The 42,024-nt window shown below is 68.2% G+C and carries 32 protein-coding genes, 2 tRNA genes and 1 pseudogene (1 of these 35 cut by a window edge); 22 read left to right on the forward strand and 13 right to left on the reverse strand.

Annotation, left to right across the window (positions count from 1 at the left end; all coding sequences use genetic code 11):
* From ACLJK8_RS04615 to ACLJK8_RS04630, 4 genes are all read right to left on the reverse strand, one after another.
* Positions 1 to 409 carry the 5' end (the start) of a sugar ABC transporter ATP-binding protein gene (locus ACLJK8_RS04615; RefSeq protein ID WP_413148964.1) on the reverse strand. 1,079 nt of this gene lie to the left of the window's left edge, so the window shows 409 of its 1,488 coding nt (coding positions 1–409); its start codon is at positions 407 to 409; the stop codon falls past the left edge of the window.
* Positions 410 to 557: 148 nt separating this feature from the next.
* Entirely contained in the window at positions 558 to 1,559 is a 1,002-nt protein-coding gene (gene rhaS / locus ACLJK8_RS04620) for a rhamnose ABC transporter substrate-binding protein (protein ID WP_413148929.1), read from the reverse strand.
* A 531-nt stretch (positions 1,560 to 2,090) separates the two neighbouring features.
* Positions 2,091 to 2,165, reverse strand: a tRNA-Gly gene (locus ACLJK8_RS04625).
* 134 nt (positions 2,166 to 2,299) lie between these two features.
* Positions 2,300 to 2,995: a fumarylacetoacetate hydrolase family protein gene (locus ACLJK8_RS04630; protein ID WP_413148930.1), complete on the reverse strand. Its 696-nt coding sequence runs from the start codon at positions 2,993 to 2,995 to the stop codon at positions 2,300 to 2,302.
* A 206-nt stretch (positions 2,996 to 3,201) separates the two neighbouring features.
* Here ACLJK8_RS04630 and ACLJK8_RS04635 point away from each other — a divergent pair, with 206 nt between their 5' ends.
* Entirely contained in the window at positions 3,202 to 4,635 is a 1,434-nt protein-coding gene (locus ACLJK8_RS04635; RefSeq protein ID WP_413148931.1) for a mannose-1-phosphate guanylyltransferase/mannose-6-phosphate isomerase, read from the forward strand.
* Between the two features lie 34 nt (positions 4,636 to 4,669).
* Here the strand turns inward: ACLJK8_RS04635 and ACLJK8_RS04640 are convergent, their stop codons facing one another.
* The 5 genes from ACLJK8_RS04640 to ACLJK8_RS04660 form a co-directional block, all read right to left on the reverse strand.
* Positions 4,670 to 5,413, reverse strand: a complete 744-nt coding sequence (locus ACLJK8_RS04640; protein ID WP_413148932.1) for a DedA family protein — start codon at positions 5,411 to 5,413, stop codon at positions 4,670 to 4,672.
* Between the two features lie 74 nt (positions 5,414 to 5,487).
* Positions 5,488 to 6,354, reverse strand: a complete 867-nt coding sequence (gene mazG, locus ACLJK8_RS04645) for a nucleoside triphosphate pyrophosphohydrolase (RefSeq protein ID WP_413148933.1) — start codon at positions 6,352 to 6,354, stop codon at positions 5,488 to 5,490.
* Positions 6,355 to 6,414: 60 nt separating this feature from the next.
* Positions 6,415 to 7,074, reverse strand: a complete 660-nt coding sequence (locus ACLJK8_RS04650; protein WP_413148934.1) for a glutathione S-transferase family protein — start codon at positions 7,072 to 7,074, stop codon at positions 6,415 to 6,417.
* Between the two features lie 88 nt (positions 7,075 to 7,162).
* Positions 7,163 to 7,852, reverse strand: coding sequence for an aquaporin Z (aqpZ, locus tag ACLJK8_RS04655; RefSeq protein WP_413148935.1), 690 nt, complete (start codon positions 7,850 to 7,852; stop codon positions 7,163 to 7,165).
* Positions 7,853 to 8,217: 365 nt separating this feature from the next.
* Positions 8,218 to 9,876, reverse strand: a complete 1,659-nt coding sequence (locus ACLJK8_RS04660) for a putative bifunctional diguanylate cyclase/phosphodiesterase (protein WP_413148936.1) — start codon at positions 9,874 to 9,876, stop codon at positions 8,218 to 8,220.
* A 478-nt stretch (positions 9,877 to 10,354) separates the two neighbouring features.
* Between ACLJK8_RS04660 and ACLJK8_RS04665 the strand changes: the two genes are divergently transcribed.
* The 4 genes from ACLJK8_RS04665 to ACLJK8_RS04680 all read left to right on the forward strand — a co-directional run bounded on the left by ACLJK8_RS04665 (position 10,355) and on the right by ACLJK8_RS04680 (position 13,365).
* Complete coding sequence (locus tag ACLJK8_RS04665; RefSeq protein ID WP_413148937.1) at positions 10,355 to 11,602, forward strand: aromatic ring-hydroxylating oxygenase subunit alpha; 1,248 nt, start codon at positions 10,355 to 10,357, stop codon at positions 11,600 to 11,602.
* Positions 11,603 to 11,629: 27 nt separating this feature from the next.
* Complete coding sequence (locus ACLJK8_RS04670) at positions 11,630 to 12,667, forward strand: 2Fe-2S iron-sulfur cluster-binding protein (protein ID WP_413148938.1); 1,038 nt, start codon at positions 11,630 to 11,632, stop codon at positions 12,665 to 12,667.
* A gap of 87 nt (positions 12,668 to 12,754) precedes the next feature.
* Positions 12,755 to 12,979, forward strand: coding sequence for an AbrB/MazE/SpoVT family DNA-binding domain-containing protein (locus ACLJK8_RS04675; protein ID WP_413148939.1), 225 nt, complete (start codon positions 12,755 to 12,757; stop codon positions 12,977 to 12,979).
* On the forward strand, positions 12,976 to 13,365 hold the full coding sequence (locus ACLJK8_RS04680) for a type II toxin-antitoxin system death-on-curing family toxin (protein WP_413148940.1): 390 nt from the start codon (positions 12,976 to 12,978) through the stop codon (positions 13,363 to 13,365). The genes ACLJK8_RS04675 and ACLJK8_RS04680 overlap by 4 nt, the downstream gene beginning before the upstream one ends.
* 49 nt (positions 13,366 to 13,414) lie before the next feature.
* Here ACLJK8_RS04680 and metH read toward each other — a convergent pair whose 3' ends face one another.
* Positions 13,415 to 17,185 (reverse strand): methionine synthase, encoded by a 3,771-nt coding sequence (metH, locus tag ACLJK8_RS04685; protein ID WP_413148941.1) that lies wholly within the window; start codon positions 17,183 to 17,185, stop codon positions 13,415 to 13,417.
* Between the two features lie 368 nt (positions 17,186 to 17,553).
* Here metH and ACLJK8_RS04690 point away from each other — a divergent pair, with 368 nt between their 5' ends.
* Both ACLJK8_RS04690 and ACLJK8_RS04695 read left to right on the forward strand, forming a co-directional pair.
* Positions 17,554 to 19,509 (forward strand): acyltransferase family protein, encoded by a 1,956-nt coding sequence (locus tag ACLJK8_RS04690; protein ID WP_413148942.1) that lies wholly within the window; start codon positions 17,554 to 17,556, stop codon positions 19,507 to 19,509.
* Positions 19,510 to 19,622: 113 nt separating this feature from the next.
* Positions 19,623 to 20,627: a DUF6635 family protein gene (locus ACLJK8_RS04695; RefSeq protein ID WP_413148943.1), complete on the forward strand. Its 1,005-nt coding sequence runs from the start codon at positions 19,623 to 19,625 to the stop codon at positions 20,625 to 20,627.
* A 112-nt stretch (positions 20,628 to 20,739) separates the two neighbouring features.
* On the opposite strand, the gene ACLJK8_RS04700 is transcribed toward ACLJK8_RS04695, so the two are convergent.
* The 3 genes from ACLJK8_RS04700 to ACLJK8_RS04710 all read right to left on the reverse strand — a co-directional run bounded on the left by ACLJK8_RS04700 (position 20,740) and on the right by ACLJK8_RS04710 (position 23,710).
* Positions 20,740 to 21,303 carry a serine acetyltransferase gene (locus ACLJK8_RS04700; protein ID WP_413148944.1) on the reverse strand — a complete coding sequence of 188 codons (564 nt, stop codon included), beginning with the start codon at positions 21,301 to 21,303 and terminating at the stop codon, positions 20,740 to 20,742.
* Positions 21,304 to 21,624: 321 nt separating this feature from the next.
* Positions 21,625 to 22,323 (reverse strand): UTRA domain-containing protein, encoded by a 699-nt coding sequence (locus ACLJK8_RS04705; RefSeq protein ID WP_413148945.1) that lies wholly within the window; start codon positions 22,321 to 22,323, stop codon positions 21,625 to 21,627.
* A 25-nt stretch (positions 22,324 to 22,348) separates the two neighbouring features.
* Complete coding sequence (locus ACLJK8_RS04710) at positions 22,349 to 23,710, reverse strand: formimidoylglutamate deiminase (protein WP_413148946.1); 1,362 nt, start codon at positions 23,708 to 23,710, stop codon at positions 22,349 to 22,351.
* 87 nt (positions 23,711 to 23,797) lie between these two features.
* On the opposite strand from ACLJK8_RS04710, the gene hutI reads away from it, so the two are divergent.
* The 15 genes and pseudogenes from hutI to ACLJK8_RS04785 all read left to right on the forward strand — a co-directional run.
* The gene (gene hutI / locus ACLJK8_RS04715; protein ID WP_413148947.1) at positions 23,798 to 25,000 is read left to right on the forward strand and encodes an imidazolonepropionase; all 1,203 of its coding nucleotides are present in this window, start codon (positions 23,798 to 23,800) and stop codon (positions 24,998 to 25,000) included.
* Entirely contained in the window at positions 24,997 to 26,517 is a 1,521-nt protein-coding gene (gene hutH / locus ACLJK8_RS04720) for a histidine ammonia-lyase (RefSeq protein WP_413148948.1), read from the forward strand. Before hutI ends, hutH begins: the two co-directional genes overlap by 4 nt.
* Before the next feature lie 20 nt (positions 26,518 to 26,537).
* The gene (hutU, locus tag ACLJK8_RS04725; protein ID WP_413148949.1) at positions 26,538 to 28,211 is read left to right on the forward strand and encodes a urocanate hydratase; all 1,674 of its coding nucleotides are present in this window, start codon (positions 26,538 to 26,540) and stop codon (positions 28,209 to 28,211) included.
* 8 nt (positions 28,212 to 28,219) lie between these two features.
* On the forward strand, positions 28,220 to 28,627 hold the full coding sequence (locus tag ACLJK8_RS04730) for an NUDIX hydrolase (RefSeq protein WP_413148950.1): 408 nt from the start codon (positions 28,220 to 28,222) through the stop codon (positions 28,625 to 28,627).
* Positions 28,628 to 28,983: 356 nt separating this feature from the next.
* On the forward strand, positions 28,984 to 30,252 hold the full coding sequence (locus ACLJK8_RS04735; protein WP_413148951.1) for a calcium-binding protein: 1,269 nt from the start codon (positions 28,984 to 28,986) through the stop codon (positions 30,250 to 30,252).
* Positions 30,253 to 30,431: 179 nt separating this feature from the next.
* The gene (locus ACLJK8_RS04740) at positions 30,432 to 31,904 is read left to right on the forward strand and encodes a calcium-binding protein (RefSeq protein ID WP_413148952.1); all 1,473 of its coding nucleotides are present in this window, start codon (positions 30,432 to 30,434) and stop codon (positions 31,902 to 31,904) included.
* 184 nt (positions 31,905 to 32,088) lie between these two features.
* On the forward strand, positions 32,089 to 32,811 hold the full coding sequence (locus tag ACLJK8_RS04745) for a calcium-binding protein (protein ID WP_413148953.1): 723 nt from the start codon (positions 32,089 to 32,091) through the stop codon (positions 32,809 to 32,811).
* A 402-nt stretch (positions 32,812 to 33,213) separates the two neighbouring features.
* Complete coding sequence (locus ACLJK8_RS04750) at positions 33,214 to 34,674, forward strand: calcium-binding protein (protein ID WP_413148954.1); 1,461 nt, start codon at positions 33,214 to 33,216, stop codon at positions 34,672 to 34,674.
* A 339-nt stretch (positions 34,675 to 35,013) separates the two neighbouring features.
* Positions 35,014 to 36,471 carry a calcium-binding protein gene (locus ACLJK8_RS04755; protein WP_413148955.1) on the forward strand — a complete coding sequence of 486 codons (1,458 nt, stop codon included), beginning with the start codon at positions 35,014 to 35,016 and terminating at the stop codon, positions 36,469 to 36,471.
* On the forward strand, positions 36,428 to 36,559 hold the full coding sequence (locus tag ACLJK8_RS04760; RefSeq protein ID WP_413148956.1) for a hypothetical protein: 132 nt from the start codon (positions 36,428 to 36,430) through the stop codon (positions 36,557 to 36,559). Before ACLJK8_RS04755 ends, ACLJK8_RS04760 begins: the two co-directional genes overlap by 44 nt.
* 202 nt (positions 36,560 to 36,761) lie before the next feature.
* Positions 36,762 to 38,234, forward strand: a complete 1,473-nt coding sequence (locus ACLJK8_RS04765) for a calcium-binding protein (RefSeq protein ID WP_413148957.1) — start codon at positions 36,762 to 36,764, stop codon at positions 38,232 to 38,234.
* 206 nt (positions 38,235 to 38,440) lie between these two features.
* Positions 38,441 to 39,910, forward strand: coding sequence for a calcium-binding protein (locus ACLJK8_RS04770; RefSeq protein ID WP_413148958.1), 1,470 nt, complete (start codon positions 38,441 to 38,443; stop codon positions 39,908 to 39,910).
* A 102-nt stretch (positions 39,911 to 40,012) separates the two neighbouring features.
* Positions 40,013 to 40,086: transfer RNA gene (locus tag ACLJK8_RS04775), tRNA-Cys, on the forward strand.
* Positions 40,087 to 40,204: 118 nt separating this feature from the next.
* On the forward strand, positions 40,205 to 40,747 hold the full coding sequence (locus ACLJK8_RS04780) for a hypothetical protein (RefSeq protein ID WP_413148959.1): 543 nt from the start codon (positions 40,205 to 40,207) through the stop codon (positions 40,745 to 40,747).
* 179 nt (positions 40,748 to 40,926) lie between these two features.
* Positions 40,927 to 41,874 (forward strand): annotated as a pseudogene (locus ACLJK8_RS04785) (transposase); the annotation flags it as partial.
* Positions 41,875 to 42,024 lie beyond the last annotated feature (150 nt).

Genomic DNA, 42,024 nt, shown 5'->3' on the forward strand with positions numbered 1-42,024 from the left:
GCGCCTCCGGGTCGATCGCGGCCCCGACGCGGGCCAGCATCTCGCGGGCATCGGCGTTCATCCGGCGCCAGTCGATCAGGCCGAACCTCGTGCGGGGCGCATGGCCGAGGAAGATGTTCTCGGCCACCGACAGGTCGTCGAAAAGCACCGTCTCCTGATGGATCGCCGTCACGCCCGCCTCGGCCGCGGCATGCGCGGCCGGGAAGGCGGTCTCGGCGCCGTCGAGCAGGATGCGGCCCGCGTCCGGCTGGTAGATCCCGGTGAGGATCTTCACGATCGTCGATTTCCCGGCGCCGTTTTCGCCGATCAGCGCCGTGACCTCGCCCGGATAGAGCGAGAGCGCCACGCCATCGAGCGCCTTCACGCCGGGGAAGCTCTTGGAAATGCCTTCGAGCGCGAGCACGGGCATGGGCCCGGACCCGCGCTCGGATTCGCGCTCGGATTCGGGCGCCACGCCGGCGCGGGCGTCCGTCGGTCGGCCGTCGCCCGCGGGACGACTGGACATGGGTTCGGTTCCTTCCCGAGAGGAAGCGCCCGGCGCATGGCCGGGAGCGGGATCAGAAGATCGACTTGAATTCCTCGATGTTGGAGTCGTCATAGACGAAGGGCTCCGCCATCGCGCCCTCGTTGTTCTCGTCGAGCGTGACGCTCCCCATGCGGCCCATGCCGATCTCCGCGCCCGGCTCCGCCGTCGCATTCCCCTTGGCGAGGTTGTAGGCGATCATCGTCGCGGAATAGCCGAGATCAATCGGATTCCAGATCGCGAAGGACTTCGAGGCGCCGCTTGCAACGTGGCCGGCCATCTCGGAGGGCAGGCCGAGGCCCGTGACATTGATCTCGCCCGTCTTGCCCGCGTCGGAGACCGCCTGGGCCGCGGCGACGATTCCGACCGAGGTAGGCGCGATGATCGCCTTCAGGTCCGGATGGGACTGCATGAGCCCCTGCGTCTCGCGATAGGACTTGTCGGAGAGGTCGTCGCCGTAGACCGTCGCGACGAGGTTGATGCCCGGGTGGTCCGGCAGGACCTCCTTCATCGCCGCGATCCAGGCGTTCTGGTTCGTCGCGGTCGCCGAGGCGGAGAGCACCGCGACATCCCCGCCCTCGGGCAGATGGTCGGCCGCGAGTTTCAGGATCATGTTGCCGATGAGCGGCGTCGAGGACGGGTTCAGCTGCATCTGGCGCCCCTCGGGCGCCACGCCCGAATCCCACGAGATCACCGTGATGCCGCGCTGCATCGCCTTCTTGAGCGCCGGGACCAGGGCGTCCTGATCATTGGCCGAGATCGCGATCGCATCGACCCGCTGCGCGATCAGCGCGTTGATGACCTCGATCTGGCCCTCGGCCGTGGTGTCGGTCGGGCCGGTGTAGATGACCTCGACATCGCCGAGTTCCTTCGCGGCTTCCTGCGCGCCCTTGTTGGCCGCCTCGAAGAAGCCGATGCCGAGCCCCTTGACCACGAGCGCGATCCGCGTCGTGTCCTGCGCGCTGGCCGCCAGCGGCGCCGCGGCGAGCGCCACGGCCACGGCCGCCCCGGTCAGGAAGGATTTCCAGAGTTTCATGCATGACCTCCCGGTTGATCTTCTTGTCGGTCTTACCGCGCCGGCGGAATATTGCCCGCGCATTCACGTCTCATCCCGGCCTTCCGCGCCGCGCCTCGCCGCGAAAGCCCGCCCGGACCACCACGGCGATCCGGCCGGCGGGAGCGTTCGCAAGCGGAGGGGGGGGTGACGGCGCGCGTTCGGCCTGGTGGCGGTGCGCGTCGGCGCCTCCCGCGGCGTCGCGGATGAATGGTCGTTGATCTCCGCGAACATCACACGCCAGCGCCCTTTTCCGTGCATGCGCGCCCTTCCGGCGGCTTCAATCTGGCGCGCGGCGGGGGACCTGTCCATCGGAAATGATCGAAGGTGCGCGGCTGGAGCCGGCGCGCGGTCTGCGTGTTGACGGGGAGGGGCGATGGGAGGCCCGGGCACCCTCTGCCACGCGTTCGGCGGAACCCGGGATGAGGTCGCGCGGCGCGCAAGGCTTCCCCGAAAACGGATCAGGGCGCCAAGCGGCGCCCTGAGATCGTTCCGGCATCGGCCGGAGGTCTTTGGAGCGGGCGAAGGGATTCGAACCCTCGACCCCAACCTTGGCAAGGTTGTGCTCTACCCCTGAGCTACACCCGCGTCCTGTGGAGGGGGGTATACACAGCCGCGGGCGGCGAGCACAAGGGGCCTTCGGCGATTTTTTCGGATCGCGGCGGGATTTTTCGACGACGGTGTCAAGGTGTTGAAATGTCGAACGAAAATCCCCGCGCTGACTACCGCACTTCGACATCGAGCGCGGGCAGGCCGGCGATGACACCGCTCAGCCTGTCGCCGCGCTGGACCGGGCCGACCCCCGCCGGCGTGCCGGTGAGGATCAGATCCCCCGGCGCGAGTTCGAAAAGCTCCGAGAGCTTCGAGATCGTCTCGGGGATCGTCCAGATGAGGTCGCCGAGGTCGCCCTTCTGCCGGATCTCGCCGTTGAGGCGCAAGCTGATCGCGCCCTTCGAGAGCGGCCCGGCCAGCGCCTCCCGCGGCACGATCGGGCCGCAGGGCGCGGAATGCTCGAACGCCTTCGCGAGTTCCCAGGGCCGGCCGGCCTTCTTCGCCTGCCCCTGCAGGTCGCGCCGGGTCATGTCGAGCCCGACCGCGTAGCCGAGGATCTTCGACTCCGCCTCCGCCTCCGGGATGTCGCGTCCGCCCGCGCCGAGCGCCACGACGAGCTCGATCTCGTAATGCACGTCCGCGCTCAGCGGCGGATAGGGAAACACTCCGTCGAGCACGAGATTGTCGGGGTTCTTCTGGAAGAAGAACGGCGGCTCGCGGTCCGGGTCATGCCCCATCTCCCGCGCGTGCTCGGCATAGTTCCGGCCGACGCAATAGATGCGGCGAACCGGGAAGAGCCGGTCCGATCCCTGGATCGGCAGGGCGGGACGCGGCGCGGGCGGGAAGGCGTAATCGGGGTCGGACATCGGAGGCTCCGGCTTGGGAAGGAAGGCCGCGCCATTGGCCACCGCCCGGCCGTGCGCGTCAAGCGTGGCCGTCATCCCGGCGGGCGGAGGCCCGCGTCGGCCCGAGGCCGGCGTTAGCGCGCGGTTAACCTCGGCGCGGGAGGCTCGCGGGCGTGCCCGATCCGGAAAGGCGGCCACGACCATTCGACTGGGAAGGCTCACGCGACATGCGCATCGTTCCGATCATTCTCTGCGGCGGTTCCGGCACGCGGCTGTGGCCGCTGTCCCGCCGCGATTTCGCCAAGCCCCACGCGCCCGTCCTCGGCGGCGCCTCACCCTTCGAGCGCACCCTCGCGCGCGTCGCCGCGGCCAGCGGTGGGCGCTGGGACCGCCCCGTCGTCATTACCGGCGCCGGAGCGCGCTTCATGGCGGCGGAACAGGCGCGCGCGGCGGGTGTACCGGTGGATCTGGTTCTGGAGCCCGAGGGGCGCGACACGCTCGCCGCCGTGACGCTCGGCGCGCTGCTCGCCGCGCGTCGCGGGCCGGACGCGGTGGCGCTGATCCTGCCCGCCGACCACCTGATCCCGGATGCCGAGGCCTTCGGCGCCGCCGTCGAGCGCGCGGCCCGGATCGCGACGCTCGGCAGGCTCGTGACCTTCGGTATCCGTCCGACGAGCCCCGCCACCGGCTACGGCTACATCCGTCCGAGCGAGGAGCGGTTCGGCGAGGCGGCCGGCATCGCGGAATTCGTCGAAAAGCCCGACGCCGAACGCGCGGCGCGGCTGATCGCCGAGGGGTGTCTCTGGAACGGAGGCGTCTTCGTGCTCCACGCGGAGCCCGCGCTGCGCGAGATCCGGGCCCTCTCGCCCGACGCCTACGCCGCCGTGGCGCGCGGCCTGACGGCGGCCGAGTCCGACACCGGAAACGGGGGCGGGGCGCTGCTCATCGGCCAGGATTTCATCTCGGCGCCGAGGATCAGCTTCGATTACGCGGTGATGGAGAAGACCACCGCCGCCGCCGTGCTGCCGGTCGATTTCGCCTGGTCCGACATCGGCGACTGGCGCGAGGTCTGGAGCCTCACGCCCCGCGACGCGACTGGCACCGGGCACGAAGGTCCCGTGGTGGCGCGGGATACGCGCGACAGCTACATCCGCGCCGGCGGCGAACGGCTGGTCTGCGCGCTGGGGCTCGAAGGCGTGCTGATCGTCGATACGCCCGACGCGCTGCTGGTCGCCGATCTCGACCGGGCGGAGGAGGTCCGGCACCTCGTCTCCGACCTCGAAGCCGCGGGCCGGCCGGAGAGCACGACGCCGGCGCGGGTCCACCGGCCCTGGGGCTGGTATCAGACCATGGATCTCGGCGAGCGGTTCCGGGTCAAGCGCATCCAGGTCGCCCCGGGCAGGCAGCTCTCGCTCCAGCGTCATCACCACAGGGCCGAGCACTGGGTCGTCGTCCGCGGCACGGCGGAGGTGACGCGCGACCGCGATACGGTGATGGTACGCGAGAACGAGTCGATCTTCCTGCCGATGGGCTGCATGCACCGGCTGCGCAACCCGGGCAAGATCCCGGTCGAGATCATCGAGGTCCAGACCGGCACCTATCTCGAGGAAGATGACATCGTGCGGGTCGAGGACGATTTCGGGCGGGTCCGCGCGGTCTGACACGCCATTGGGAGCGACGGCCACCCGCCGGATGTCACTCCGCGTCGGGCCGCCGTTCGGCCGGACGCGGTTCGATCGGACCCGGCTCGAGCGGCCCCGGTTCGAGCGGTCCCTGTTCGATCGGCCCCTGTTCGATCGGCCCCGCCCGCCGCGCGGACCACTCGCGCCAGCGGCGCCAGCCGATCCAGCCGATGATGCCGAGCACCGCGAGCACGATCAGGATCTTCCCGAGCGGGTCGATCACCGCCGAGACGACATGCCAGTTCGCCTGGAGGATCATGCCGATCGCGAGCAGGAAGCTGATCCAGACGAAGGAACCGATGGCCGAGAGGGTGAGGAAGCGGGTGAGCGGCATCTCGGCGAGCCCGGCCGGAACCGAGATCAGCGTGCGCACGCCGGGCGCCATGCGCCCGAGCAGCACCGCCTGGCCGCCGTGCCGGTCAAACCATTCGATCGCCGCCTGTACATCCTCGACCTTGATCGCCGCGTACTTGCCCCAGCGCGCGGTCAGATGCATGAACCGCTCGCGCCCGACGGCGCGGGCGATGAAATACCAGGGCAGGTTGCCGATGAGCGTGCCGGCGAGCGCGACGAAGAGCACGAGAAAGAGGCTCATCTGGCCCGAGCCGACCGAGATGCCGGCGACCGGCATGATGATCTCGGAGGGGATCGGCGGGAACAGGTTTTCCGCCATCATCAGGAAGAAGATGCCGACATAGCCGAAAGCGCCGACGACATCGTTGATCCACTGCTCCATCGGCTTCACCTCCTTCGACACGACGCGCCTCCCCTAGCACCGCGATCTGGCGGTGAACAGGAGCCTTCGCAACCGCGGCAAAGGCGCGGGAGGCCTCAGACGCCGCGGGCCTTGGCCGCGTTCCAGAGCGCATCCATCTCGGCGAGGTCGCTTTGGGCCGGATTCCGGCCCGTCTCGGCCAGCGCGGCCTCGATCGCATGGAACCGGCGGGTGAATTTCGCATTGGCCGCGCGCAGCGACGCCTCGGGATCGATGCCGAGATGGCGCGCGAGATTGGCCATCACAAAGAGGAGATCGCCGTATTCCTCGACCAGCCGGGCGTGATCCTCGCCCGCGTCGCGCGCCTGACGCAGCTCGCGTGATTCCTCGACGATCTTGTCGATCACGCCGCCGGTGTCGGGCCAGTCGAAGCCGACCCGCGCCGCCCGGTTCTGCAGCTTGACCGCCCGCGTCAGCGCCGGAAGCCCCGCCGCGACGCCGTCGAGCGCGCTCGCCGTCTCGGGCTTCCCCGCCCGCTCGGCCGCCTTGATCCGCTCCCAGTCCCGCGTCTGCTGATTGGCGGATTTCTCCCGGCTCTCGTCACCGAAGACATGCGGATGCCGCCGGATCATCTTGTCCGAGATCGCGCGCACGACATCGGCGAAATCGAACGCGCCCCGCTCCTCGGCGAGCCGGGCGTGATAGACCGCCTGGAACAGCAGGTCGCCCAACTCGTCGCGGAGCGAACCCATGTCGTCCTCGGCGATCGCCTCAGCGACCTCATAGGCTTCCTCGATCGTATAGGGCGCGATGGTCGCGAAATCCTGTTCGAGATCCCAGGGACAGCCCCGCCCGGGGTGCCGAAGCTCGGCCATGATCGCGACGAGCCGCGGCACGCCGCCCTCAGGGTCATGGAACAGTGCGTCGTGGGCTGCGTCGGCCGGCAGGTCCGTAGCGGCGGGAATGGTGCGATCCTCTGGCATGGCGCGAAACCTACCGGATCGTGTCGGGAGCGGGAAGGGGCGTCGGCCCCTGATCGCGTGTCAGGTTCCCGCCTTCTGGAGGCGGTCATGGACCTCCTGATCGATCTCGCGAGCTCTGAGGAGCGCCGGCCGGGCGCGGAGCCGCTTCAGATAGGCTCCGAGGCCGGGAATGTCGGCGAAGTGATCGGAGGCCCACATCGTGAAATAGTCGAGCGCGCCGCCGGTGATGATGTCGGCGCCGCTGAACTGGTCGCCTAGGAGCCAGGGGCCCCGCGCGAGACCGACGCCGAGCGCGTGTTTCACCGAGGCGAAATCGCCCCAGCCGGCCTGCGCCGGATCGACCTCGGTCTTCTTCATCAGATCCATGAAGGCCGGTTCCATGACCGCCGTGCCGAAACTCAGCCAGCGGTAATAGTCTGCCCGCGCCGATGTCGCGAGCCTCGGGGCCAGACCCGCCTCCGGAAAGACATCGCAGAGATGGGCGGTGATGGCGGCCGATTCCCAGATCGGATAGCCGTCGATGGTGACGATCGGGACCTTGCCCATCGGATTGAGCGCGAGGATCTCGGCGTCCTTCTGGTCGTTCGGGCTGAGATCGATGACGTGAAGCTCATAGGCGATGCCCAGTTCTTCAAGCAGCCAGAGGGCGCGACTCGCCCGGCTGCGCGGGGCGAAGTAGAGTGTGACGGCGGGTGATCGGTCGGTTGATCTGGCGGGCATGGCACTCCCTCATCCGTTGCCGGAAGGAAACGCGATGCGGCCCGGAAGGTTCGGGCGCGCGGCGAATGTTCTCCGCGCGCCCCGCCTGTCAGTAGTCGTCCTCGAGCAGCGCCTTCCAGATGATGGCGCCGATCGCGGCGCCGACTAGTGGCGCGACCCAGAAGAGCCAGAGCTGCGATACCGCGCCGGTCTCGGCGAAGAAGGCGACAGCCGTGGAACGGGCCGGGTTCACCGAGGTGTTGGTGACGGGGATCGAGACGAGGTGGATCAGCGTCAGCGTCAGGCCGATCGCGAGGCCGCCGAAGCCCGCCGCCGCCTTCGGCGCGGTCGCGCCGAGGATCATGATCACGAAGATCGCCGTCAGCACCGCTTCGGCAAGGAACCCGGCGACGAGCCCGTATCCGCCCGGCGAATTGGCGCCATAGCCGTTCGAGGCGAAGCCACCCGGCGTCCATTCGGGCTGGCCCGAGGCGATCACGTAAAGGATGGTCGCGGCGATCAGACCGCCGACGACCTGCGCGATCCAGTAGGGGATCAGCTCGCCCCATTCGAACCGGCCGCCGATCGCGAGGCCGAGCGACACGGCGGGGTTGAAATGGCCGCCGGAGATCGGGCCGAGCGCATAGGCGCCGGTGACCACGGTCAGGCCGAAGGCGAGGGCGACGCCGAGAAAGCCGATGCCGAGTTCGGGAAAGCCCGCCGCGAGCACGGCGCTGCCGCAGCCGCCGAAGACGAGCCAGAACGTACCGACCAGCTCCGCGGCCAATTTCTTCATCATGGGGAATCTGTCCTTCGTTGTTGCGCGATCAATTCGCGAGTCGCGCCAAGGTGCTATCGCCGTTCGCGCGGTTCGAATCCACCACCGTGACGGGTCAGGGTTATCCGCCCGAAAATGCGCGGCGCGCGCAGTTCTAACCGTTCGCCCGCGGTCGTTCCAGTCTGCCCGTTCCAGTCTCCGGAAGGTTGGGCGGCGGGTTTTCGCCGATCGGGCGGCGCAGGAAAGCTGGCCGAGCGGCGCCGGCTCTTCGCGCAAGGTCCCCGAGGGACGCTTCGGCACGCCGCGGGTTCTCCGATCCGTCAGGACCCCTTGGAGCAGCGGCGCGCAGCCCCGTGTCGGCCGCGACGATTCCCCGCGAGGTCGGCTCAGGTTCCGGCGGCCATGCCGGCCGGGATCGGTTCCGGCCCGGGCAGGCCGGTCGCGTAGCCCTGCGCATGGGTGAAGCCCATGGCGCGCACCTCGTCGATCTGCTCGGGCCGCTCGACGCCCTCGGCGGTCACGTGGACGCCGTTCGCCCGGGCCTGGTCGATGATCGCACGGATGAGCCCCGCCGTGGTGGGATTGGCGAGATCGCCGACGAAGCTCTTGTCGAGCTTGATGCGGTGATGCGGCAGGCGCGCCAGATAGGCGAGGGCGGAATAGCCGGTGCCGAAGTCGTCGAGCGCGATCCGGATGCCGCGTGCGATCAGGGCGCGAAGCTGGCCCGTCGTCTCGGGATTGTCGCGCATCAGCACCGTCTCGGTGATTTCGAGTTCCAGCCGCTCGGCGGGGAAGCCGGTCTCGCTCAGCGCCTCCTCGACCTGGGCGATGAAGCCGCGCTGGTGGAACTGCGAGGCCGAGATGTTGACCGCCAGCGTGATCGGCGCCGACCAGTCGAGCGCGGCGCGGCAGGCGGTGCGCAGCGCCCAGAGGCCGAGCGGCAGGATCAGGCCGGTCGATTCGGCAAGTGGAATGAAGGTTGTCGGCCGGATCTCGCCCCGCGTCGGGTGGTCCCAGCGCATCAGCGCCTCGGCCCCGGCGACGCTGCCGTCGCCGAGATCGACGAAGGGCTGATAGTCGAGACGCATCTGGCCGTTGGCGGGGGCGCTCGCGAGATCGATCTCGAGCTGGCTCGCTTCCAGTATCGCGGGGTCGAGCGCGGCTTCATGCACCGCGACCCCGCCCCGGCGTTCGGTCTTTGCCCGGCGCATCGCGCTGTCGGCGCGCAGCAGCAGGGTCGGCGCGGCGGCGGAGGAGGAGCCGGTCGCGACGACCCCGATGCTCGCCCTGAGCTCCAACTGGCGGCCGGCGAGGTCGATCGGCTGGCGGATCACCTTCAGGAGGCGCGCGGCGAGCCGGTCGACGGGAAGCGCGTCGGACCGGACGATGACGAGGAACCGGTCGCCCTCCAGCCGCGAGAGCCGGTCGCCGGGCGCGAGCGCCCGTTCGAGCCGCGCCGCGGTGACGGCGAGGAGCGCGTCTCCGGCGGCGAGGCCCAGCGCCTCGTTGATCGAGCGGAATCGGTCGAGACCGATCATGAGCAGGAGCGGGGCCGGGGTCCTGGCGATCTCGGCGGCGCGGAGCGCGGCGGCGATGATCCGGTGCGCGGCGACGCGCGGCAGGATCGCACCCTGGACCGGGCGCTCGGCCGGTGGCGCGGGCTGCCTGGCCGAGGGAACTTCGGGGGTGTCGAGGATCGGTGCGAGGATCAACGCCGCGTCGTCCAGCGCGGCGGCGAGCGCGCGGGTGAGGCGGCGCGCGCGCCGGTCGTGGGCGATGAGAGCCCAGGGCGGAGTGAGCGGCCAGACGGCGGCGAAGCCCGGCGGCAGGCCAAGCCCGCGCGGGTCGACAGCGCCGGCGGTGACGGGGCCCTCGCCGCCGGGCAGGCTCCCGGCCGGCCAGAGCCGCGCCATGGCAGGGGTCGCCGCGACCAGCGTCGGGGAGCCTCCGTCGCAGCGCAGGAGGCCGAGCGCGGCGAGCTTCAGTCGCGAATCGAGCATCCTGAAAACGGCGGCGAGAAATCTCGGGTCGGGTTCGGTCGGCATGGGCCAAAGCCTTCTTCCGAGGGACCGCGCCTGGCGCCGTCCGGATCAAAATACAACCTTAGGTAGCACAGTCGTGACCGGGCTGGCCACCCCCGGAACGTCCGTCGCGATCGCGCCTCCGGTCGTTCCTTCGGGCCGCGCGCCCCGGTCGCCCCCGCCCGCGGTGCCACCGGGCGACCCCGTCGCAGCCCCGTGAATGCGCCACGTCGCCGCGATGGGGGAATTGGTCGTTTTCGGCGCGCGTGAGTCCTGTCCGCTCTGGCAGATTGGGCACGCTTGGACGTGAACCGCTTCGCAGCGGGGACCGGAGCGCGGCTCCCCGCATCCCACGCGGAGGGCCGTGACCGGACGCACCGGCTCGGGACCAAATGGCCCCGTGCGCGGGCCGCCCGAGAGCCTGGAATCCAGAGCCGCGGGGGGCGGTACCCCCAGGCGGTGGAAGTTTGAACGCGTGTTCTCGTAGGGATGCGGAGTTGAGATGACTGTGCGAAACGACATGCTGGCGCGGCTCGAAGCGCGGAGGCCGGGGTTCAGCCTCGATCGCGAATTCTATCGTGACGAGGCGTATTTCCAGCTCGATCTTGAGAACATCTGGTACCGCGACTGGCTCTTCGTCGCGCATGACTGCGAGCTGCCGGCGGCGGGCAATTTCCTCACCGTCACGGTCGGTGAGTATCCGGTGGTCCTGGTCCGCGACCGGCAGGGCGGGCTCCGGGCGTTCCACAACGTCTGCCGTCACCGGGGTTCCCGGGTCTGCCTGACCGAGAAGGGCCGGACCGCCAAGCTCGTCTGCCCCTATCACCAGTGGACCTACGACCTCGACGGCCAGCTGATCTTCGCGCGGCAGATGGGCGAGGATTTCGACCCGAAGCAGTTCGGCCTGCGGCCCGTCGCCTGCGAATCGGTCTCGGGCTACATCTTCATCTCGCTCGCCGACCAGCCCGAGGATTTCGCGCCGATGCGCGCGCGGCTCGAACCCTATTTCGCGCCGCACCGGCTCGGCGAGTCCAAGGTCGCCTTCGAGAGCACGATCATCGAGAAGGGCAACTGGAAGCTCGTCTGGGAGAACAACCGCGAGTGCTATCACTGCGCCGCGAACCATCCCGAGCTTTGCAAGACCTATCCCGAGACGCCGCGGATCACCAATGTCGATGGCGTCGGCGACGATCCCGACTTCCAGAAGCTCTGGGCCGACACGGCGGCGCGCGGGCTGATGAACGAATTCGAGATGACGCCGGACGGTCAGGCCCGGGTCGTGCGCGTGCCGCTGCTGCGCGACGCCGAGAGCTACACGATGACCGGCCGCAGGGCCGTCGCGCGAGAGCTCAGCGACGACGTTCCCGGCGCGGGGATCGGCGCGCTCCTGATGTTCCACTATCCGTCGAGCTGGAACCACGTGATGATCGACCACGCGGTCACCTTCCGCGTGCTGCCGCTCACGCCGCTGACGACCGCCGTCACGACGAAATGGCTCGTGCACAAGGACGCCGTCGAAGGTGTCGACTACGACCTGGAGACGCTGACCCACGTCTGGACCGAGACGAACCAGCAGGACCGCCGCATCGTCGAGGACAATGCCTCGGGCGTCGCCTCGCCGGCCTATCTGCCGGGACCCTATTCGGAGTTCCACGAAGGCGGCGTGATGCAGTTTGTCGACTGGTACGCGCGCACGATCGAGGAGCGGCTGCGCGGCGATGACCGGCCGGCGCTGCGCTCGGTGGGCTGACATTTCCCGGAAAAGAGCCTCGAATCCATGAACGCCCTTCTCGAAATGCCGCGTCCCTGGGACGCGGCGCGTCAGCCGCTCGAATGCGTCGATGTGCGTGTCGAGACCGCCGACGTGCGCACCTTCACCTTCCGCGCCGGGCCGGGCACCATGTTCCGCTACCGGCCAGGACAGTTCATCACGCTCTATATCCCGGTGGAGGACGCGCCGGTCTACCGCAGCTATACGCTGTCCTCGACCCCCTCGCGGCCCTTCGCGGTTTCCGTGACCGTCAAGGCGCAGGCCGACAGCATCGGCACGCGCTGGCTCTTCGACAACGTGACCCCCGGCGTGACGCTGCACGCGGTCGGGCCGATGGGGAATTTCCATCTCCCCGATCCGCCGGATGAACCGCTGCTCCTGCTCTCGGCGGGGTCGGGCATCACGCCGATGATGTCGATGCTGCGCTGGTGCCAGGACTGCGCTCCGGGAACGGACATAACCTTCGTCCAATGCGCCCGGACGCCGGAGGACCTGATGTTCCTCGACGAGCTGGCGCTGATGATGCGCGGGATGCCGCGGCTCCGCGTCGTCTCGGTGGTCGCGCGAGGCACGGTGGAACCGCCGTTCCTGTCCGGCCGGATGGACATGGCGCTCATGGGGATCGCCGCGCCCGATTTCGCCGCGCGCCGGGTCTATTGCTGCGGACCGGACGGGTTCATGGCGGCGATGCGCGAGGGGCTGATCGCCGGCGGTCTCGATCCGGAGCATTACGCGCAGGAGAGCTTCGGCGCGCCCGAGGTCGAGGCCGCTCCGATCACCGAGGGCGGCGCCGCGATCCGCTTCTCCACCTCCGGCATCGAGACGCTCGGCGACAGCAGCCAGACGCTGCTAGAGATCGCGCGGGCGGCGGGCGTCGCCATCCCTTCGGCCTGCGGCATGGGGCTCTGCGGCACCTGCAAGGTGCGCGCGAGCGGCCCGGTCGAGATGGAGCATCAGGGCGGGATCTTCGACGACGAGATCGCCGAGGGCTACATCCTCGCCTGCTGCTCCCGGCCACAGGGCGCGGTGGACGTGGAAGCCTGAGGCCGCCTCGCGGCGCCGACTCGTCTTGCCCGTGCCGGAAAGAGGTGTGTATACGCCTGTATATACGTTCTGACTGGAGTGGACACGATGATGGAGACGAGGGTTCGGAAGGTCGGCAATTCCGCCGTCATGACGCTGACGTCGGAAATGCTCGCCATTCTCGATGTGAAGGAGGGCGATTCCCTCTACGTCGTCCGGACCGACGACGGCGGCCTCAAGATCCTCGCGCATGATCCCGCGGTGATCGCCGCGCTGGAGGCGGCGGAGATCGTCATGGACGAGAACCGGGATCTGCTGGCGGCCCTGGCATGAACGAGCCGCGATGGGTGCCGCTCGCCGCCGTCGTCATCCTGCATGATCGGCAGATCGCGCGTCACGGCGGGAGCGCCGGGCTGCGCGACCATGCCCTGCTGGAGATGGGCTGTGCGCGGCCGATGAACCTCTTCGCCTATGGCAGCCCCGAAGTCGAGGATCTCGCGGCGGGCTATGCCTTCGGACTGGCCAAGGCGCATGCCTTCGTCGACGGCAACAAGCGCGCGGCGCTGGTGACGTCGCTCACCTTCCTTCGGCTGCACGGCTACGGTTTCCGGCCAGAGACGGGGGAGGGTCTGCGCATGGTCGAGGGTCTCGGCGCGGGTGATGTAGGCGAGAGGGATTTCGCACAGTGGCTCGGGCGGGGGATGAAGGCGCTCGCCTGAGCCGGGATCGCCCGGCGCCCGCGTCGATCACGCGGGCGCCGAAGCCACCTTACTCCGCCGCTTCGACCTTCGGGCCGGGGATGTAGTTCAGGATCGGGCCGAGCCAGCGTTCGACCTCGGCCACCGCCATCCCCTTGCGCCGGGCGTAGTCCTCGACCTGGTCCCGCTCCACATTCGCCACCCCGAAATAGTAGCTGTCGGGATGCGCGAGGTAGAGGCCCGAGACCGAGGAGCCCGGCCACATCGCATAGCTCTCCGTCAGTTCCACCCCGGTCGCCGCCGTCGCATCGAGCAGGCGGAACAGCGTCGCCTTCTCGGTATGGTCGGGCTGCGCCGGATAGCCGGGCGCGGGGCGGATGCCGCGGTAGGATTCCGAGATCAGCTCCTCGCCGCTCAGCTTCTCCTCCGCCGCGTAGCCCCAGAGCTCCTTGCGGACATATTCATGCATCCGCTCGGCGACGGCCTCGGCGAAACGGTCGGCGAGCGCCTTGACGAGGATCGAGGAATAATCGTCGTTGCGGCGCTCGAAATTCTCGGCGATCGCCGATTCCTCGTCACCCGCCGTCACCACGAAACCGCCGATGTAATCGGCCGTGCCCTCGGGCGCCATGAAGTCGGAGAGCGCGACATTCGGCTGGCCGACACGCTTCGCCCGCTGCTGGCGGAGCGTGAAGAAGGTGGCGAGGTCCTCCGAGCGGCTGTCATCGGTAAAGAGCCGGATGTCGTCGCCGACGGCGTTCGCGGGCCAGAAGCCCACCACGGCCTTCGGCGCGAACCATTTCTCGTCGATGATCCGGCGCAACATCGCCTGCGCGTCGTCATAGAGCGCGCGCGCCGCCTCGCCCTGCGCCGCGTCCTCGAGGATCGCCGGGAAGCGGCCCTTCATCTCCCAGGTCTGGAAGAACGGCGTCCAGTCGAAGTAGCTGGCAAGCTCCTCGAGATCCCAGCTCTCGAAGACCCGCGTGCCGAGGAAGCTCGGCTTGGTCGGAACGTAGCCGTCGAAATTCGCCCGGAACGGATTGGCCCGCGCGCGTTCCAGCGGCAGGCGCTGCTTCTCGCGCTCGGCCCTGGCATGGTTCTCGGCGACCTTGGCGTATTCGGCCTGGGTCGTCTCGACGTATTTTGGCTTCAGTTCCGGCGAGAGCAACTGCGTCACCACGCCGACCGCCCGGCTCGCGTCGGTCACATAGATCGCCTGGCCGCGGTCGTAGCGCGGGTGGATCTTGACTGCGGTATGCACCCGGCTCGTCGTCGCGCCGCCGATCAGGAGCGGAATGTCGAAACCCTCGCGCTCCATTTCGGCTGCGACATGCGCCATCTCGTCGAGCGAGGGGGTGATGAGGCCCGAAAGGCCGATGATATCGACCTTCTCGTCGCGCGCGACCTCGAGGATGCGCGCCGAGGGCACCATGACGCCGAGATCCAGGATCTCGTAATTGTTGCAGGCGAGCACGACGCCGACGATGTTCTTGCCGATGTCATGCACATCGCCCTTCACCGTCGCCATCAGGATCTTGCCCGCCGAACGCCGCTCCTCGCCGCCGTTCGCTTCCTTCTCCGCCTCCATGTAGGGGAGCAGGACCGCGACCGCCTGTTTCATCACCCGCGCCGATTTCACCACCTGCGGCAGGAACATCTTGCCGGCGCCGAAGAGGTCGCCGACGACGTTCATCCCGGCCATCAGCGGGCCTTCGATCACATGCAGCGGCCGCGCCGCCGCCTGACGCGCTTCCTCGGTATCGTCCTCGATGAATTCGGTGATGCCGTTGACGAGCGCGTGCTCAAGCCGCTTCTCGACCGACCAGTCGCGCCAGGCGAGATCGCGCTCCTTCGCGGGACCGCCGCCCGTGCCCTTGAACCGCTCGGCGAGCGCGAGCAGCCGTTCGGTCGGGGTGCCCTCGCCCTTGGGCACCCGGTTCAGCACCACGTCCTCGCAGGCCTCGCGCAGTTCCGGGTCGATCGATTCGTAGACCGCGAGCTGGCCCGCGTTCACGATCCCCATGTCCATCCCGGCGCCGATCGCGTGATAGAGGAAGACCGCGTGCATCGCCTCGCGCACCGGCTCGTTGCCGCGAAAGGAGAAGGAGAGGTTCGAAACGCCGCCCGAGACATGGACATGGGGCAGGGTGGCGATGATCTCCCGCGTCGCCTCGATGAAATCGACGCCGTAGTTGTCATGCTCCTCGATTCCCGTCGCCACCGCGAAGATGTTCGGGTCGAAGATGATGTCCTCGGGCGGGAAGCCGACCTCCTCGGTCAGGATGCGGTAGGCGCGGGCGCAGATCTCGACCTTGCGCGCCTTGGTATCCGCCTGACCCTGCTCGTCGAAGGCCATCACGACGACCGCGGCGCCATAGGCGCGGCAGAGCCGGGCGTGATGCAGGAAGGCTTCCTCGCCCTCCTTGAGCGAGATCGAATTGACGATCGGCTTGCCCTGGACGCATTTGAGCCCCGCCTCGATCACCTCCCATTTCGAGGAGTCGATCATGAGCGGGACGCGCGCGATATCGGGTTCGGAGGCGATGAGGTTCACGAACTCGACCATCGCCCGCTCGGAATCGATGAGCCCCTCGTCCATGTTGACGTCGATCACCTGCGCGCCGTTCTCGACCTGATCGCGCGCGACGATGAGCGCGGTGGCGTAGTCGCCGGCGGTGATGAGCTTGCGGAACTTCGCGGAGCCCGTGACATTGGTGCGCTCGCCGACGTTGACGAAGGGGATCTCCGCCGTCTTGATGAAGGGCTCGAGCCCCGAGAGCCGCGTCAGCGGCGCATGTTCGGGCGGCACCCGCGGCGGGTATTTCGCCACCGCCTCGGCGATCGCGCGGATATGTTCCGGACTCGTGCCGCAGCAGCCGCCGACGATGTTGACCAGCCCCTCGGCCGCGAATTCCGCGACCTGCGCGGCCATGAATTCCGGGCTCTCGTCATACTGGCCCATCTCGTTGGGCAGGCCCGCGTTCGGATAGGCGCAGACGAAGGTATCCGCCACGCCCGCGATCTCCGCGAGATGCGCGCGCATCTCGGCGGCGCCGAGCGCGCAGTTGAGGCCGATGGTGAACGGGTCCGCGTGGCGCACCGAATGCCAGAAGGCGGTCGGCGTCTGGCCCGAGAGCGTGCGGCCCGAGCGGTCGGTGATCGTGCCCGAGATCATCACCGGCAGGCGGATGCCCTTCTCGATGAACACTTCCTCGCAGGCGAAGATCGCGGCCTTGGCGTTCAGCGTATCGAAGATCGTCTCGATCAGGATCAGATCCGCGCCGCCGTCGATCAGCCCCCGCAACTGCTCGGCATAGGCGAGGCGGAGGTCGTCGAAGGTGACCGCGCGATAGCCGGGGTTGTTCACATCCGGGCTGATCGAGGCGGTCCGGTTCGTCGGCCCGAGCGCGCCGGCGACGAAGCGCGGTTTCCCGTCCTCGGCCGTCGCGCGGTCGAGCGCCTGACGCACCAGCCGGGCGCCGTGGAAGTTCAGATCATGGACCTTGTCCTGCATCCCGTAATCGGCCTGCGCGATCGAGGTCGAGGAGAAGGTGTTGGTCTCGACGATATCCGCGCCCGCCTTCGCATAGCGGTAGTGGATCTCCTCGATCGCCTCCGGCTGGGTCAGGATCAGGAGGTCGTTGTTGCCCTGCTGCGGATGGCCGTGGCAGGCACAGGCGCCGTGCCCGGTGAAATCGTCCTCGCCGAAGCCGAGCTGCTGGATCTGCGTGCCCATCGCGCCGTCGAGCACGAGGATACGCTCGCGAACCAGGGCTGCGAGCTGATCGAAGACCGGTGAACGGACCGGTCGGGTATGCTGGGAAGCGGTTGGGGAGGGCATCGGTTTATCCTGCGTGCAGGTGGGAGGAACCCCACAATGAAAGGGCCGGCTGTCGGGCCGGCGCGCGAGTCTACTCTTTCGCGCGCCCGCCATGAAGGGGCGATTCACGCCCTCGCCATGAAGGGGCGATTCACTCCCTCGCGAGCCGGAGTGATGGCAGATTGGCGCGCGCGGGTGCGCCGTCAAGCGCATGGGTCCGGTCTGGTAAAGCCGCGCGTCGGTCCGGCGCCGGCACGGAGGGGCGGCTTTCCCCTTTCCGTGCGGGCGCACGCTTTTCATCGCCGGGACTCCGGAGCCCCGGGGCTTCCATGCCCGGGGCGCCCGTTATATGGTCGCGCCGGTCGAATTTCGTTTAGCGAGTAACCCGTATGACCGACGTCCCGATGACCGGCGCCGCCGTTCCCGAACATGGCGCGCGATCGGAGCCCGGAAGCGGCCGCGCCGGGGTCGCCTTCCGGTATCGCCCCGAAGTGGATGGGCTGCGCGCCCTTGCGATCCTGCCCGTCGTCCTGTTTCACGCGGGCTACGGCTTCTTCTCCGGCGGTTTCGTCGGCGTCGATGTCTTCTTCGTCATCTCCGGCTATCTCATCACCTCGCTGGTGATGCGCGACATCGCGGAGGACCGTTTCTCGATCCTCGGCTTCTACGAGCGTCGCGCACGCCGCATCCTGCCGGCGATGGTCTTCGTCGTGCTGGCCTGCGTTCCGCTCGCCGCAATCTTCCTCCTGCCCTCGTCGCTCGCCGAATTCGGCCAGAGCATCACCGCGACGATGCTCTTCTACGCGAACCATTTCTTCCTCGAACAGGTCGATTATTTCGCGCCGCGCGCCGAACTGATGCCGCTTCTCCACATGTGGAGCCTCGCGGTCGAGGAGCAGTACTATCTCTTCGTGCCGCCGCTCATGTGGCTGATCTGGCGCTTCGGCGCGCGCCAGCGGATCATGCTGGCGATCTTCGTCGTCGCCACCGTGCTCAGCGTGATCGGAACCTCGCTCGTCGTCCAGCGCTGGTCCGGCGTCGCCTTCTTCACCTTCCCGACGCGCGCGTTCGAGCTCGGGATCGGCTCGATCCTCGCGCTGATCCTGCGCGAGCGCGGGTTGCCGAGCACGGCGGCGAACGGCGCGCTTTCGCTGCTCGGCGTGGCGCTCATCCTCGGCTCGGTGGTGCTGATCCCCGAGAACGCGCCAATGCCGTCCTGGCTCTCGCTCGTGCCCTGCCTCGGCACGGCGCTGGTGATCGCCTTCGCGACCGAGGGCACCTGGGCGCGGGCCGTGCTCGCCTCGCGGCCGCTGGTCGCGATCGGGCTCATCAGCTTCAGCTTCTATCTCTGGCACCAGCCGCTCTTCGCCTTCGCCCGCTCGGCCGTTGCGCATCCCTCGCCCTGGCTCATGGGCGGGCTCGGCCTGCTCGCGGCGCTGCTCGCCGCGGTGAGCTGGAAGTTCGTGGAACAGCCGGCGCGGCATGCGCGGATGCCCCGGGGGCGGCTCCTGACCTGGGCCGTGGTCGCGCTCCTCGCCACCGCCGCCCTCGGCCAGATCGTCGCGCGGCAGGCGGAGCGCCTCCACCCGCTCGCGGCGGAGGATACGCAGCTCGATGTCTCCTTCGCCGACCGTGGCGTCTACGTGCGCACGCGCTACAACGCGCTGCCGACCGATTTCTCCGCCGCCGCGCCCGACCAGCCGAAGCTGTTCATCATCGGCGACAGTTTCTCGCAGGATTTCTGGAACATGTCGGTCGAGAACGGCGCCTTCCGGGGCTGGGCGGTCGCGACGCGCTACATCCCGACGGTCTGCCAGACCTATTTCGGTGACGAGAACGTCGAGCGCTTCATCGAGCCGACGCAGCATCGCCGGTGCGGCTACTACCGCCGGACCGGGCCCTTCCTGGAGGCGGCGCGGGAGGCGGATGTCGTCGTCTTCGTGAGCGCCGGCGTGACCTGGGCGACGGAGCGGCTCGCGGCCAGCATCGCGGCGCTCGATCTGCCGGCGGATCAGAAGCACATCGTCGTCGGCGCCAAGAGTTTCGGCGACATCTTCCTGCCGGGATATGTCGGCGATACGGCGGCGGAGCGCGCGGCGGTCCGCGTGACGCCCGAGGCGGGCGAGGTTGGCGCCAATCAGCCGCTGCGCGAGGCCTTCGGGCCCGAAACCTTCGTCGATCTCCAGTCGATGCTCTGCCCCGAAGGGTCCTGCGCGCTCTTCACGCCCGACGGGGAACTCATCAGCCACGACGGCCGGCATCTCACCGAGACTGGCGCCAGGGTGGTCGGCGAGGTTCTCTACCGAAGCCCGCTGCTCAGCCCGTATCTCCGGCCCGCCGACTGAACGGCGTCCCCTGAGCGAGACTCCGCCGCTTCAAGCGGCGGGGAGGCAACCTATATTCCTCCGTGGCGCTTACCGGCGAGACGGGCGGGGAAGAGGGGCGCGGGAGGACAGGCATGGAGCGGGAGCAGGCTCAGGCGCGGGAAGAGGCGGGGGAACAGGCGCGGGAAGAGGCGGGGGACCGGGTCGCGCGCGCCCGGCTGGAAGCGGAGACGCGCAAGGCGGTGGTGGCCGCGTCCCGCGCCTATTTCGACGCGCGAAGGGCGAAGGTCGACCCCTTCGTGGACAAGTGGTTCTCGGTCGGCGGAACCCTGAAGCTGCACCGGCACGCGGTCGGCTGGGACATCGCCCGCGCGCCGGCGAATCTCGGTCTCGGCCTCGTGCATTTCGGCAGCCGCGTCGGCGCCAGCGCCGCGCGGCTCGTGGGCGCGAAACAGGCCGCCGACTGGCTCGGCTCGCGCCAGCTCCTGCTCGAGACCGATGTGATGCGCGAGGTGGAACGGCTCGTCACCACCGAACTGCTCGAACTCCCGGACCCGAGCGCGCCAAAACATGACGCGCTCGCCGAGGCGATCCTCGCCGATCCGAAGGTGCGCGAGCTCATCCTGGAGACGCCGGGCCAGGACATCTCCGGAAGCCTCGCGGAATATGTCGGATCACGGGCGGCGGTCGGCGAGATCACCACGACGCTCGCGACCCTGACCGCGGGCGCGGCGACGCTCAACAAGCTGACGCCCGGCGCGCTGGCGCTCGGCCCCGCGCTCGCCGGCGCGATGGCGCAGAGCGCGGCGATCGCGGCTTTCCCGCTCGGCGCGACGGCCGGCTCGCTCTGGTACGGCATGTTCCCGGCCTCCGCCTCCGGCGCCGCGGTCGCGACCACGACGGCGGGACTCATGCTCTCGGCCTCGGTTCTCGCCGCCTTCGCCGGCGTGATCGCCGACCCCGTGCAGCGCGGCCTCGGCGTCCACCGCCGCCGGCTCCTGAAGCTCATCGACGCGCTGGAGCGCCAGTTCGTTGGCGGCGAGGGCGGCGGCTTCGCCGCGCGCGAGCACTACGTCGCACGCATCCTCGACCTCGTGGACGCGGGCACGGTGGCGGCGCGAGCGCTCCGGGGCGGTTAGGGCGTCCGGCCGATCAGGGTTCGGGAGCGCCGCCGGTTCCCGCTGACACGGGGACGCGGGCGGCCGGGGTCCGGCCCCGCGGACCCCGGGCAGCGTCGCGCATGATCGCCGGCTACCCGATGCGGTCGGGGTGCCGGTCCGGAACCGCCGCATCCGGCGCGCGGCCGTCCCGCGGGCCGGACCCCACCCATTCGGAGCCCAGAGGGGCGGCGTTGGGAACATCCGGAACGCAGCCGTCTCTGATCGACGGGCGGGCTTGGCTCGACACGACCGAGTACGGAGGCACATCCTCCGCGACGAAGGTTCCGCCGATGATCCGGGAGCCGCGGCCGATCGTGATTCCACCGACGATGATCGCATTCGGCCCCACCCAGACCTCGTCCTCGATGACCGGATAGGTGGTGCGGCGCTCGCCGGAGGCCGAGATGCCGTCGCGCTGGCCGATGGTGACGCCGTGAAAGAGGGTGACGTTGGCGCCGATCACCGCGCCCGGGCTGACGACGAGACCCCAGCCGTGCGTCAGCGCGAGCCCGGGACCGATTCGCGTGCGCCACGAAAGATCCATGGCGGCCGAATGCGTGGCGAAGCGGTGGAGCGCCTGACAGAGCGGCAGGAGCGGGCGCCCCGGCGGCCCGGCCGCGGCCATCCCCTGGCAGAGCCTGAGCGTGACGATCACGCGGAAAGTCCGGTTGGTGAGCGCATGTCGGAGAAGGAGACCCCAGCCGAAGCGTCCCGCGAGGCGATGCGTGTCTGATCTGAGAGCAGTGAAGGGCCGCATGACGTGAATGAACGTGGTGCTTTGAACCGGCGGGAAGGATGACACAGGGCGAAGCCGCAACCTCGGCGACTTCTCCGGAACCTTCAAGGGTGATCGGAATGTAACCCTGACAGACCGGGCCGTCGGCTTCGGATCGGGAAGCCTATGCGCGGGAGGGCGACAGCTTCAGCGCAAGGGAGCCGTCGGACAAACGACCGCGGTCCTGTTCCGGTCATCGCGCTATCCCGGCCCCCGGTCGCGGGCGATCAGCCGGTAGCTCGCGCCCGGGTGGACGAGGCGGGCCTGGGTGACGGGGTCGTCGCCGAGCCAGGTGCGCCGGGTGACGACGAAGACCGGGGCGCCTTCCGCGATGCCGAGCCGGCGGGCTTCCTCGGCGCTCGCGGGCTCGGCCGAGAGCGCCTGGGTCGCGCGGCTGAACGGGATCGCGTCCACCAGCCATTCGTTGGGTCCGCGGTCGCGGAAATCCTGCCGTTCCGCCGCCGGCACGGTCGCGAGGTTGATGAGCCGATCCTCGAACTGCCAGGGCGCGCCCTCGGCCGTGTGCAGGCATTTCACGCGGAGCGCCGCGCCGGGGCCGATCAGCGCGCGGACGAGCGGACCGGGTTTCGCCAGCATCTCGCGTTCGATCAGCCGATAGGCGTAGACGCGGCCCTCGTCCTCGATCTCGCGCCGGACCAAGGGGATGCTGAGCACCGCCTCGCGCGACTGGCGCTCGGCGACCCGGCTGCCGGCGCGGCGGCGGCGTTCGATCAGCCCCTCCTTGACCAGTTCGCCGAGCGCGCGCGCGACCGTCGGCCGCGTCACCTCGAACTCGCGGGCGAGATCGACCTCGTTCGGGATCGCGGCCCCCGGCGCCCAGGTACCGGATAGGATGCGGCCGAGCAGTTCGTCGTGGATCGCGCGATGCTTGGCCGTCATGCCGCCTCGAACATCTCAGCGTCGCTCATATCAGCGCGCGGAGCGCCGTCATCGTCCGCCGCCAGTTCTCCTCGACGGTCCCGCGCGCGGAATGGCGCCCCTCGCGCACGACATGGCGTCCCGCCGACCAGACGTCGCGGATCGCGCCGCGCGGTTCGGTGAAGATGAAACCGTCGATCAGCTGGCCATCGTCGAGGCTCATCAGCGACGCGTGCTCGCGGTCGAGCGTCAGCAGGTCGGCCCAGGCCCCGGCGCGGATCTCGCCGGTATCGCGGCCGAGCGCGCGGGCGCCGCCCTGGAGCGCGCCGCGCCAGAGCGCCATGCCGGTCGAGGTGCCCGCGGGCGCCAGCACGTTGCGCGCCCGGTCCCGCAGGCGCTGAGAGTATTCGAGCTGGCGCAGTTCGGCGGCGAGCCCGATCTGGATGTTGCTGTCGGTGCCGAGCCCGAACGAGCCGCCAGAGAGGATGTATTCGGGGCCGTTGAAGATCCCGTCGCCGAGGCTCGCCTCGGTGATCGGACAAAGGCCCGCGACCGCGCCGGAGATGGCGAGCTCGCGCGTCTCGGTCTCGGTCATGTGGGTGGCGTGGATGACGCACCAGCGCGAGTCGAGGCCGATCTCGGAGAGCAGGTAGTCGACGGGCCGCGTCCCGAGCCAGGCTTCGATCCGCGTCACCTCCTCCATCTGCTCGGCGGCGTGGATGTGTCGCGGCCCCGGCACGCCCGAGGCGATCAGCGCGCGCAGATCCTCGGGTGTCGTGGCGCGGAGCGAATGCGGCGCCGAGCCGATCACGCCATCCGGTCCGAGCCGGGGCGCGGCGGAGGCGAGCGTGAGGAACCGGTCGAGGTCGCAGCCGAAGCGGAGCTGGCCCTCGCCGAGCGGCGCGGCCTCGGTCCCGCCATAGGTATAGAGCACTGGCAGGAGCGTGAGGCCGATCCCCGCCGTCGAGGCCGCCGCCGTGATCCGCTCGGACATCTCGGCGATATTGTCATAGGCGCCGCCACCGGGCTGATGGTGCAGGTAGTGGAACTCCGCCACCGCGGCGTATCCGGCTTCGAGCATCTCGACGAAGGCGAAGGCGGCGATCGCCTCGACCTGATCCGGTGTCAGATGGTCGAGGAACTTGTACATGAGCCGGCGCCAGGTCCAGAAACTGTCCGGCGTCGGTCCGCGCCGCTCGGTCATCCCGGCCATGGCGCGCTGGAAGGTATGGCTGTGCAGGTTCGAAGGCGCCGGGATCAGCGCGCGTCCCGCGAGCACGTTATCCCCCGGCCTCGGCGCCGCGTTCAACGCCACCGTGGCGATGCGCCCTTCCTCGAAGACGAGGCGCACGTCGCGCGCCCATCCCTCGGGCATCAGGGCGAGCGGGGCGAACAGCGACTGCGGCACGGGACGGACCCCCGATGTGATTGACTGCCCTCAAATATGCATTTACATATTTCAACCGTCAAGTCGGCACAGCTCTCGAGGGATGCGATGGAAGCGCCGGATATTCTTCTCCGAAACGCGACGATAGCGACCATGGCGGATGGCTACGGCCTGATCGAGGACGGCGCGGTCGCGATTCGCGGCGGCCGGATCGACTGGGTGGGACCGGCCGGGGAGGCGCCGGCGGAGGTCGGCGATCTCGAAAGCCGCGATCTCGGCGGCGCGGTGATCACGCCCGGGCTGATCGACTGCCATACCCATGTCGTCCACGGCGGCGACCGGGCCTCCGAATTCGAGATGCGGCTCAAAGGGGCGAGCTACGAGGAGGTCGCCCGCGCCGGGGGCGGGATCGTCTCGACCGTGCGCGCGACGCGGGCCGCGGACGAGGCGGAGCTTCTGGCCCGGGCGCTGCCCCGCGTCGACGCGCTCATCGCCGAGGGCGTGACCACGATCGAGATAAAGTCGGGCTACGGGCTGGAACGCGAGGCGGAGCTTCGGATGCTGCGCGTCGCGCGCGCGATCGGGCGCGAGCGGGCGATCACGGTCCGCACCAGTTATCTCGGCGCCCATGCCCTGCCGCCGGAATACGAGCTCGACCGCGCGGGCTACCTGCGCGATGTCTGCCTGCCGACCATGGAAGCGGCGGCGAGCGAGGGGCTGATCGACGCGGTTGACGGCTTCTGCGAGGGGATCGCCTTCTCGCCGGACGAGATCGAGCTCATCTTCGAGGAAGCCCACGCGCTCAAGCTGCCGGTGAAGCTTCACGCCGAGCAGTTGTCCAACCTCGGCGGCGCGGCTCTCGCGGCCCGCCACGGGGCGCTCTCGGCGGATCATCTCGAATGGCTCGACGCCGAGGGGGTCGCCGCCATGGCGGAGGCGGGCACCGTGGCGGTGCTGCTGCCCGGCGCCTTCTACGCGCTGCGCGAGACCCAGGCGCCTCCGGTCGCGGAGCTTCGCGCGAAGGGCGTGCCGATGGCGGTCGCGACCGACTGCAACCCGGGCACCTCGCCGCTCACCTCGATCCTGCTCGCGATGAACATGGCCTGCACCTTCTTCCGGCTGACGCCGGAGGAGGCGCTCAGCGGTGTCACCCGGCACGCGGCCCGGGCGCTCGGGCTCGACGACCGGGGCGTCATCGCGCCGGGGATGCGCGCCGATCTCGCGATCTGGGACGCGCGGCATCCGCGCGAGCTTGCCTATCGCATCGGGTTCAACCCGCTCATCGAGCGCATGGTGGGAGCGGAAGCATGATCACGCTGACACCCGGGGCGACCGATCTCGCCGCGCTCCGCGCCATCCTCGACGGGGCTCCCGCCGTGCTCGACCGTGCGAGCCGCCCGGGCGTGGAGGCGGCCGCGGCCAGGATCGCGCAGGCGGCGGCGGGGGAGGCGGCGGTCTATGGCGTCAACACCGGCTTCGGCAAGCTCGCGAGCGTCAAGATCGCGGCGGCGGACACGGCGACCCTGCAGCGCAACCTGATCCTCAGCCATTGCGCCGGGGTCGGCGAGCCGACGCCCGCGAACGTGACCCGGCTCATGATGGCGCTGAAGCTGCTCTCGCTCGGCCGGGGCGCGTCGGGCGTGCGCTGGGAGATCGTCGAACTGATCGAGGGCATGCTCGCGAAGGGCGTCGTGCCCGTCGTCCCGGCGCAGGGCTCGGTCGGCGCCTCCGGCGATCTCGCGCCGCTCGCGCATATGGCGGCGGTCATGATCGGCGAGGGCGAGGCGGTGGTCGCGGGCGAGACCCTGCCGGGTGCCGAGGCGCTGGCGCGCGCGGGGCTCGAACCCGTGGCGCTCGCCGCGAAGGAAGGGCTCGCGCTCATCAACGGCACGCAGTTCTCGACCGCCTGGGCGCTCGCCGGGCTCTTCGGGACCTGGAACGCCGCGCGCAATTCGCTGGTGATCGCGGCGCTCTCGACCGATGCGATCATGGGCTCGACCGCGCCGCTCCGGGCCGAGATCCACGCATTGCGCGGCCATCGCGGCCAGATCGACGCCGCGGAGGTGATGCGCGCGATCATGGCCGGCTCCGAGATCCGCGAGAGCCACCGCGCCGGCGACACGCGCGTGCAGGACCCCTATTGCATCCGTTGCCAGCCGCAGGTGACGGGCGCCGCGATGGACCTGCTGCGCCAGGCGGCCGCGACGCTCGAAATCGAGGCGAACGCGGCGACGGACAATCCGCTGGTGCTCTCCGACGCCATCGTCTCGGGCGGCAACTTCCACGCCGAGCCGGTCGCCTTCGCCGCCGACATGATCGCGCTCGCCGCGGCGGAAGTCGGCGCGATTGCGCAGCGGCGGGTGGCGCTCATGGTCGATCCGACGCTCTCCTATGACCTGCCGCCGTTCCTGACCCGTGAGCCGGGGCTGAACTCGGGCTACATGATCGCCGAGGTCACGACGGCGGCGCTGATGAGCGAGAACAAGCATCTCGCGACGCCCTGCTCGACCGATTCCACGCCGACGAGCGCGAACCAGGAGGACCATGTGTCGATGGCGGCGCATGGCGCGCGCAGGCTCGCCCGGATGGTCGCGAACCTCGATCATATCCTCGGCGTCGAGGCGCTTTGCGCGGCGCAGGGGATCGAGTACCGCGCGCCGCTGACGACGAGCGGCACGCTCGCCCGCGTCATCGCCCGGCTCCGCGACGATGTGCCGAGCCTTGGCGAAGACCGCTACGTCGCGCCGGAGATCGCGACCGCCGCCCGGCTGGTTCGCGACGGCGTGCTGGTCGCCGCGGCCGCCGGCATCGCCTTTCCCGAACTCTGACCCATCCCGAGGTTTCCGAGATGTCCGATCCGCGCAAGAATGCCCGCGTCGTCACGCCCCCGACCGGCACCGAGATCAGTGCGAAAAGCTGGCTGACCGAGGCGCCACTCCGGATGCTGATGAACAACCTCGCCCCCGACGTGGCGGAGAACCCGCATGAGCTGGTCGTCTATGGCGGCATCGGCCGGGCGGCGCGGACCTGGGAGGATTTCGACCGGATCGTCGCCTCGCTCCGCTCGCTCGAAGCCGACGAGACGCTGCTGGTGCAATCGGGCAAGCCGGTCGGGATCTTCCGCACGCATGCCGACGCGCCGCGCGTGCTGATCGCCAACTCCAATCTCGTGCCGCATTGGGCGACCTGGGACCATTTCAACGAGCTCGACCGCAAGGGGCTCATGATGTACGGCCAGATGACCGCCGGCTCCTGGATCTACATCGGCTCGCAGGGGATCGTGCAGGGCACCTTCGAGACCTTCGCCGAGGCCGGGCGCAAGCATTACGGCGGCGATCTGACGGGCAAGTGGATCCTGACCGCGGGGCTCGGCGGCATGGGCGGCGCGCAGCCGCTGGCCGCGGTCTTCGCCGGCGCTTCCTGCCTCGCGGTCGAATGCAACCCGGAGTCGATCGACTTCCGCCTGCGCACGAAGTACCTCGACGAGAAGGCCGGGACGCTCGACGAGGCGCTTGCCATGATCGAGCGCTGGACGGCGGCGGGGGAGGCGAAATCCGTGGGCCTGCTCGGTAACGCCGCCGATATCTTCCCCGAACTCGTGAAACGCGGCGTGCGGCCCGATATCGTCACCGACCAGACCTCGGCGCATGATCCGGTGAACGGCTATCTGCCCCAGGGCTGGACCATGGCGGAGTGGCGGGCAAGGCGCGAGAGCGATCCGAAGGCGGTCGAGAAGGCCGCGCGCGCCAGCATGAAGACGCATGTGAAGGCCATGGTCGATTTCTGGAACGCCGGCGTGCCGACGCTCGACTACGGCAACAACATCCGCCAGGTGGCGCTGGAGGAGGGGTTGGAGAACGCCTTCGCCTTTCCGGGCTTCGTTCCGGCCTACATCCGGCCGCTCTTCTGCCGGGGCATCGGGCCGTTCCGCTGGGCGGCGCTCTCGGGTGATCCGGACGACATCTACCGGACGGATCAGAAGGTGAAGGAGCTGATCCCCGACGATCCGCACCTGCATCAATGGCTCGACATGGCGCGCGAGCGCATCGCCTTCCAGGGGCTGCCGGCGCGGATCTGCTGGGTCGGGCTTGGCCAGCGGCACCGGCTCGGTCTCGCTTTCAACGAGATGGTGCGGAACGGCGAGTTGAAGGCGCCGGTGGTGATCGGGCGCGACCATCTCGACTCCGGCTCGGTCGCCTCGCCCAACCGCGAGACCGAGGCGATGCGGGACGGCTCCGACGCGGTCTCCGACTGGCCGCTCCTGAACGCGCTCCTCAACTGCGCGAGCGGCGCGACCTGGGTCTCGCTGCATCATGGCGGGGGCGTCGGCATGGGCTTCTCGCAGCATTCGGGCATGGTGATCTGCTGCGACGGCTCGGAGGAAGCGGATCGGCGCATCGCCCGCGTGCTCTGGAACGACCCGGCGACCGGCGTGATGCGCCACGGCGACGCGGGCTATGAGATCGCGCTCGACTGCGCGCGCGAGAACGGGCTGCGGCTCCCGGCGATCCTCGGGAACTGATGGCTCCGATGACGCGGGGACGCGCCGTTCCGGCGGTGATCGCCGTCGTCCATCGCGACGACGCGGTGTTGCTGGTGCGCCGGGGCCGCCCGCCCAATGTCGGAGCCTGGGGTTTTCCGGGCGGCAAGGTCGAATTCGGCGAGACGCTGCGCGCCGCCGCCGAACGCGAGACCTTGGAGGAAACCGGAATCCGCTGCGCGGCGGTCCGCGTACTCGACTGCCTCGACTCGATCGACCTCAGCGATGAACCGGGCTGGCACTATGTGCTGGTCGCCGTCCTCTGCCGCTGGGTCGAGGGCGAGCCGGTGGCGGGCGACGACGCGGCCGAGGCGCGCTGGGTCCCGGTCGCGGCGCTCGACGACTGGCCCGGCATCATCGCCGACGTGGCGCGGGTCGCGCGGCTGGGCGCGGAGTAGCGCCGGACGCGATCCGACCCGCCACCCGGGTCCGCCATCTTCCGTCGCAGGGGCGCCACCGGAACCGGAGGGTACTCCTGATCGAAAATGATTCTTGACGCGCGAGGCGAAAGCACCCCTGATCGCGCCAAGAGAGAATCCAGGAGACCAAGGTGGCGACGATTATTTCCGATGGTGAGCAGTTTGTTGGTGGGGCGGAGGACGACACCGTCCTGATCTGGGCGAACGATGTCGTCGCCGATGGCCGCGGGGGCGACGACTGGCTCTCCACCCGCCTCTTCTACGAGACCGCCGCTGGCATCAGCCTCTCTACCGAGTTGATCGGTGGGGCTGGCAATGATTTCCTGAAATCCGCGATGGGCCTCGCGGGCGCACCGGAGGATTACGAGATCCCCCTCTCGATGTCGGCGACCTTTGAAGGCGGCGCCGGCAACGACGGCATCTGGGCCGATTTCAGCTCCGCCTATGCCGACCGGTTCGTTTCGGCGGATGGCGGGGCCGGCGACGACCGCATCACCGTCACGGACTCGTTCGTTTATAGCGGGAACAACGAACCCCAGCCGCACCGCGCGGAGTCCGCGGTGCGGGGCGGGACCGGCGACGACGTGATCTCGATTGAACTCATCGACAATTTCGGTTTGGACCCGCTTGCCAATAGCGGGCGGGGAGCGAAGTCAACCGTCCATGGCATGGACGACGCCGACAGGATCACCTCCGATGTGGTGTCGGGATCGGGCGAAGCGGCCGAGAACTTTCTTTACGGCGGTGACGGCGACGACGAGATCGTGGCAAACGCCGCCACGGGCGCCGATTGGGGTGGAGGCCCCGCGTACAACCGCGCCCGGGGCGGCGAAGGCGACGACCTGATCGAGATGGAAGCCGCGTCGGACTCCGGCACTGTGACCAATTCGGCCACCGGCGACGCCGGAAGCGACACGATCTCCGTAGTCGGTACAACCTACTGGGGCTCGGCCTACAGCGACATCTCCGGCGACGCAGGCGACGACCGGCTGACGGCGCGAATTGAGACAGGCAACGAGTTCGTGGATGACTTTGCCTGGACCGCGGTCAACACCATCGAAGGCGGCGACGGAGATGACCGGATTACCGGCATCGTGAGCATCGGCGGGTCCATCGTCGAAACCAACGACTTCCTCTCCGAACTCTACGGCGGCGCGGGTGACGACATCATCACCGCGCGGGGCGGGTTCGACAATATCCTCGCCGGCAACCAGGGCGATGACACGCTACGCGGTTCGGGCAGCACCGACCGGCTGATCGGCGGGCAGGGCGCGGATGTGCTGCGCGGCGGCGGCGGTGAGGACGAATTCGTCTTCAAGGGCACCCGCGGCGAGGCGAGCGAACGCGACCGCGTCGCCGACTTCTCCCAGGGCGAGGATCGGTTCGACCTCTCGGCCATCGACGCCAATGTCTCCCGCGGCGGTAACCAGGCCTTCACCTTCGACGGCGGAACCGGCACGGGCCGCGCCTGGGTGGAAGAAGACGCGAACGGCAACGGCAGCCTGCTCTACGCCAACAACGGCCGCGGCACGCTGGTCGTGGCATTGAGCGACGGCCGGGCCATGGACGCGTCCGACTACGAGGCGGGCGACTTCCTGCTTTGAGACCCAAGGGGGCGCGCGGCCAGCGCGCCCCGCACGGGGCTCGGCGCGAAGTCGCGCTTCGGACCGCTCCGCCACCGTGGGTATCCCGAATTATCCCAGGACGATTATCGCCGCCCGATTGACGGGTCGCCCCCGAGCACGGGATAATATGCGAACGTATTGTTTCAGGGATAATCACCATGCCAACGATCATTACCGACGGCGAAACCTATGAGGGCGGCCCCGGCGACGACATCGTCCTGATTCGCGCCAACGACGTCACCGCCGATGGCAATGGCGGCGACGACCGACTCGTCACCCAGCTCTACCGCCAGACGGCGGACGGCGTCAGCCTCTCGACCGACCTCTCCGGCGGCACCGGTCACGACACCCTCACCGCCTCCATGGGGTTCGAGGACGCGCCGGATGACTACGACATCCCCCTCTCCATCTCGGCGACCCTCGACGGAGGCGCCGGCGACGACATCATCCGGGCCGAGCTCACCTCCGCCTATGCCGACCAGTTCTTCACGATCGATGCCGGCGACGGCGATGATCGGGTCACCGTCCGCCAGACGTTGTTCAATTGGGTGGACACCAACGACGCGAGGCACCGGTCCGAATCCGCCGTGCGGGCCGGCGGTGGCGACGACGTCATTTCGGTGGTGCTTCGGGAAGGCGGCTATACAGGCCTGACCGACGCTGGAACCGGAGTCAGCTCCACTGTCCATGGTTCGGATGGCGTCGACCGAATTACTTCCGATGTCACCTCATACTTCGGCTCCGACGCGGAGAACTTCCTCTATGGCGGCGATGGCGCCGACCGGATCGTGGCCGCGAGCGCGAGCACCGGCGGCGACTGGGGCTCTGGTTCCGCGTATAACCGCGCCCGGGGCGGCGAAGGCGATGACCGGATCGAGATGGAGGCTCAGTCCAACGAAGCGACCGCGACCAATTCGGCCACCGGCGACGCGGGGAACGACACGATCTCGGTCCTTGGCGTGACCTGGTGGGGCGCGGTTTACAACGATCTTTCGGGCGGCGACGGCGAGGACAGGCTGACGGCGCGGATCGAGACCGCCAACGAATACGCCGAGGAATTTCCCTCCACCGCGGTCAACACCATCGAAGGCGGCGACGGCGATGACCGGATCACCGGCGTCGTCAGCCTCGGAGACACCTTCGACGAAACCGGCGAGTTCCGTTCCGAGCTTTACGGCGGCGCGGGCGATGACGTCATCAGCGCGCGGGGCGGCTTCGACAACATTCTCGCCGGCAACCAGGGCGACGACACCTTGCGCGGTTCGGGCAGCACCGACCGGCTGATCGGCGGGCAGGGCGCGGATGTGCTGCGCGGCGGCGGCGGTGAGGACGAATTCGTCTTCAAGGGCACCCGCGGCGAGGCGAGCGAACGCGACCGTGTCGCCGACTTCTCCCAGGGCGAGGACCGCTTCGACCTCTCCGCCATCGACGCCAATGTCTTCCGCGGCGGCAACCAGGCCTTCACCTTCGACGGCGGAACCGGCACCGGCCGCGTCTGGGTGGAGGAAGCCCCGAACGGCAACGGCAGCCTGCTCCACGCCGACAACGGCCGCGGCACGCTGGTCGTGGCATTGAGCGACGGCCGGGCCATGGACGCCTCCGACTACGAGGCGGGCGACTTCCTGCTTTGAGACCCAAGGGGGCGCGCCGCCAGCGCGCCCCGCGTCGCACGGGGCTCGGCGCGAAGTCGCGCCCCGGACCGCGCGGCCACTGTGGGTATCCCGAATTATCCCAAGAAGAAAATCGCTGCCCGATTGACGATTCGCCCGCGAGCACGGGATGATCCGCGATCGTATTGTTTGAGGGATAATCACCATGCCAAATATCATTACCGACGGCGAAACCTATATAGGCAACCGCGCCGACGGAATCATCCTGATCATCGCCAACGACGTCACCGCCGATGGCGATGCCGGCGACGACCTGCTGACGGCGCGGATCGAGACCAGTAACGTGTGGATCGAGGAGTACCCCACCGCCGCCGTCAATACCATCGAAGGCGGCGGCGGCGATGACCGGATCACCGGTGTCGTCAGCCTCGGAGAGACCTTCGACGAGACCGGGGAATTCCGTTCCGAACTCTACGGCCGCGAGGGCGATGACCTTATCACCGCGCGGGGCGGTTTCGACAATATCCTCGTGGGCAACCAGGACGATGACACCTTGCGCGGGTCGGGAAGCACCGACCGGCTGATTGGCGGGCAGGGCGCGGATGTGCTGAGCGGCGGCGGCGGCGCGGACGAATTCGTCTTCGAGGGTCCTCGCGGCGAGACGAGCGAGCGTGACCAGATCCTCGCTTTCACCCAAGGCGAGGACAAGTTCGATATTTCCGCGATCGACGCCAATGTCTTCCAGGGCGGCAACCAGCGCTTCAGCTTCGATGACGGCACCGGCTCCGGCCACGCCTGGGTCGAGGAAGACCCCGATTCCAATGGCAGCCTGCTCTACGCCGACAATGGCCGTGGCGTGCTGGTCGTCTCGATCCGTGACGGCGGCATGGACGCCTCGGATTACGAGGCGAGCGACTTCCTGCTCTGATCCTGGTGGGCGCGCCGCGCGCCCATCATCGCATTGGAACGCGCGACGCCGACCAGTGGTCCGGCGTCGCGCACCGCTTGGCCGACGCCGGGTTTTCCCGGGCGCGGCGATTGCTCTGCGATTGACGCGCCGCCGGGGCATGGCGGATAGTTTACGAACCTTAATTTTCGATCATCATTTTTATCAGGGATAAACACGATGCCAACGATCATCGTCGACGGCGAGTCCTATGAAGGTGGGCCCGAGGATGACACCGTCCTGATCTGGGCGAACGACGTGGTCGGCGATGGCGGCGGGGGCGACGACTGGCTCTCCACGCGTTTCCTGTCCGAGACCGCCGCTGGCGTCAACCTGTCCACCCGGCAGATCGGCGGGACCGGCAATGATTATCTGAGGGCCGCGATGGGCCTCGAAGGCACGCCTGAGGACCACGATGTCCCGCTGTCGATGTCGGGGACATTCGAAGGAGGCGATGGTAACGACGGCATCTGGGTCGATTTCAACGCTGCCAATGCCGACCAGTTCGTCACCGTCGATGCCGGCGACGGCGACGATCGAGTCACCGTCAGCCAAGTTGTACCTAACCAGTTGGGTTTCAACAATAAAACCCACCACCTGGAATCCGCCGTCCGGGCCGGAGATTGCGACGATGCAATTTCGGTGTTGTTGCGTCTAGGCGATCGTTACGAAACTTTGCCCGGAGAAGGCGGAGCATCGTCCACCGTGCACGGCTCGGACGGCGCCGATACTATCACGTCCGAGGTTCATTCGTTTTGGTCTGACGCCGGGGCGGAGAACTTCGTCTATGGCGGTGACGGCGAGGATGAGATCTTGGCGATCGCATGGGGCGGAGAGCCCTCATACAACCGGGTGCGGGGCGGTGAGGGCGATGACCGGATCGAGATGAACGCGGTGACCAATTCGGCGACGGGCGACGCGGGGAACGACACAATCTCCGCGCTCGGTTCAGCCAACCACGGCTTGGCCCATAACGACATCTCTGGTGACGAAGGCGACGACCGGCTCGAGATCGAGGCCAGGTCGAGCACCGGAACCGCGGCGAATTCCGGCACTGGCGGCGAGGGCGACGACTGGATCGAGATGGTGGCCGACTCGGACACCGGAACCGCGACGAATTCCGCCACTGGCGACGCCGGAAATGATACGATCTCCGTGATCGGGAGAAACTACGGTGGCTCGTCCTTTAACGACATCTCTGGCGGCGAGGGCAACGACCGACTGACTGCCCGGATGGAACACACCCATCCGAACAGATACGCCGATCGCGCGGTCAACTGGGTCGATGGGGGCGCCGGCGATGACCGGATCACCGGCATCGGGATCATCGACCGAGCTTTCGACTCCTTTTCCGAGCTCTATGGCCGCGAAGGCGACGACCACATCACCGCGCGGGGTGGGTCCGACAACATCCTCGCTGGCAACCAGGGCGACGACACCTTGCGTGGTGGCGGAAGTTCAGACCGGCTGATTGGCGGGCAGGGCGCGGATTCTCTGCGCGGAGGCGGTGGCGATGACGAATTCGTCTTCATGTCGCCGCGCGGTTCGCTCGAGGAGCGAGATCGGATCGCGGACTTCACGCAAGGCAGAGACCTCATCGACATCTCCGCCATCGACGCCAATGTCTTCCGGACCGGCAACCAGGCCTTCATCTTCAACGACCTCAATGACTTCAACGACTTCAACGAGGCCACCGGCACCGGCCGCGCCTGGGTCGAGGAAGACCCCGACACCAACGGCACCCTGCTCTACGCCGACACCGGCCGGGGCATCCTCGTCGTCGCGATCCGCGACGGGCAGGACATGGATGCCTCGGACTACTGGGCGTTCGACTTCGTGCTCTGAGGCTCGAAGGGGCGCGTCGCGCGCGCGTCCCGCTCCGCCCGCGGGTTTTAAGACCAACGGATTCCGTGACCCCTGTGTCGCGGGCCCGCCAGGGGGGTGCGATGACGCCACGCGCATCGATCCGACTGCCCTCCGCGGATCGGTGCGGAACGCTCATTCCCTCCACCCGCGCGCCTCGCCCACGCGGCGGTTCCTCCGCCAGCGATACGTTTTGTCGCGGTGATCCCTCGTTGCAAAGGGCCCGAATGCCTTGATCGATAGGCGAAATTCCGCCTATGAAGGGGCAATTCAGAGTAAGCCGGAAACAATATTCGTCGTTTCCGGTGAAGGAGGGACTTAATGACGACGATTATCGAAGACAACGCCAGCCACACAGGCGGCGCGAGGGACGATCTTGTCCTCATCCGTGGAAACAATGTCTTCGCCGATGGCGCGGGTGGCAACGACTGGCTGAGCGCGCAACTCTACCGACAGACGGCGGCGGGCCTCAGCCTCTCCACCAGCCTGACCGGCGGGGCCGGTCATGATTATCTGATGGCCTCGTTGGGCCTCGAAGGCGAACCGGAGGACTTTGACATCCCGCTCTCGCTGTCGGCGACGCTCGACGGAGGTGCCGGCAATGACAGTATCTGGGCCGATTTCAACTCGGCCTATGCCGACCAGTTCGCAAACGTCGACGCCGGCGATGGCGACGACCGGATCACGGTCCGGCAAGACTATCATGCTGAATATAACGGCATCAATGAGACCCATCGCTCTGAATCCACTGTGCTGGCAGGAAACGGCGATGATGTGATCTCGGTACTGCTCCGAGAAGGCGGCCACACTGGTGTCGCCGATGGGGGGGTTGGAGCCCTGTCCACCGTCCATGGATCGGGTGGTGCCGACCGGATCACCTCCGATGTGCATTCGGGATCCGGTCCGGAGGCGGAGAACTTCCTCTACGGCGGTGACGGCGACGACGAGATCTCGGCGATCGCGTACGCGGGCGCCGATTGGGGAGGGGGTCCCGCCTACAATCGGGTTCGGGGCGGCGAAGGCGATGACCGGATCGAGATGGAGGCTGGGTCCGACGAAAAGACCTCCACCAACTCGGCCACCGGTGACGCGGGGAACGACACGATCTCGGCCCTTGGCCGGGTCCATTGGGGTTCGGCCTACAACGACCTTTCGGGTGGTGATGGCGACGACCGGCTGTCCGCGCGGATCGAGACGAGCGACTACGACGACAATATGGCCTTCAACGCGGTCAACAAGATCGATGGTGGGGAAGGTGACGACCGGATCACCGGGGTCGTGAGCATCGGTGGATCCATCGTTGAGACCGGAGAGTTCCGTTCCGAACTCTACGGCCGCGAAGGCGACGACACCATTACCGCGCGGGGCGGGTTCGACAACATTCTCGCCGGCAACCAGGGCGACGACACCTTGCGCGGTTCGGGCAGCACCGACCGGCTGATCGGCGGGCAGGGCGCGGATGTGCTGCGCGGCGGCGGCGGTGAGGACGAATTCGTCTTCAAGGGCACCCGCGGCGAGGCGAGCGAACGCGACCGCGTCGCCGATTTCTCCCAGGGCGAGGACCGCTTCGACATCTCCGCCATCGACGCCAATGTCTTCCGCGGCGGCAACCAGGCCTTCACNTTTCTCCCAGGGCGAGGACCGCTTCGACATCTCCGCCATCGACGCCAATGTCTTCCGCGGCGGCAACCAGGCCTTCACCTTCGACGGCGGAACCGGCACCGGCCGCGCATGGGTGGAAGAAGACCCGAACGGCAGCGGCAGCCTGCTCCACGCTGACAACGGCCGGGGCATCCTCGTCGTCTCGATCCGCGACGGCGGCGGCATGGACGCCTCGGACTACGAGGCGAGCGACTTCCTGCTCTGATCCCGACGGGGGCGCCAGGCGCGTCCCGCTCCGCGTTGAAACGCGCGCGACGCCGACCCGGGGTCCGGCGTCGCGCCGCCACGGCTGACGCCTGGGTTTTCCCGGGCGCGGCGATCGCTCTGCGATTGACGCGCCGCCGGGGCATGGCGGATAGTTTACGAACTTTAATTTTCGATCACATTTTTTATCAGGGATAAACACGATGCCAACGATCATCGTCGACGGCGAGTCCTATGAAGGTGGGCCCGAGGACGACACCGTCCTCATCTGGGCGAACGACGTGGTCGCCGATGGCGGCGGGGGCGATGACTGGCTCTCCACGCGTCTCTTTTATGAGGCCGCCGCTGGCATCAGCCTGTCCACCCGGCAGATCGGCGGGACCGGCAACGATTATCTGAAAGCCGCGATGAGCCTCGAAGGCCCGCCGGAGGACGATGATATCCCGCTCTCGATGTCGGGAACCTTCGACGCGGGCGACGGCGACGATGGCATCTGGGCCGAATTCACCTCCGCCTATGCCGACCAGTTTGTCACCGTCGATGCTGGCGACGGTGATGACAGGGTCACGGTCAGCCAACCTAGATTTGAACAATGGAGTTTCGACAACGAGAACCACCGTTCCGAATCCGCTGTTCGAGCAGGGGATGGCGACGATGTAGTCTCGGTCTTTCTCTGGGAAGGCGACTTTGAATCCTTGGCCGACGCCGGGACGGGCGCGATGTCGACGGTCCACGGCTCGGACGGGGCCGACAGGATCACGTCCGAGGCTCATTCATCCTCTGGCGGCGGGGCCGAAAATTTCCTCTACGGTGGCGACGGCAAGGATGAGATCAAGGCGAGCGCGTCCACCGGCACCTACGAGGGCCTCGCTGGCCCAGCCTACAACCGCGCGCGAGGCGGTGAGGGCGACGACCGGATCGAGATGGAGGCCACCACGTCAGCCCTCGGTACCCTCACCAATTCAGCCACTGGCGATGCCGGAAACGATACGATCTCCGTGTACGGTATGAGTTGGTCGGCCTCGGCCCAGAGCGACATCTCCGGTGGCGAGGGCGATGATCGGCTGACCGCCCGGATCTATGTCGACAACGAGTTTGTCGGTGACTACGTCTACAGCGCGGTCAACAGGGTCGATGGTGGCGCCGGCGAGGACCGGATCACCGGCATCATAAGCACGGCCTTCGACCAGGAGACCGGCGACTTCTTTTCCGAACTCCACGGCCGCGAGGGCGACGATCTCATCATCGCCCGGGGCGGATTCGACAACATCCTCGCGGGCAACCAGGGCGATGATACGCTGCGTGGCTCGGGCTATTCCGACAGGCTGATTGGCGGGCAGGGCGCGGATGTGCTGAGCGGCGGCGAAGGCGAGGACGAATTCGTCTTCATGAGCCCGCGCGGCGCGGCGAGCGAGCGTGACCGGATCCTCTATTTCGCCCGAGGCGAGGATCGGATCGATATCTCCGCCATCGATGCCAATGCCTTCCGGGGCGGCGATCAGGCCTTCCGGTTCGACGGGAGCAGCGGCACCGGCCGCGCCTGGGTCGAGGAAGACCCCGAATCCAACGGCGGCCTGCTCTACGCCGACACCGGCCGGGGCATTCTCGTCGTCGCGATCCACGAGGCCGGCAACATGGACGCTTCGGACTACGAGGCGAGGGATTTCCTGCTCTGAGGCTCGAAGGGGCGTGCCACCGGCGCGTCCCCGCATCTCAATGGAATGCGCCGCGCCGACTCGTGGTCCGGCTTCGCGCGCCGTCACGGCCGACGCCCGGATTTTCCGGGCGGGCGGATCGCTCCGCGATTGACGCGTCGCTGGGGCATGGCGGATAGTTTACGAACTTTAATTTTCGATCATGATTTTTATCAGGGATAAATACGATGCCAACGATCATCGTCGACGGCGAGGCCTATGAAGGTGGCCCCGGCGGCGACACCGTCCTCGTTCGTGCCAACAACGTCACCGCGGAGGGCAACCGCGGCGACGACTGGCTCTCCACCCAGCTCTACCGCCAGACGGTGGAGGGCGTCAGCCTCTCGACCGACCTCTTCGGCGAGGCAGGCGATGACATCCTCATGACCTCCATGGGCCTCGAGGGCTCCCCGGACGACTACGAGATCCCGCTCTCGATCTCGGCGACCCTCGACGGGGGCGCCGGCGACGATGACATCTGGGCCGACTTCAACTCCGCCTTCGCCAGCCAATACGTGACGGCCGACGCCGGTGACGGCGACGATCGGGTCACCATCAGCCAGGCGTTCATCGACGAGGCCAACAGCGGCAACGAGATGCACCGCTCCGAAGCCATGGTGCTGGCCGGCAATGGCGACGACGTGATCTCGGTTCTGCTCCGGGAAGGCGGCTACATCGGCGTGACCGGCGGCGATATCGGTACCCTCTCCACCATCCATGGCTCCGCCGGCGCCGACGACATCACCTCCGATGTCGCCTCATGGTCGGGCGCCGACGCGGAGAATTCTCTCTACGGCGGTCATGGCGCCGACACGATCAGGGCCATCGCGAGCGCGCGGGCCGATTGGGGCGGGGGCTATGCGTACAATCGGGTCCGTGGCGGCGAAGGTGACGACCGGATCGAGATGGAAGCCGACGCCGACGAGAGAGCGGCGACCAATTCGGTCACCGGCGACGCCGGGAACGATACGATCTCGGTCCTGGGCGTGACGTTATGGGGATCGGCCTACAGTGACATCTCGGGCGGCGCGGGCGACGACCGGCTGACGGCGCGGATCGAGACCTCCAACGAAAACGTCGAGGATTATCCCGTCACCGCGTTCAACAGCATCGAAGGCGACGCCGGCGACGACCGGATCATCGGCGTCATCAGCCTCGGAGACACCTTCGACGAGACCGGCGAGTTCTATTCCGCGCTTTACGGCGGAGCGGGTGACGACCATATCACCGCGCGGGGCGGCTTCGACAATCTCCTCGCGGGCGGCCGGGGCGACGACACCCTTCGCGGTTCGGGCAATTCCGACCGGCTGATCGGCGGGCAGGGCGCGGATGTGCTGCGCGGCGGCGGGGGCGAGGACGAGTTCGTCTTCAGGAGCGCGCGCGGCGAGACGAGCGAGCGCGACCGTGTCGCCGACTTCACCCAGGGCGAGGACCTGATCAACCTCTCCGGCATCGACGCCGATGCGTCCCGGAGCGGCAACCAGACCTTCAGGTTCGGCGACCTGACCGGCACTACCCGCGCCTGGGTCGAGGAAGATCCCGACTCCAACGGCAGCCTGTTCCACGCCGATAACGGCCGGGACGTGTTGGTCATCTCGATCCGCGACGGCGGCGGCATGGATGCCTCGGACTACGAGGCGGGCGACTTCCTGCTCTGATCGACACTCCCGTCCGCGCCGCTCCGGTGGCGCGGACGCCCGCGGCTGGCGCGCGAAACGTGTTGCAAATCCCGCCCCGGCCAGTTAGCTAACCCCTCGCGAGGCGACGTGGCGGAGTGGTGACGCAGCGGATTGCAAATCCGTCCACACCGGTTCGATTCCGGTCGTCGCCTCCATTGTTCCAGTTCGATAGCGTCCTGAGCAGGGGACCGGTGGCTTGTGTCTGAAAGTCCCGGTTTCGGATGCCCTGGTGCATTCATTGACCGCATTTCGCAAGTGGCGAAGGAACTGTGCATGAGGGCACTAGTCGCAGCGTTGTTCCTCCTAGCGCTTAGCGCATGCTCTACCAACACGCGCCAACTCTCCATCGAGACAAACCCTTCTGGCGCCACATTCTACGAGGAAGGCACCGGCGCGACGCACCAAGCTCCCATCACTCTGTATTATTCTCTGCCCGAGACCAGCCGTGAAGCCGACGGCTGCTTCACGATCCGCCCCTACGTGATCTACTGGACGAGCGGGGCAGCGGTGCAGGGCGCAAACCGGCTGTGTGGGGACAACCTGCAGTGGGCGATGAGATACGATCGCCCCGTGGGCCATCCCAACCTTGCTGCCGACCTTCGCGTCGCTCAATACCAGCAGGCGCAAGCGCAGTTCTTAGCGCAGCAGCAACAATTGGCGGCCGCGGAGACGCTTGCGGCGATCGCAGGGACCGCCGTGCAGGGCTTGGCCAACAACCAGACGGCGCAAGTTAGCGCCCCGCAAATCATGCAGGAGCGGCGGGTTCGTTGTAGTTCTAGGGTCGTGTTCAGTACCATCTACACCGACTGCAATTAGCCGAGGGGGGGGTGAACTGTCACGCAACCCAAGAATCTGCCTGGGCTGGAAACTATATCCGTGGATGTTCGTTGTGCTTTCTGCGGTCGTGCCCCGGGGCGCGGTGTAGCTGGCGGCGGTCATCGGGTTTCTCGGTAGGGTCGGGTTGCGACAGCCAACCTGAACCGAGGGATGCCCCGATGACCAAACCCGTGATGGACTTGCGCGCTCTGGTGGAAAAGAGCTCTAATGCCGACCTGCTGCGCGAGATGCTCTTGGAGGCGGTCGCGCAGCGATCATTCGATCCGGTGGATCGAATGAAGGCGGAAAGAGGCCGGAGGCCGGCTTCGCCGCCGAGCGGTTGATGGAGCTCGAGGTGGGCGCGAAGACTGGCGCGGAATACGGCGAGAAGTCTTCCGACCGTCTGGCTCAGCGTAACGGCTATCGTGACCGGGACTGGCAAACCCGGGCTGGCAGCGTCGAGCTGCGGATCCCTGGTTCGCGCATCGGATCCTACTTCCCTTCGTTCCTCGAGCCGCGCCGGTCCGTCGAGAAGGCGCTGACCGCGTTCGCCATTGTCTCTCGGACCGATGGCGTTCCAATGGCTCACTCCAGGAGGCCTACGTCCATGGGGTCTCGACCCGCGCGATGGATGACCTCGTGCACGCCATGGGCGGTACCGGGATTTCCAAGAGCGCGGTCAGCCGGCTCTGCGAGGAGCTCGACGAGAGGGTGGATGCCTTTCTGACCCGGCCCATCGAGGGCGAATGGCCCCCTACCTCTGGATCGACGCCACCTATCTGAAGGCACGCCAGGGCGGCGTTCGCCATCGCGCTCGAACCGGTGGCGCCTCGATGGCTCACCGTCAGCGTCGCGCTCGCCATTGTGCTCGCACCAATGGCGCACAATGGCTCGCCGCTCGCGGTCGGCGTCAACACCGATGGCCGGCGCGAGGTCCTGGGCATGGCGATTGGCGCCTCGGAAGCCGAGCCCTTCTGAACCGAGTTGCCTCACGCGACCTCGTTCGCCGAGGCCTGGCCGGCGTGAAGCTGGTGATCAGCGACGCGCACGAAGGCATCAAGGCCGCCACGGCGCGCGTCCTGTCCACGACCTGGCAGCGCTGCGTCGTGGGGCCGTTGAAAAACAGCCAAAGTCCTGATTCCATACCGCTACCGGATGGAGAGGTGGCGGATGTTGCAGCGGCGCGCACGGGGTCAGCTGGAGTTCTTCGTCAGCTGGACACCCTGAAGGACCTCTCGCTTTGACGAGCCTTGGGTGATTCCGTGGCTTTGGCGGCG

The organism is Amaricoccus sp. W119 (genome assembly GCF_047275745.1).
Classification (GTDB): Bacteria; Pseudomonadota; Alphaproteobacteria; order Rhodobacterales; family Rhodobacteraceae; genus Amaricoccus.

Coding starts and splice junctions, on each gene's coding strand:
- metH (WP_413148941.1), bottom strand. CDS start 17,185: ATGCCCTCCCCAACCGCTTCCCAGCATACCCGACCGGTCCGTTCACCG.
- ACLJK8_RS04675 (WP_413148939.1), top strand. CDS start 12,755: ATGATGGAGACGAGGGTTCGGAAGGTCGGCAATTCCGCCGTCATGACG.
- ACLJK8_RS04770 (WP_413148958.1), top strand. CDS start 38,441: ATGCCAACGATCATCGTCGACGGCGAGGCCTATGAAGGTGGCCCCGGC.
- ACLJK8_RS04650 (WP_413148934.1), bottom strand. CDS start 7,074: ATGCCCGCCAGATCAACCGACCGATCACCCGCCGTCACACTCTACTTC.
- ACLJK8_RS04750 (WP_413148954.1), top strand. CDS start 33,214: ATGGGCCTCGAAGGCACGCCTGAGGACCACGATGTCCCGCTGTCGATG.
- ACLJK8_RS04660 (WP_413148936.1), bottom strand. CDS start 9,876: ATGCCGACCGAACCCGACCCGAGATTTCTCGCCGCCGTTTTCAGGATG.
- hutU (WP_413148949.1), top strand. CDS start 26,538: ATGTCCGATCCGCGCAAGAATGCCCGCGTCGTCACGCCCCCGACCGGC.
- ACLJK8_RS04780 (WP_413148959.1), top strand. CDS start 40,205: ATGAGGGCACTAGTCGCAGCGTTGTTCCTCCTAGCGCTTAGCGCATGC.
- ACLJK8_RS04740 (WP_413148952.1), top strand. CDS start 30,432: ATGCCAACGATCATTACCGACGGCGAAACCTATGAGGGCGGCCCCGGC.
- ACLJK8_RS04745 (WP_413148953.1), top strand. CDS start 32,089: ATGCCAAATATCATTACCGACGGCGAAACCTATATAGGCAACCGCGCC.
- hutI (WP_413148947.1), top strand. CDS start 23,798: ATGGAAGCGCCGGATATTCTTCTCCGAAACGCGACGATAGCGACCATG.
- aqpZ (WP_413148935.1), bottom strand. CDS start 7,852: ATGATGAAGAAATTGGCCGCGGAGCTGGTCGGTACGTTCTGGCTCGTC.
- ACLJK8_RS04695 (WP_413148943.1), top strand. CDS start 19,623: ATGGAGCGGGAGCAGGCTCAGGCGCGGGAAGAGGCGGGGGAACAGGCG.
- ACLJK8_RS04680 (WP_413148940.1), top strand. CDS start 12,976: ATGAACGAGCCGCGATGGGTGCCGCTCGCCGCCGTCGTCATCCTGCAT.
- ACLJK8_RS04635 (WP_413148931.1), top strand. CDS start 3,202: ATGCGCATCGTTCCGATCATTCTCTGCGGCGGTTCCGGCACGCGGCTG.
- rhaS (WP_413148929.1), bottom strand. CDS start 1,559: ATGAAACTCTGGAAATCCTTCCTGACCGGGGCGGCCGTGGCCGTGGCG.
- ACLJK8_RS04730 (WP_413148950.1), top strand. CDS start 28,220: ATGACGCGGGGACGCGCCGTTCCGGCGGTGATCGCCGTCGTCCATCGC.
- ACLJK8_RS04630 (WP_413148930.1), bottom strand. CDS start 2,995: ATGTCCGACCCCGATTACGCCTTCCCGCCCGCGCCGCGTCCCGCCCTG.
- mazG (WP_413148933.1), bottom strand. CDS start 6,354: ATGCCAGAGGATCGCACCATTCCCGCCGCTACGGACCTGCCGGCCGAC.
- ACLJK8_RS04765 (WP_413148957.1), top strand. CDS start 36,762: ATGCCAACGATCATCGTCGACGGCGAGTCCTATGAAGGTGGGCCCGAG.
- ACLJK8_RS04690 (WP_413148942.1), top strand. CDS start 17,554: ATGACCGACGTCCCGATGACCGGCGCCGCCGTTCCCGAACATGGCGCG.
- ACLJK8_RS04705 (WP_413148945.1), bottom strand. CDS start 22,323: ATGACGGCCAAGCATCGCGCGATCCACGACGAACTGCTCGGCCGCATC.
- hutH (WP_413148948.1), top strand. CDS start 24,997: ATGATCACGCTGACACCCGGGGCGACCGATCTCGCCGCGCTCCGCGCC.
- ACLJK8_RS04665 (WP_413148937.1), top strand. CDS start 10,355: ATGACTGTGCGAAACGACATGCTGGCGCGGCTCGAAGCGCGGAGGCCG.
- ACLJK8_RS04735 (WP_413148951.1), top strand. CDS start 28,984: ATGGGCCTCGCGGGCGCACCGGAGGATTACGAGATCCCCCTCTCGATG.
- ACLJK8_RS04670 (WP_413148938.1), top strand. CDS start 11,630: ATGAACGCCCTTCTCGAAATGCCGCGTCCCTGGGACGCGGCGCGTCAG.